Here is a 54681-nt window from a genome sequence, read left to right on the forward strand (position 1 = left end):
GTGCTCATCGCGATCTTCGCGGTGATGTCCTACGGGCTCGACATCATCGTGTCGGATCTCGGCGAGGTCAGCCTGGCCCATACGGTGTTCTTCGCGGTCGGCGCCTATACGACGGCGCTGTTGTCGGCCAGCGCCGGGTTCGGGCCGCTCCTGTCCCTGGCGGGCGCGCTCCTCATGGCTTTGCTGGTGGCGGCCCTGCTCGGCCTCGTGACCCTCCAGCTGCGCGAATTCGTGTTCTCCCTCGTCACCTATGCGGTCGCCGTGGTCGCCGCGACCGTCGCGCAGAACTGGAGCTTTCTCGGCGGCTCCGACGGATTGAGGGGAATTCCGGCCTTCGAGATCTCCCTTCTCGGGTTCAGCGCCCGGAACGATCGGGAGCTCTGGCCGGTGGCGTATCTGCTGCTGCTGGCCGCCATCTACGTGGTGTCCTCCTTTCGCCGCTCGCGGCTGGGGCAGGCGGCCATGATGGTCCACCTCAATCCGCGCCTCGCGGTGACCTCCGGCGTCGATCCGCAGCGCACCCGCCTGCAGGTCTTTCTCCTGTCGGCGCCCATCACCGCGTCGGCCGGATGGCTCTATGCCTATCAGCGCGCCTATATCAGCGCCGACGTGCTCGAAACCTACTTCCTGATCCTCATGCTGACCGCCGTCGTGGTGGTCGGGCGCCGCCTGCTGCTCGGCCCGCTCGTGGGCGTCACGCTGATCCTCGTGCAGGAGAAGTTCTTCTCCTTCGGCGGCTACGTGGACAAGATCATCCTCGGAAGCGTCCTCATCCTGACGCTATCCTTCCTGCCCAGCGGCCTCGTCGGAATCTTCGCGCCGCTTCGGACCCTCTTCGCCCGACGCCAAGCGCCGCTCGGCAAACCTATCCCTGAGAGGAGCTAAGACATGACCGTGATCTGGCAGCCCACCCTGGACGCCGATTCCCAGCGCTGGCTCTCGGTCGCCGCGCAACTGGCCGACGAGCACTTCGCGCCGCTGGCGGAGGAACTCGACCGGGAGCAGCGCTACCCGTGGGAGAACGTGCGCCGCCTCGTCGACAACAGGCTGGCTGGCCTGTTCATCCCGAAGGCCTATGGCGGCGAGGGCGCAAGCCTGACCTCGACGGTCGCCGTCGTCGAGCGGATCGGTTCCGGATGCTCCTCGACGGCCGCCATTCTGTGCGCCTATCAGCTCGGCGCCTTCCCGGTGCTGCTGGCCGGACGGGAGGACCAGAAGGCGCTTTACCTGGGCGAAATGACCAAGGGCGTCGCCACGAGCTTTGCTCTCTCCGAACGCGACGCGGGTTCCGATGCGGCAGCCATCACGGCCACGGCCGTCCGCGAGGGCGACGGCTGGCGCATCAAGGGCGAGAAGTACTGGATCGGCAACGGCGGCGCTTCGCGCTACTACGTGGTCTTCGCCAAGACGGATCCGGCGGCCGGTGGCCGCGGCATCTCGGCCTTCATGGTCAACAAGGAGCAGGACGGCGCCGTCATCGACGAGCTCTCCGACAAGATGGGCATTCGCGGCACCCAGACCTCCAACCTCAAGCTCGACGTGGTCGTGCCCGACGAGGCCCGGATCGGCGAGGTGAACCGCGCCCTGCGGCTGGCCTTCCAGACGCTCAACGTGGGCCGGGTCATGGTGGCGGCCCAGTCCCTCGGACTGGCGCTCGCCGCCTATCGCGAGGCCTCCCGGCGGGCCGTGGAGCGTAGGGCGTTCGGCCATCAGATCATCGACAACCAGGGCATCGGCTTCAAGCTGGCCGATATGGCGGTCGAGATCTCGGCGGCCCGCATGATGCTCTACGAGGCGGCCCGGGCGTTCGACGAGGGAAGGGACGTCGCCAATCTGGGGGCGATGGCGAAGCTTTACTCTTCGGAAGTCGCGCACCGGGCCGCCGACGCGGCCGTTCAGATCTGGGGCGGCTTCGGCTATTGCAAGCCGTGCGTGGCCGAGCGCCTCTACCGCGATCAGCGCATTCTCGAAATCTACGAAGGCACCTCCGAGATCCAGCGGCTTGTGCTGGCCCGCGCCGTGCGCAAAGAGGTCGAGGACGCCGCCGCCATGGAGCAGGGCGGAGCCTTGAAACGGAGTGCCTGATGGATATCGACAGCTCATCCCTCAAGACTGGAACCGGCAGCGAGGCGCGGGATGAGATCGTTCGCGCCGCCGCCGAGGTCTTCATGGAGTTCGGCTTCGCGGCCACCTCCATCGATGCCGTGGCCGAGCGGCTCGGAGCGACCAAGGGGCGGATCTACCACTATTACCGCAGCAAGGCGGAGCTCTATTTCGACGTCCAGATCGCCGCCATGGAGCGGCTGCTGCGGGAGATCGAGCCCGTCGCCAGGGGCGATGGCAACGCGGCGGAGCGCCTCGAGGCGATGGCGCTGCGCCACACGACCATCCTCCTGGAGGACCTGCCGATCCAGAAGGTCGCCGTGCGCGGTCTCGAGCGCGAGCTGCTCGGGGCGGTCGCGGCACGGCATGCCAAGACCCTGCGCTCGATCGTCCGCATGCGCGACGATTACGAGCAGATCTTCGCCGAGGTGATCGATGACGGCATCCGCGCCGGCCTGTTCGCGGACCTGCCGCCGCGCCTCGCCACCAAGCCCTTCTTCGGAGCCATGAACTGGCTGACCGTCTGGTACGCGCCGCGCCGCCTGCAGAAGCCCGAGGACATCGCCGAGATCGCCCGCACCCTGACCGAGTTCGCCATGCGCGGAATCCTCAAAGGAGCCCAGCCTTGAACGCTCAGACGAAACGCCCGCACTCCAGCGACATCTGGGATCCCGTCGAGACCTGGTCGCGGGACCAGATCGAGGACTTCCAGCTCACGGCCCTGAAGCGGCAGCTCGCCCGCGTGGAGGAGCGCAGCGCCTACTACAGGAAGGTCTTCGAGCAGGCCGGGTTCTCGGCGGCCGGTCTGAAAAGCGTCGAGGATCTGCGCCGCCTGCCCATCACGCGCAAGTCCGATTACGTGACGGGCCTGCAGGAGGACCCGCCCTTCGGAACCATGCGGGCCGTGAATCTCGACGAGGCGGTGCGGGTTCATTTCTCGTCCGGCACGACGGGCCGTCCCTCGCCGGTGCTGTGGACCAAGCGCGACGTGGAGCGCTGGGCCGATCTCTATGCCCGCTACCTCTATGCGCAGGGCCTGCGGGCGGGCGACGTGTTCCAGTGCATGTTCAACTATTCCTGGTTCGTCGGAGGGCTGGGGGCGACCCTCGCGGCGCAGCATATCGGGGCTCTCGTGATCCCGGGCGGATCCGTCGACACCAAGCGGCAGATCGAGACCATCCGGGAATACGGCACGAAGGCGGTCATCGGCACCCCGTCCTTCATGGCGCACGTCGCCGAGGCCGCGGAGGAGATGGGCGTCGATCTCGCCGCATCGACAGTCAGCATGGTCTGCGTCGGCGGCGAGCCGGGCGCGAGCATCCCGGGCACCCGCGAGCGGCTCGAGCGCATGTGGGGCGCCAAGATGTTCGACTGCTATGGGGCGCTGGAATGCCAGCCCATCGGCTGGGACTCCGCCCTGCAGCTCGGCCCGCAGATCGCGGAGGACTTCATCTATGTGGAGATCCTCGATCCCGATACGCTCGAGCCCGTCGAGGACGGGCAGCGGGGCGTCCTCGTCCTGACCCATCTCGACAAGGAGGCCTGCCCGCTCGTGCGCTGGTGGACGGGCGACGTGGTGGTCCGCGACCGCCGGCCCACCCCGGACGGGCGCACCCACGCGACCCTCAAGGGCGGCGTGCTCGGCCGCGCCGACGACATGCTGATCGTGCGCGGCGTCAACCTGTTCCCGAGTGCGGTCGAGGACATCGTCCGTGCCTTCCCGGGAACGACGAACGAATACGTCTTGGTGCTCGACGATTCCGTCAAGGATCCGAAGTCCGGCTTCCTGACCGGCGTGAAGCTGCGCGTGGAGCGCACGGAGGATGCCCCCGCCGATCTCGGGGAGCAGCTCTCCCATCGGCTGCGCGAGCGGCTTCAGGTGCGCTTCGTCGTGGAGGTCCTGCCGGCCGGCTCACTGCCGCGGACCGTTCACAAGGCCAAGCGCGTGATCACGGAGTAACCCCATGGCAGCGCCGCGCCCGCTCGCAGGAAAGCGCGTCATCGAGCTGGCGCAATTCATTGCCGGACCGACCGCCGCCCAGCTCCTGGCGGATTTCGGGGCCGAGGTCGTCAAGGTCGAGGCGCCGACCGGCGACGGCTCGCGGGCATTGCCCGGCACGGCTTTCGGGAGCGTCTATACCCGAAGCTTCAACACGTCGAAGGCGAGCATCGTCATCGACACGCGCCAGGATGCGGATCGCGCGAAGCTGGCGGAGCTCCTCGCTTCGGCCGATGCGCTCGTCTGCAATCTCGCGCCAGGTGCCCTGCGTCGCCTCGAACTCGACGGGCCGTCCATCCGGCGCCGCTTTCCCCGCCTCGTCGCGACGCTCGTGTCGGGCTACGGGCAGCAGGACGACCGCACCTGCATGGACACGATCGCCCAGTGCGAAAGCGGCTTCGCCTGGCTCAACGCGGCGGAAGACGGGAGCCCGCGGATCTCGACGAGCTGGCCGGCCGATTTCTTCTCGGGCCTCTACGCGGCTTTCTCGACCGCCATGGCCCTCGCGGAGCCCGACCGCCGGGAGGGCTGCATCATCGACATCTCCATGATGGAGATCGCCGCCGCCATGCTGCTCGGCCCTGCGGCCCTGCTGGTGTCGGAAGGCGGCAGTCCCGCGCCTGGGACGGGCAACCGGGACAGGGCCTCCGCGCCCTCGGGCGTCTATCCCTGCCGGGACGGTCACGTCTACATCTATGGCGGCCTCGATCCCTATTGGGCCAAGCTCAGGCCCATCGTCGGCGGGCGCGATGCGCCCTTAGCGGAAAGGATCGCCTGCGCGGCCGAGTTCGACGCCCAGGTCGGCGCCTGGACCGCATCGCGCAGCTGCGCGGAGGTCCTGTCCGCCATGAACCAGGTCGCCATTCCGGCCGGCGCGGTGCGCGACCCCGTCAGCGCCGTCGCGATGATCCGCGGCCTGCGCGAGGGCGCGGTGAGCCGCCGGCTGGAGACGGGGGAGCATGTCCCGAGCTTTCCCGCCCTGTTCGACGGCGAGCGGATCGTCCGTTCGCCGGCACCTTCGCTTGGCGGCCGCCATCAGGCCGATTGACCCGGAGCAACGCAATGCCTTCATCCTCTACCGAAGAGTTCAGTCCAGCCGTGCTCCGTGACGGGCTCTTCGCGAGCCGGTCCGCGCTGGTCACGGGGGCGGGGTCCGGCATCGGCCGCGCGATCGTCCTGCGTCTCGTCGAGCTCGGCATGTCGGTTTACGGCACCGGCCGCCGGGCGGAGATGCTGGAGGAGACGGCGAAGCTCGCCGAGGGAAAGGCGGGCCGCTTCGCCTACCGCCCCTGCAACGTGCGCGACACGGAGGCGGTCGAGACGCTGGTGCGCGAGGTGGGCGAAGATCAGGGCATCGATCTCCTGGTGAACAATGCCGGCGGACAGTTCTTCGCGCCCGCGACCGGGATCAGCCGGAAAGGCTGGGATGCGGTGATCGACCTGAATCTGAGCGCCGTCTTCACGGTCACCAAGGCGGCCTATCCCTATCTCAAGGCGAGCCGCGGCAGCGTCGCCAGCATCTCGCTTTCCGGCGTCGACCGCGGCTCCATGGGTCTCTCGCACTCGATCGCGGCCCGGGCCGGGGTTCTCGGCATGACCCGCTCGCTCGCCCTCGAATGGGCGAAGGACGGCATCCGTCTCAACTGCATCGGACCGGGCACCGTGGTGACGGAAGGGCTTGCCGGCGAGGCGGCGCGGCCGATGCTCGAGCGCCTGATCGACGCCACGCCCATGGGCATCGCGACCTCGGTCGAGGAGGTGGCGGAACTCGTCGCCTTCCTGGCCAGCCCGGCCGGGCGGCTGATGACGGGACAGCTCATCCAGATCGACGGGGCCGCCCATCTCGGGCCGGGTCTCCACATGATCGCCGCGGAGTAGGAGAAACTCATGCTGCCTCTGCAGGGAGTGAAGGTCCTCGACCTGTCGCGCGTGCTTGCCGGGCCCTGGTGCACGCAGACCCTCGCGGATCTCGGGGCCGAGGTGTGGAAGATCGAGGAGCCGACGAGGGGCGACGATACGCGTAGCTGGATGCCCCCGGAGATCGGCGGCGAATCCACCTATTTCCTGAGCTGCAACCGCTCGAAGCAGTCGGTCGCCATCGACCTGAAGGCGCCGGAGGGGCAGGCCATCGTGCGCCGCCTCGCCGAGAAGGCCGACGTCCTCGTCGAGAACTACCGCAGGGGCGCGCTGGATCGTTTCGGCCTCGGCTACGAGCAGCTCGCACCGGTCAATCCGCGCCTGATCTACTGCTCGATCTCCGGTTACGGCCGTACCGGCTCGCGGGCCGACGAGGCCGGATACGACTTCGCCATCCAAGCCGAAAGCGGCCTGATGTCCATCACGGGCGAACCCGACGGCGCGGCCATGAAGCATGGCATCGCCATCACCGACGTGGTCACCGGCATGAACGCCACCCAGGCCATCCTGGCGGCGCTGCTCGCCCGCGAGAAGACCGGACAGGGGCAGCTCATCGACGTGTCCCTGTTCGAATCCGCGGTCGCTCTGCTGGCCAATGTGGGAGCCGGCTATCTCGCGACCGGCAAGGAGCCGCGCCGCTACGGCAATGCCCATGCGACGGTCGTGCCGTACCAGATCTTCGACACGGCGGACGGCATCGTCGCCCTTGCTGTCGGCAACGACCAGCAGTTCAGGAATCTCTGCGTCCAGGTACTGGAACGACCGGATCTCTGGGAGGACGGACGCTACCGGAAGAACCGGGACCGCGTCCTCAACCGGGAAACGCTGATCCCCTCGCTCGGCGAGGTCTTCCGGACCCGCGGCACGGCCGAATGGATCGACCGTCTCAAGCGCTCGGGCGTTCCGGCCGGGCAGGTTCGCAACGTCTCGCAGGTCTTCGCCAGCCCGGAGGTTGCCGAGCGCAGCGTCGTCGTGGAGGTGCCGGATGCACGGCACGGGACCCTTCGTCTCACGGCCTCGCCCCTGCGCCTGTCGGGAACGCCGGTCCGGCCGCCGAAGGCGCCGCCGCGGCTCGGGGAGAACACCCGCGAGGTGCTGGAGCGTGAGCTCGGCATGACCGAGCAGGATCTTGCGCGATTGCAGTCGCAGGCGCTCGTCGAGTAAGCAGGCTGCAATCGAGTGTAGGGCCGCTCCACGGGAGAAGGATGCATGAACGATCGATCGTCCTCACCTGAGGATCATGGGGATGACGGCGCCCGCCCGTTCGATCCCGCGGGCGACGGATGGACCATCCGTGACGACGAGCCCGGCCTCATGGCCCTGGTCGGCCCCCTGTGGCAGCGGGGCGGAGCCGAGGATCTCAGCTTCGGGTTCCTGGCGGAGAAGAAGCACCTCAACAGGCGGAGCGTCGTCCATGGCGGCATGCTGATGGCCTTCGCGGACCAAGCCCTGGGCCTCGCCGCCAGGGAGATCAACGGCGGCTTGCCGCAGGCGACGATTCAGCTGGACACGCAGTTCATCGCCCCGGCCGCCGCCGGCGAGTTCGTTTCGGTCCGGCCCGAGGTCGTCCGGCGCACGCGCTCGATCCTGTTCATGCGGGGAACGCTGGCCGTCGACGGCCGCACCGTCGCCACTTCGCAGGGGATCTGGAAAGTGCTTTCCAAATCTCACGACTGAGGCGGGCGTTGCGCCGCCTCAATCGCCGAGCTGCCGCGCCTCTTCCGGCAGCATGATCGGAATGCCGTCGCGGATAGGGTAGGCGAGCTTGGCGCGGCGGCTGATCAGCTCCTGGCGCGCCGGGTCGTAGTCGAGGGATTCCTTCGACAGGGGGCAGACGAGCAGTTCGAGAAGCTTGGGGTCGATCCGCGTGGCCTCCACCGGCTTCGGCTGGGACGTGTCGTCGGTCATGGGCGGTGTTCCTATTGCATGGTCGAATCCGAGTTCGAGCCGCTGCGGGCGAGCTCGATCTCGGTCAGCGCGATCAGCACCTCGGCGCGCTGCTTCAGGTCGGGAGCCTCCAGGAGCGCCTGCTTCTCGCGCACGCCGAACGGGCTCATCATGCACAGGGCGTTGACCAGCGCTTCGTTCGGCGCCTCCTCGATGCCCTGCCAGTCCACCCGCACGTCCGCCGCCTCCACGAAGTCGCGCAGGGCCTTCACGACCCCGGCACGGTCGACCTCGTTCTCGCCGGCGCGGGCGGTGAAGTCGGCGGCGAAGGGTTCGAAGTTCACCTGGCACTGGCGGTAGAGGGTCGTGGTGGGCATTTCCGTCTCGATGTGGAAGCGGGCGATTCCAACCAGGGTGATCAGGTAGCGTCCGTCACCGGTCTCCGCGAGTTGCGTGATGCGTCCGGCGCAGCCGACCTGATAGAGCTTCGGCGCCATCGAGGTGCCGCCGCCATCCGCGTCCGGCTGGACCATGCCGATGATCCGGTCGCCCCTGAGGGCGTCGTCCACCATCGCCAGGTAGCGCGGCTCGAAGATGTTGAGCGGCATCTGCCCGCGGGGCAGGAGAAGGGCTCCGGGAAGCGGAAACACCGGAACGACCTTGGGACAATCCCCAGGTCCTCGGTACACCGCGTTCATTCCCATTCCGATCTCCCCAAAGGCGAAACGGCGTCAAGAGAACAGGATCGAGGAGAGCTTCCGCCGTCCCGCCAACGTCATCTCGTCCATCGGGCCCCAGGCCTCAAAGAACTGGACGAGTTGCTTGCGTGCGCCGTCATCGTTCCAATTGCGGTCGCGGCGAACGATTTCAAGGAGCTGGTCCACAGCTTCTTGGCGCCGGTTGCGGGCGTTGAGCGCGACGGCGAGGTCGAACCGGGCCTGGTGGTCCTTCGGGTCGGCCTCCACCTTGCGCTGGAGATCGGCGATGTCGCCGAGCGAGCCGGCCTGCTCGGCAAGCTCGATGGCGGCACGGGCGCCCAGGATCGCCGGGTCGTTCGCCTTGGCGGCCGGGGCCATGTCGAGCAGGCGCTTGGCATTTTCGATGTCGCCCAGCTCCACATGGAGCTTGGCGAGGGCGGCCAGGGCTTGGACGTTCTCGGGATCCTGCGACAGCACGGCGGCGTAGAGCTCCGCCGCGCCGCCCGCGTCGCCCTCGGCCGCCAGGCGGTCGGCTTCAGTCAGAAGCTCCTCGGCGGCGCTGGGGCCGAGCGGCCCGACGAGGCGCTCGATGAAGCCCTTGATCTGGCTCTCCGGCAGGGCGCCCATGAACCCGTCCACCGGCTGGCCGCGCTGGAAGGCGAAGACGGCGGGGATCGACTGCACGCCAAGCTGGCCGGCGATCTGCGGATGCTCGTCGATGTTCATCTTCACCAGCTTCACCCGGCCGCCGGCGGCGCGCACGGCCTTTTCCAGCACGGGGGTGAGCTGCTTGCACGGGCCGCACCAGGGCGCCCAGAAATCCACGAGCACCGGCTGCTTCATCGATTCCGCCAGAACGTCCTGGCGGAAGGAGGCGGTGGTCGTGTCCTTCACGAGATCGTCGGACGGAGTCGCGGGAGTGGGGTTGTCGGAAAGCATGCGATCCTCGAGGGGCAATCGTGAGAGGGAACCTCCCCCTCAGATGGGAGCGGCGGAGCCGTCTGGCAATTCCTGCGACGGTTCGGGAAGGCGAAGAATGACGGGTTCATGGCCCGTGGAGCGGATGAATCGTAGCAGATCCTCGCGGGAAACGCCCGTGGTCATGGAATTGACCAGGGGATGAAAGTTCACCCGCTCGTGCTCCATCAGATTGGCGTCGAGGATCATGGTCACCTGGCCGGCCCTGTCGTTGACGATGGCGAAGGGCGTCACCGAGCCGGGTTCGACGCCCAGCACGCTGCGCAGCTGCTCGGCGGAGCCGAAGGAGAGGCGGCCCGAGGCGCCGATGGCCTCGTGGGCCCGCTTCAGGTCGATGGGCGTTTCGTCCTTCGCGGTGATCAGGAACAGGCGGCCCTTCTTGTCCTTCACGAACAGGTTCTTGGAATGGGCGCCGGGAATACGGGCCTTCACGGGCCGCGATTCGGCCACGGTGAAGACGGGCTCGTGCTCCACGGTCTCGGCCTGGATGCCGAGTGCGGCCAAGTGATCCAGCAGGGCTTGCGGGGAGAGATGGGACAAGGTGCGAAAACTCCGGTCGTGCCCGGCTTCTAAGCGATCAGGCCACGGCGGCTCAAGACGTTCGCGCAAACTTCTTTCGAAAACCCTCTTGCAAAGCGCCCCGTTTTCGGGCACATCAGCGGCCTCGCAACGACGCCCCGGCGTCGCGGAGCGCGGGTGTAGCTCAGGGGTAGAGCACAACCTTGCCAAGGTTGGGGTCGAGGGTTCGAATCCCTTCGCCCGCTCCATTTTCCAAGCACCTCATTGGAAACTGCAAAGGCCGCCTCCGGGCGGCTTTTTGCTGTCCGCCATCGGCTCGGATCAGCGCAGGGTCCAGGGCTCGCAGGACCTGCCGTCGCCATCCGCATCGAGATGCCGCCAGTAGCCCGGTTCGCCCCTGTAGGCGGGCGCCAAATCGACGGCTCGGGCGGCCCTGCAGTGGGGCAGGGCCGCGATGTGCCTGAGCGTTGTCGGCAGCGGCCAGGGACTGAAACTCAGCGCAACGGCGGTGAGCGCAAAGGACACGGCTGCGGCAAAAGCCGCCATCCTGACCCACCGGTACAGGCGGCGGAGCTTTTCCGCGCGGTGGAAGCGGCCGGAAATGGCTTGAAAGCGCCGCTTGAGGCTACGCAGCTCCGCTTCGGGATCGCGCCCGCGGTGAACCCGCCATCCTTCCGGCAAAACCTTCATTTCAATCCCCCGGCGGGATCGATTATCATGAAACAATGTTCGAAGGCTATGTTTGCCGCGTTTGCCGCCCTGCCTTCCCCATGCTACCCGGGCGCCTGATCCTGGAGCGAGAACGATGGCCGGAAAAAGCCTCCTGTCGAGGGGCGACACCCTTCCGCTGATCCGCCGCCTGTGGCGGGACTGGATGCGTCCGCACGCCAAGGCGCTGGCGCTGGTGCTCATGCTCGTGGTGCTGGTGTCCGGCGCGACCGGCCTCTATCCGGTGCTGATCAAGGCGGCCTTCGACGCCTTCGCGGCCAGGGACGCGAATGCGATCCTGCTGGCGCCGCTCTTCGTCATCGCGGTCACCTCGGTCAAGGGCTTCTCGCTTCTGGCGCTCACGATCCTGACCAACCGGGTGGTGACCAAGATCGAGGCCGACCTTCAGACCGCGCTCTACGGGCACATGATCGACGCCGACATCGCCCAGATCGGGCGCGAGAGCCCGGCGGCGCTGACCCAGCGCTTCACCACGGACTTCCTGTTCATCAAGGAGGCGCTCACGCGTCTCTCCACCGTGTTCCTGCGCGAGGTCACCACGATCATCGCGCTCGTGGGTGCCATGATCTGGATCGACCCGGTGCTGACCATGGTCGCTGGCCTCACCGTGCCCTTCATCGCCTGGCCGATCGAGAAGATCGGCCGCAAACTGCGCCGGGTGGCGGTCTCGACCCAGGAGCAGACCGGCCAGATGGCGAGCCTGATCACCGAGAGCCTCGCCGGCACCCGCATCGCCAAGACCTACAATCTCGAAGGCTATCTCAAGGGCAAGGCGGCCGGCACCTTCGACGAGATCCGCCGCCTCAAGATGAAAGCCGCCAACGCCCGCGGCCGTCTCGATCCGCTGCTGGAGGCGGGCGGCGGCTTCGCGGTGGCGGCCGTGCTGGTGCTGATCGGCCAGCGCATCGTGTCCGGCGGCAGCACGGTGGGCGATTTCACCGGCTTCGTGAGCGCGCTGATCCTGGCCGCCCAGCCGATCCGGGCGCTCGGCAACCTCAACGCCATCGTGCAGGAGGCGGCGGCCGCCCTGCAGCGCACCTTCGCGGTCATGGACGAGGCCCCGCGGATCCAGGACAAGCCCGGCGCCAAGCCGCTGACGGTCAGCGGCGGGGAAGTCCGCTTCTCCGGTCTCGGCTTTTCCTACGGCCAGGATGCGGCGGCGCTCGACCATGTCGATCTGGTGGCCGAGGCCGGGCGCACCACCGCTCTCGTCGGACGCTCCGGGTCGGGCAAGTCGACCCTCCTGTCCCTGGTGCCGCGCCTCTACGACGTCACGAAGGGGGCGGTGCTGATCGACGGGCAGGACGTGCGCGACGTGACCCTGAAATCCCTGCGCTCGGCCATCGCGGTGGTGAGCCAGGACGTGGTGCTGTTCGACGACACGGTGCGGGCCAACATCGCCTTCGGCCGGCCCGGCGCGTCCGAGGCCGAGATCATGGAGGCCGCGAAGGCCGCGGCGGCGCACGACTTCATCATGCGGCTGCCGCAAGGCTACGACACGGTGGTCGGCCCCGGCGGCGGGCGCCTGTCGGGCGGCGAGCGCCAGCGCGTCTCCCTGGCCCGCGCCTTCCTCAAGGACGCCCCGATCCTGCTCCTCGACGAGGCCACGAGCGCCCTGGATTCGGAATCGGAGCGGCTGGTCCAGGACGCGATCCGGCGGCTCATGCGCGGGCGCACCACCCTGGTCATCGCCCACCGGCTCTCGACCGTTCGCGACGCCGACAAGATCGTCGTGATGGAAGCCGGGCGCGTCGCGGAGACGGGGTCGCACGAGACCCTGATCGCCAAGGGCGGCACCTATGCGCGCCTGCACCGGCTGCAATTGTCGGACGATGGGGAGCCTGTGCGGACGGGAACCGGCTGACGGATCCCGCTACTCCCGCCGCATGATCCGGTCGACGAGGATGTTGGACCAGAAGCCGGGCCTGAAGCTGCGCTCCAGGGCCTCGGGATCGTATTCGGTCTCGATCCAGGTCAGGAACGGCAGGCCCTTGGCCGCGCCCTCGCGGCGGTAGAGGTCGAAGAATGCGTCGAGGATGCCGGTCTTCGAGAACCTGAAATGGCCGTAGCGCATGGAAAGCTGCCGCTGGGCCTCGTCCACGGAGCGCCCCTCGTGGACGATGAGGTAGAGCGCCGCCACGAAGCCGGCCCGGTCGGCCCCGGACTTGCAGTGCATCACCGCCGGGAACTCGACCCCCCGGAAGAATTCCGCCGCCCTGAGCAGGGTTTCCCGGTCCGGCGCCCCGCGGGAGCGCACGATGAACTCGGTCAGGTGGATGCCGAGCCGCTCGCAGGTCTCCTTCTGGAGCTGCCAGGAGCCGTGCTCGCGCCCGCCGCGCAGGTTGATGATGGTGCGCACGCCCTCCGCCTTGAGACGGGCGATCTGGTGCGGCGCGGGCTGGGCCGAGCGCCAGAGCCGGTCGGAGACCCGGTGCTTGTTCAGGTAGATCAGCCGGAACACCCCGTGGTCCACGAGGAGCATGTGGGCCCAGGCGCGCAGGCGGCCGATCCCGTTCTCGACGGGTCTGTCCCAGCGGGCGATGCGGGCCATGCGCCGCGCATAGCGGACTTCAGGCTTGAGGAACCTGTTAATCACGTCGATCCGGTTTCGAGGTCTATCGAAAGAGAGAAAGACGGGGCCCAGGCCCCGAAAAGCCGCCCCTTATCGGCGATGGTGGCGGAATAATCAACGCTCACCGACTGACGCAGGCCCCCGGAGCCTTCGCGCCCCGCCGGCGCGGGCCCAGGCCATCCTACCGCAAGCCTATCCTATTAGTTGCCGCCCCGCGGCCGGTCGTGTAAGGGGTGCGTTTCGATACAACCCTCCTTGACGACAAGAGCGGCCGAGATCGGGACGTCAGGCCCGGCACCGCATCGTCGAGACCAAGCACTGCAGGAGAGCGGCGCCATGTCGTCCACCTACGAGACCGTCGCCGGCATCATTTCCGATACGGCCGATATCCCGCGCGACCAGATCACGCCGGACAGCCATGCCATCGAGGATCTGGGCATCGATTCGCTCGCCTTCCTCGACATCGCCTTCGCGATCGACAAGGCCTTCGGCATCAAGCTGCCGCTCGAGCAGTGGACACAGGAAGTCAACGAGGGCAAGGCTCCGGCCGAGGAATACTTCGTCCTGAAGAACCTCGTGGCGCATATCGATGCGCTCATCGCGGCCAAGAAGGCTTAAAAAACAGCACGGCATATCCCCGGCGGGCCGGCCCGGACGGGCCGGTTCGGAGAGGCGATCCACCAGAGCCCCGCCTCATGGGTTTTCGTTCCTTTCCTCAGGCCCTGCCGGGCACGAAACGGAATAGGCTTGGGTCCGGATGCGCCTCGAATACTTTGAAATGATCGATCGGGTGACGGAGCTCGACCGCGAGACCAAGCGGATCGAGGTCCGGTCCACCGTGCCGATGGAAAGCCCCGTCTTCGAGGGGCACTTTCCGGGCCATCCCCTCGTGCCGGGCGTCCTGCTCACCGAGACCATGGCCCAGGCCTCCGGCTATCTCGTGCTGGGCCTCATGGACTTCACCCACATGCCGTTCCTGATGGCGGTCGACAAGGCGCGGTTCCGCACCTTCGTCGGTCCCGGCACGGTGCTGACCGTCTCGGCGCAGCTCGAGCACGAAGGCTCGGGCTATGCGGTCACGAAGGCGAAGATCGCCGTCGAGGGCAAGGCCATCTGCGACGCCGAGCTGCGGTTCAGAATCATGCCCTTCCCCCCCGGAATGGACGACCTGATGCGCGCCCAGGGGCGCCGCATCGGCCTTTTGGAGACGACCGATGCGTGACGTGGTGATAACCGGCATCGGCCTCGTCTCCAGCGCGGGCGAGGGCCTGGAGCCGCATGTGGCGGCCCTGAACGGTCAGGCCGCCCCCCATGTCGATACGGAACGCTTCGCGCCCTATCCGGTCCATCCGGCGGTGGCGCTCGACTGGGACAGGCAGATCGCCAAGAAATCCGACCAGCGGCAGATGGAGGCTTGGCAGAAGCTCGGCTGCTATGCCGCCGGCCTCGCCCTCGAAGCGGCGGGCGCCAAGGAGGATGCGGCGCTCAAGAACCGCATGCACCTCATCGTGTCCGCCGGCGGCGGCGAGCGCGACTACGCGGTCGACGGGCAGATCCTCACCGGCCTGCGTCAGGCCGAAAATCCCGGCGTGTTCCTCAACGAGCGCCTCATGGGCGACCTGCGCCCCACGCTGTTCCTGGCGCAGCTCTCGAACCTGCTCGCCGGCAACATCTCCATCGTCCACGGGGTGACGGGCGCGTCGCGCACCTTCATGGGCGAGGAATCGAGCGGCGTCGACGCGATCCGCGTCGCGCGGGAGCGCATCGCCTCCGGCCAGAACGACATCTTCCTGGTGGGCGGCGCCTACAACGCCGAACGGCCGGACGTGATCCTCATCTACGAAATGGGCGGCTTCCTCTGGAAGAAGCCCTATCTGCCGGTGCGCGAGCGCACCCACGAGGGCGGCGGCATGATCCTCGGCAGCGGGGCCTGCTTCATGGTGCTGGAATCCCGCGAGCACGCGGAGTCCAGGGGCGCCAAGGCTCTGGCGACCGTCGCCGGCGTGACCTCGGACCGCGGCCGCCGCGCGCCCGGCAGCGTCGGCAAGGCGCTGCGCGCCCAGGCCGAAACCCTCGGCGCCCGGCCCCACGTGGTGATTTCCGGCGCCTCGGGCGTGAAGGGCATCACGGAGGACGAACAGGCCGCCTTGACGGAGCTGGCTCCCACCGCCGCCATTCACGCCACGGGCGACGTGGTCGGCCACACGATGGAGGCCCAGGCTCCCATCGGCGTCGCCCTCGCGGCGGCCCTCATCGCCGAGGGCAGGGCCGGCGAGGCCCTCGTCACCTCCGTCGGCCATTGGCGCGGCGAAGGGGCCGTGCGGCTCACCAAAGCCCCATAAGGAGAAAGCCATGGCGCTTCGCGACAAACAGGGACGTCCGCTCGTCGCCGTCACCGGCATGGGCACGGTCACGTCCCTCGGCCAGGGCAAGGACGACACCTGGGCGGCGCTGACCGCCGGCAAGTCCGGCATCCGCCGCATCAGCCGCTTCCCGACCGAGGGCCTGCGCACCACGATCGCGGGCACCATCGACAGCGTCGAGGTCGAGCCCTTCTGCGCGCCCATGCTGTCCGAGCGCCTGGCGATGCTCGCCGCCGAGGAAGCGGTGGGGCAGGCGGGGCTGCCGGAGGGCGATTTTCCGGGGGCGCTCTTCATTGCCGTGCCTCCGGTCGAGATGGAATGGCCGCAGCGCGAGGCGCTGGCCAAGGCCTCCGGCGAGAACGGCGACGTCACCTACAAGGACCTGCTGAAGGCCGCCGCCTCGGGCGAGTTCAAGCCGTGGCACGACCTCTTCATCTTCGGCACGGTGGCCGACCGGATGGCCGACCGGTTCGGCACCAGGGGCTCGCCGATCTCCCTGTCCACCGCCTGCTCGTCGGGAGCCACCGCGATCCAGCTCGGCGTCGAGGCGATCCGGCGCGGCGAGACGGACGCGGCGCTCTGCATCGGCACCGACGGCTCGGTGAACCCGGAATCCCTGATCCGCTTCTCGCTGCTGTCGGCCCTCTCGACCCAGAACGAGAACCCGGAAGGGGCCTCCAAGCCCTTCTCCAAGAACCGCGACGGCTTCGTCATGGGCGAGGGCGGGGCGGCCCTCGTGCTGGAGAACGCCGAGAGCGCCAAGGCGCGCGGCGCGAAGATCCTCGGCTATGTGCTCGGCTGCGGCGAGAAGGGCGACGGCTTCCACCGCACCCGCTCGAGCCCGGACGGCACGCCGATCATCGCGGCGATCAAGGCGGGGCTGGACGATGCGGGCGTGTCGCCCGACGACATCGACTACATCAACGCCCACGGCACCTCGACGCCCGAGAACGACAAGATGGAGTCCATGGGCTGCATGGCGGTGTTCGGCGAGCGCATGAAGGACGTGCCGATCTCGTCGAACAAGTCGATGATCGGCCACACGCTCACGGCCGCCGGCGCGGTCGAGGCGGTGATGTCGCTGCTCACCATCGCCCAGGGCCGCATCCCGCCGACCATCAACCATGCGATGCCGGACCCGTCGATCCCGCTCGACGTGGTGCCGAACGTGGCCCGCGACGCGACCGTGAATTACGTGCTGTCCAACTCCTTCGGCTTCGGCGGGCAGAACACCTGCCTGGTTTTCGGAGCGGAACCCAAATAACCGGAGCCCGATCATGACCCGCGTTCTCGTCACCGGCGGCGGAAAAGGCGTCGGCGCCGCCATCGTGCGGGCGCTGGTCGCCGCCGGCCACGATGTCGACTTCACCTACCGCTCGTCCGGCGACGCCGCCCTGGCCCTCGCCGGCGAGCTGATGGGCTCCCATCCCGGCCGCACCGTCACGGCCCATTCGGTCGATCTCGCCGACAAGGCGGCGCTGGAGGCCTTCTGCGAGACCATCGAGGGCGAGGCCTTCTTCGGCCTCGTGCACAATGCCGGCCAGCCTTACGACGCGCTCGCCGCCATGATGCAGCAGGACAAGGCCGAGGCGGCCATGCAGGTGAACTTCTGGTCGCTCACCCGCATCGCCAAGGCACTCATGCGCGGCATGATCCGCCAGAAGGCGGGCCGCATCGTCGCCATCGGATCGGTGGCCGCGCTCCAGGGCAATCCGGGCAACGCCGCCTATGCGGCCTCCAAGGGCGCCCTGATCTCCTATTGCCGCACGCTCTCCGTCGAGACCGCCAAGCGCGGCGTCACCGTCAACGTGATCGCGCCGGGCTTCATCGACACGGACATGATGGCCCCTTACGCGGCCTATCGCGAGAACATGGAAAAGCAGATCCCGGCCGGACGCTTCGCCAAGCCGGAGGAGATCGCAGGGTTGGCGGCCTTCCTCATGAGCGAGCCCGCCGCCTACATCACCGGCGCGGTCCTGCCCATCGACGGCGGCCTGACCTCGATGCTGGGCGTGCATCGGTAGCCGTCCTCGCCTCTCCCTCCTGGGGGAGGTGGAAGCACGTCGCGCACAAAGCTTGTCATCCGTTGCGCCGCCCATTAAGCCGCGAACAGAATTTCTCGCCGTCATGGCCGGGCCCGTCCCGGCCGTCCGCGTCTTCGTTCGAGCCGCGGGACCCGGAGCCGAATCCGGGATGACGCCCCAGACGGAATCATCCCATGCGTGCCCTTCAGCTCTTCGGCGACCGTGACCTGCGCCTCACCGAGATGGACGCCCCGCCGCCGCCGGCCGCGGGCGAGGTCCAGATCCGCGTCCGGGCGCTCGCCCTCAACTATCTCGACGTCTGGGGCTTCCGCGGCATGGCCTTCGCCAAGCGCAAGATGCCCCAGGCCGTGGGGGTCGAGGCCTCGGGCGAGGTCGTGGCGGTGGGCGAGGGCGTGACCCGGTTCAAGGCCGGCGACCCGGTCACCATGTACGGGGCCGAGACCTGCGGGCACTGCAAGGCCTGCCGCGAGGGCCGCGACAATCTCTGCGAGAACGTCGCCGGCATCATGGGCTTCCATATCGACGGCTTCGCCCGCGAGCTGATCAACCGTCCCGAGCGGCTGGTCATTCCGGTGCCGCAGGGTGTGTCGTTCGAGGAGGCGGCCTGCGCGCCCATCGGCTTCGGCACCGTGCAGCACATGCTGTTCGACAACGCGAAGCTGGAGCCCGGCGAGTCGATCCTCGTCCATGCGGGCGGCTCCGGCATCGGTACGGCGGCGATCAAGATGGCGAAGGCCATCGGCTGCACGGTCTACACGACGGTGGGCGACGACGAGAAGGGCGAGAAGGCGAAGGCGCTCGGCGCCGATCACGTGGTCAACTACCGCACTGAGCGCTTCGAGGGCGAGGTGCGTCGCCTGACCAAGCGTAAAGGGGTCGACGTGGTGTTCGAGCATGTGGGGGCCGACACCTGGAACGGTTCGCTGCTCTGCCTCAAGCGCGGCGGGCGGCTCGTCACCTGCGGCTCGACCTCCGGCGTGTCCACCACCATGAACCTGATGCAGCTCTTCCAGCAGCAATACCGCATCTTCGGCTCCTTCGGGTGCCGCATCGAGAACATCGCTCAGTCGCTGGACAAGATGGCGGACGGCATGAGCCCGGTGATCGATTCCGTCTTCCCGCTGGACGATTTCCAGAAGGGCCTGGAGCGCCTCGAAGGCCGCAAGGTCTTCGGCAAGGTGGTGATTGCGTTCTGAACGCGTCCCCGAGGACAAGCTGCCGCGCATGATCGGGCCTTGACGGCGGGGGCGAGACGCGAAAAGACGCGTCTCCCGTCGTAATGGGGCTCTCACGCCAGGACGAATTCGTGGTTCAACCTTCCAAACGCTCCCGCAGCATCGCCTCCCGCCTGAGTGAAACCGTCATGGTCGGGCTCGTGCGCGGCGTCTTCGGCCTGGCGCGGGCCCTGGGGCCGGAGCGCTCGGGGGCGGTGGGCGCGGCGCTGACCCGCACGATCGGGCCGCTCCTGCCGGCTCACAAGACGGCGACCGCCAATATCCGGGCGGTCTATCCGGACATGCCGGAGGCCGACGTCAAGGCGTTGGCGCTCTCCGCCTGGGACAATCTCGGCCGCGTCGGCGGCGAGTATCCCCATCTCGGCCGGCTGTTCGACTACGATCCGGACAGTCCCGTGCCCGGCCGTACCGAGGTCGACGGCATCGAGCACTTCCTGGCGCTTCGCGACGACGGCAGGCCGGGCATCATCTTCTCGGCCCATCTGGCCAATTGGGAACTGCCGGCGATCTGCGCCGCCCGGTTCGGTCTCGATGCCACGGCGGTGTTCCGCGCGCCGAACGACCCGGCCGTGGCCCGGGTGCTGCACGAAATCCGCAGCGAGACCATGGGCGGGCTGGAGGCGGCGCGGCAGGGCGCGGCCTTCGCCATGCAGGGCGCCCTCGAGAAGGGCGGCCATCTCGGCATGCTCATCGACCAGCATTTCACCCGGGGCGTCCCGGTGAACTTCATGGGCCGCCCCGCCATGGTGAACCCGATCCTCGGCAAGTTCGCGCGCCGGTTCGACTGCCCGGTCCACGGGGTCCGCGTCATCCGCCTGCCGGGCCACCGCTTCCGCCTGCAGCTGACCCCGGCGCTCAACCTGCCCCGCGACCCCGACGGGCAGATCAACGTGCAGGGCGCCATGCAGGTCATGACCTCCGTGGTGGAGAGCTGGGTGCGGGAACACCCGGAGCAATGGCTCTGGATGCACCGCCGCTGGCGGGTTCCTGCAACCGTTCAAGGTAAAGTGAGTTCCCCTTGAGGAGGGATTCGTGTTCCATGGCGGTATCATGGTGTCACGACTGAAACTGATCTCGGCGGCCCTGTTCCTCGCCGCCTTCATGCAGCCTGCCCAGGCGGAACCACCCCGCGCCGTCGTCGAGCTGTTCACGAGCCAGGGCTGTTCATCCTGCCCTCCGGCTGATGCGGTCCTCGTCGAGCTCGCCCGCGAGCCGGACGTGGTCGCCCTGTCCTTCCCGGTGAACTACTGGGATTATCTCGGCTGGAAGGACACGCTCGCCCACAAGGCGTTCACGGAGCGGCAGAAGGCCTATGCCCATGCCCGCGGCGACCGGCAGGTCTACACGCCCCAGATGATCGTCAACGGCACCAAGCCCTGCATCGGCTCGAACCGGGCGCAGGTTGAGGACTCGATCAAGGAGGTGACCGCGTCGCAGCCGAACCTGCCCCTCGACGTCACGATCAAGGAGCAGAACGGCGTGGCGAAGATCGCCGTGAGCGAGACCGCCATGGCGGATATGCGCGCTGCCGACGTCTGGGTCCTGCCGGTTCTGCGCACCCGCACGGTGCCCATCGAGCGCGGCGAGAACCGGGGCCGGAGCGTCACCTATGCCAACGTGGTGCGCGGCCTCAAGCGCATCGGCGAGTGGCGGGGCGGCTCGGCCGAGTTCGAGGTTCCCCTGGAGGTCGCCCGCAGCGGCGCCGACGGCTACGTGGTGCTGCTGCAGACCTCGGAGCACATGAAGCCCGGCGTCATTCTCGGCGCGGCGAAGAGCCCCGGCCTCTACTGAGCGCCGCGCTCAGAGCACGATCACCTTGTTCGGCAGCTCGTCCGCGTCGTCGAAGCGCGGGGGCGCGTGCTGCGCCAGGATCGCCCCCGCCTGACCGATGGCCGCCACGAGCCCGTCGACCAGCCGGCCCTCCCGGATCTCGGCGGTCAGCCCGGCGATGATGTCCTGCCAGACCCGGGGCTCGACCCGGTCGGCGATTCCCGTATCGGCCAGGATCTCGGCATGGTGCTCGGCCAGGGCGACGTAGATCAGGACGCCGGTCCGCTCCCGGGTGCGGGTGAGCCCGCGGCTCAGGAATTCCCGCGCCGCCGCCTCGTGCGCCCGCGTCCGTTTGATGGAGCCCGGCACAAGGGCATGGCGCCGTTTCGGCCAGGACAGGAGGATGCTCAGGCCCAGCGCCACCGCGAGCTGCACCAGGAAGATCCGGGTCGGCCCCATAGCCGTGAACCAGATCAGCGGCCACGGCGTGAGGAGGGCTCCCAGCAGGGCCCAGAGGAGGGGGATGGAGCGGTATTCGCTCGCCTGGCCCGCCACGACGACCACGATTTCGCCCGCCGTCTGGTCCTCCACGTCGCGGATGGCGCCGTCGAGGCGCGCGTAGTCGTCGGCCGAAATCATCCTACCAGCTCCCCGAAGCGCCGCCGCCGCCGGACGAACCGCCTCCGCCCCGGAAGCCGCCTCCGGAAAAGCCGCCGCCCCGTCCTCCGCCGGACCACCCGCCGCCCATCGGGATGAAGACGGGACCGCCGCGGCGTCCGCGTCTCATGCCGCGTGGGCCGCCTCCGCCCATCATGCGCCAGATGATGAGGAAGAGAACCACGAAGATGATGAAGGAGACGATCGGATCGGCGGTGGTGGACCGGTCCTCCCGGATTTCCGCCCGGCGGTGCCATTCCTCGGCGTCGCCGGTCAGGATCGACAGCATGGCGTCGACGCCCGCATCGATGCCGGCGGCGAAGTCGCCCTTCTGGAACTGGGGCGCCACGGCGGTGGTGATGATGACCCTGGACAGGGCGTCGGTGAGGGCGCCCTCGAGCCCGTAGCCGACCTCGATGCGCACCTTGCGCTCGTTCGGGGCCACGAGAAGCAGGGCGCCGTTGTCCTTGTCCGCCTGACCCAGCCGCCAGTGCCGGAAGAGGCGATTGCCGTAATCCTCGATGGTGAGCCCGTCGAGGGAGCGCAGGGTCGCCACCACCACCTGGTCCGACGTCTTGTCCTCGTACGCCTTGAGCTTGGCTTCGAGCGCCGCGCGCTGGTCCGGCGTCAGGAGGCCCGCCGCATCGACCACCCGGCCGGTGAGGGCGGGAAAGGACTGGGCGAGGGCTGCAGCCGGGACGAGGAGGAGCAGGAGGGCAATGAAGGGCGCAACCCACCTCTCCCTGAAGGGGAGGCGGACGGTGCGCCGGGATCGGCGGGTCACGCTCAGAACTGCACCTGCGGCGGCCGGTCGGCGCCTGCCGTGGCCGTGAAGGTCTGCATGGGCTGCGCCTCCGGATAGACGATGGCGGCGATCCAGCGGCCCGGGATGGTGCGCAGCTCCGTATTGTAGGCCCGCACCGCCTCGATGTAGTCGCGCCGGGCCACGGCGATGCGGTTCTCGGTGCCCTCGAGCTGCGACTGCAGCGCCAGGAAATTGGCGTTGGATTTCATCTCGGGATAGCGCTCCACGGTGGCGAGCAGCCGGCCGAGCGCTCCGGAAAGCTGGTTCTGCGCCTCCTGGAACTGGCGGAACTTCTCCGGGTCGGTCACGGTCGACGCATCGACCTGGATCTGCGTGGCGCGGGCGCGGGCCTCCGTGACCTGGGTCAGCACCTCGCGCTCCTGCTGGGCGAAGCCCTTCACCGTCTCCACCAGGTTCGGGATCAGGTCGGCGCGGCGCTGGTACTGGTTCTGCACCTCGCTCCAGGCCGACTTGGCCTGTTCCTCGAGGGTCGGGACATTGTTGATGCCGCAGGCGGAGAGCCCCAGTGCCACCATCATCACGGTCAGGACGGCACGGATTCGAGCCGGCAACAGCAATCCCGTCATTGTTTCATCTCTTGTTTCTTGATTCGGATCCCGCCTTCGCGGCTTCAACAAATGGAGCATGGCACGCCGTTCAACAAGACGCTTTTGTCTGGCTCCCCAGGGGGAACTCGGGCATGATCCGGTCGCTTCGCCCGACAGGTGGCCCATGAATTTTCTGCCCGACCCGAGCATCCTGCTCACCTATTCGCTCGCCTGCGTCGTCCTGTTCATCACGCCCGGACCCGATATGAGCCTGTTCCTGGCCAAGACCATGGCGGGCGGCCGCAAGGCGGGAATGGCCTCCATGCTGGGCGCCATGGCGGGCTGCTGCGTCCACACCCTCCTGGCGGCGCTGGGTCTCTCGGCCCTCCTCGCTGCCTCGGTCACCGCCTTCACGGTGCTGAAGGTGGTCGGCGCGCTCTACCTCCTGTGGCTCGCCTTCGATGCTGTGCGCAACGGCTCGGCCCTCCATGTGAAGGTGGAGCGCAAGGGCGAGGTCTCGTTCTGGAAGACCTTCCTCGTGGGTGTCGGCATCAACCTGACCAACCCGAAGGTGGTTCTGTTCTTCGTGACCTTCCTGCCGCAATTCGTGAATGCGGCCGATCCCCACGCGGCGGACAAGCTGGTCTTCCTCGGCCTCTATTTCGTCGCCCTCACGGCCCCCATGGGGGCCATCATGGTCCTCGGGGCGGACAAGGTGCTCGCGCTCCTGCGCAACCATCCGCGGGTGATGCGGGGCATCGACTATTCCTTCGCCGGCCTGTTCTCGGCCTTCGCGGTGAAGATCCTGACGACCACGCGCTAGAGGGACGGACCCGAGGCTCCGTCTCGATGTGCCGGGGCGCCATCGGCCGGACGATCTAGAGCGATCATCGGCCATCCGAACTAATTGACCCCCCCGATCAATACGATACAAAGTATCAATACTGACTTGGCATTTCAGTCAGAGTTCCTCCCAAACTTCGGAGGCGGCATGGGGGCATGCTGCTTCCGCACTTTTTTGTTCAGGGGCTTTCCGGGTTCCGTGACGGCCGGGCCGCGCTCTGCCCGGCGATGGCCCAATAGACCAGACCGGCCACCGCGCCGGTGAGGCCCAGGACGAGGCTCACGTGAAGCTCCAGGGGCGAGCCGACCCGGGCCGCTCCGCGCAGGATCCACGGCACCGCCGCCGTCAGCACGCCCATGGCGCTCGCGTACCAGATCAGGCTGCGCAGCCCCAGCACCTCGCTCAGGATCGCCACGAGCAGGGGCGGGAACACCAGAAGGGTGAAGACCAGGCGGCCGACCGCCAGAAAGGCCTCCGTCACGATGGGCTCGGGATCGTCGGCGGAGAAGACCGCGTCGACGAAGGCCCAGAAGCCGACGAAGAGCGTATCCCCGGTGAGCGTCGCCATGACCGGGTCGATGACGGACGCGATCATCAGGAAGAAGCTGCTCGCGCCGATGGCGACGAGCAGGGCCAGGGGAATGAGCAGAAGCCAGCGGATCATCTTTCTGCCTCGGGCCGGTCGCGGAGGATCGCCACGAACGGGGCCGTCGCGCGACCCTGCCGGAGCAGGATTGGCATTCCACGAATCGGCATCCGAGACAAGCCGCCAAGCTTGACGCAAGGGGAGGGAAAAGCCGCTCCGATCACGCCTTCGGGGCCGTGGCCGCCGGGCGGGAGCCCGGGTGCTTCGGGCGCGGCCGGGGCGAGAGATCGATGGTCACGAGCTGACCGGTCTTGGGATCGAAGATCGTCATGGCCGCCTCCTACGCATACTGCACAGAATGAACGCCTGAGACCGGAGAATGGCTCAATCGACCTTTCCATGTGGTTAGCGCATCCTTACCGGCGGGTGCGCGGGCGCACTCTTGTGGCCTCCGCGCGAGCGAGCCCTAGTTCCCTTGCGTCACTTCCCGAACCTCGCGACAGGAGACGCAGCATGTCGGTCGATTGGCGCGCGATGTTCGTCCCCGAGCACTCGCTCATCGAGATCTTCGTCCGCGGCACGTTCATGTACATCGTGCTGTTCTCGATCCTTCGCTTCTTCATGAAGCGGCAATCGGGCGTCATCGGCATCGCCGACCTGCTCGTGATCGTCCTCATCGCCGACGCGGCCCAGAACGCCATGTCCAGCGAGTACAAGTCGATCACCGAAGGAACGGTGCTCGTCCTCACCATCGTTTTCTGGAACTTCGCCCTCGACTGGCTCGGCTATCACTTCCGCTTCTTCCAGAAGTTCACGCGCCCGCCGCCGCTTCCGCTCATCGACAATGGCCGGCTCCTCCGCCGCAACATGCGCCAGGAGATGATCACCACGGAGGAGCTGATGAGCCAGCTGCGCCAGCAGGGCATCGAGGATCCGGCCAAGGTGAAGAGGGCCTATATCGAGGGCGACGGGCGCATCAGCATCATCTGTCACGACGGCGAGAATGCCGGCGGGATGACGAACGACCCGCGGGAGCTGACGTAAGGGGGGCCCTCGCCGGTCAGCATCCGGTGCAGATGCTGCGCGTCAGGGTTTTCATCCGGTGGTCGCGGGCACGCTCCAGGGCCTCCGACCTTTCGCGGGCCCGGTCCGCCAGGGCAGCCGATTCCTTGGACGTGAAGGGCGTCAGCGTGTCGGCCTTCGTCCGGGACATGTCGGGTGCCGTCCTCGGCTGGGCGAGGGCGGCCTGCGGTCCAGCGAGCAGGGCAAGGAAGACGGCGGCGGTCAGGATGCGCATCGGGGAGCTCCATAAGGAGCTCTTTAGGCCGCCCCGCAGGGACTATAGCCGGGAAAGGGAGCGGCCGCGCAACGATATTCGGAATATCTCCTACCCCCGATGGAGGGGGGAAGGACAGGGTTGAGGAGCTTACTGCCGATCCGGTCCTTCCATGGTCCGGTCCTCCCGCCCGTTCGGAGCGGACGCTATCGCCCAGTAGATCCAGCCACAGATCGCGCCCGACAGGGCTCCGATGAATGTCCCCGTTCCCACGCCGACGACCGTTGCGATGAAGCAAAAGCCCAGGACCGCGCCACCGAAGACGGCGCTCGACCGGGAGGTCCATCCGGCCGTAGCCAGGACGAGTGCCGTGAGGCACGAGGCGGCAAAGAGGGGAAGACCGAACACCAGGAGACCCGCCGTTCCGTGGAGGGCGGTGTCGTTGATGGCGGGATCATAGGGCAGGTCCCGGCCGAAGAGGATCATCAGCAAGACGATCAGATACGGCGCCGTCACGCTCGCGGCGAAGAGACCGAGCAGGTGATGCTTCACGGCTGGCTCACCCGGTTGCGCATGGCGATGCGCCAGTAGATCCAGCCACAGATGCTACCCGCGAGCAAACCCGCCAGGGGAAAGACACGCCAGTCGGCCGGATCGGCCACGAAAAGCAGCGTGAGAGACAAGCAGCCCAGGCTGCCTCCGCTCGCGATGGCGTGGTGCTTCGAGCCAAGGGCCAGACTATGGAGCAGAAAGGCAAGCAGCTCGGCTGCGAAAAGGATCGGCAGGCCGAACATCGCAGCGCCAAGGCTGCCGATCGCCAGGAACTTGAAGAAGTCGAGAAACTCATCGACGAGTGACGGTGCGCCGAACGTGAAGTCGGCGCTGCTCGATCCGCCAAACAGGATCATGAAAGTGAAAATGAAGAAGGAGGCGAGATAGGGAGCCGCAAGACTCGCTACGAGAAGGCCTCCTATGATGCGCAACATGATGTTCTCCGGCGATAAGCCGTAGAACGATATCACATCATGATTAGGAAAAGGAGCCGTCCCGGAAGAGGGACGACCCTTGATGTTTCAGAGACTTACTCTCCGTCCCCCAGCGCATACACGCCTTCGGCCCCGATGCCCTGTTCCAGCATCAGGCGGGCGCGGGCGCGCAGCTTCTCGGTTTCGCTCTTGAGCTGGCCGCAGGCGGCGAGGATGTCGCGGCCGCGGGGGGTGCGCACGGGCGAGGCGTAGCCCGCCCGGTAGACGATCTCGGAGAAGCGCTCGATCCGCTCCCAGTCCGAGCACTCGTATTTCGAGCCGGGCCAGGGGTTGAACGGGATCAGGTTGATCTTGGCCGGAATGCCCTTGAGCAGCCGCACCAGCTCGCGCGCATCCTGGTCCGAGTCGTTGACGCCCTTGAGCATCACGTACTCGAAGGTGATGCGGCGCGCGTTCGACAGGCCCGGATAGGCCCGGCAGGCGTCGAGGAGTTGGCCAATGTCGTATTTGCGGTTGATCGGCACCAGCTCGTCGCGCAGCTCGTCCCGCACCGCGTGGAGCGAGATGGCGAGCATCGTGTTGGCTTCGCTGCCCAGGCGCTCCATCTGCGGCACCACGCCGGAGGTCGAGACCGTGATGCGGCGGCGGGACAGGGTCAGGCCCTCGCCGTCCGACATGACGTCGATGGCGGCGATCACGTTGTCCGGGTTGTAGAGCGGCTCGCCCATGCCCATGAACACGATGTTGGACACGAAGCGCCCGCCGTCGGTGGGCACGAAGGCGCCTTCCGGCGGGGTGGCGTCCGGCCAGTCGCCGATCATGTCGCGGGCCACGATGAGCTGCGCCACGATCTCGGCGGAGGTCAGGTTGCGCACCAGGCGCTGGGTGCCCGTGTGGCAGAAGGAGCAGGTCAGCGTGCAGCCGACCTGGCTCGATACGCAGAGCGTGCCGCGGTCCACTTCGGGAATGTAGACGCACTCGATCTCGGCGCCCTTGTCGAAGGGGCCGGTGGAGGGCATGCGGATCAGCCACTTGCGGGTGCCGTCCTTGGAGACCTGCTCGGACACGACCTCGGGGCGGGCCAGGGTATAGGCCTGCCCGAGCTTCTCGCGCAGGCCCTTGCCCACATTGGTCATCTCGGCGAAGTCGCGGGCGCCGCGGAAGTAGATCCAGTGCCAGAGCTGGGCCACGCGCATCTTGAGCTCGCGCTCGGGCACGCCGATGGCCGAAAGGGAATCCTTGAGCTGATCGCGGGTCAGGCCGACCAAGGAGGCGCCGCCGGGGACTGCGCCTGCGACCACGTTCAGCTCGGCCGTCTTTTCGATTGCCGCATTGCCGGCCGCGCGCGCGGCATCGCTCACGCCCAGGGGGGCCGCATGAGGGTTACGCTTGGCGATGTCGAGCACCGTCGCCATGGGAAATCACGCCTTCGTTTGAGGGGAACGAAGACCTCATATAACACGATTGCGTCGGAAAAGTGAGGGGTCGGCGCCAAATTCCGCCCCGGAAGGGCGAAAAATCGGCGGCCGGAGCCCCGCCGGCGGGGCTCCGGAACGGCCTTACGAGCATTCCTTGCGGGCGCGCTCCAGGGCCTGGGTGAAGCCGCTCAGGGAATACTGGTCCGTCAGGCTGTTGCCGCGGGCCGACTGGGTCTTCACGGTCATGCTCGCGCCGCGCGCCATGGCGGTGATGGCCTGGCTCTCCTCGGCGGGGTTCTTCAGCCAGGCGTTGCTCGCCTTGGTGAGAAGGTCGAAGGAGGTTGCGCCGATGGCGGCCTCCGCCGGGCTGTTCTCCTTGGTGGTGAAGCCGAGCACGAGGGCGACCTCGTTCTTCACGTTCTCCGCCGGGCGGAACGACACGAAGAGATAGGCCGGGTCCCGGTTCAGGTTCTTCGGCAGCCGGTCCTTGGGCTGGCTCAGGGCGTAGCAGATCTTCGAGCGTCCCGACTGCGCTGTGTAGACGTTCCAGTCGCTGTAGGACGCAAGAAGCGCCGCGCCGCCGGGGCCCGTGGCAGGAGCCGCGGCCGCGGCCGCAGCGGCCGCCGGCTTGGCGGCGGACGTGGATTTCGCCTTGGCCGCGTTCGCCTTCGTGGAGGCCGGTGCCGCTTTCTTCGCGGCAGGCTTGGCCGGCTGCTGCGCCGTCGACCGCTGGGCCTGTGCGAGAGCTGCAGGCCCGGTTCCGAGGATGAAGGCAGCGGAAATGATGCCCGCGGCAAAGCCGCGCTGGAGAGATGCGATAGTCATGAGGCGCAACATAAAGCCCAGATGGTTAAGAACTCTTCACCATCTCCGTTAAGCCGGGCCGGGCCTCATGGCGATGCGTCGAAACGTGGCGCAGGAACGAAAAGGGCCGCAGACGCGGCCCTCGACGCGCCCCATGGCGGCTCTCGTCAGATGATCTCGAAATCCCTGTGGCTCAGGGACAGGTTCTTGCCGATCGAGGCGAACTGGATCGCGGCGGCCGCGCCGCTGCCGTCGGGATCGTAATAGAGCGCCCCCTTGGCCTTGTTGTAGACGATCCGGTCGTCCTCCTCCGCCGCTGCCGAGCCCACATGGAACGCCCCCGCCGCCAGCTTGCCCACGGCGCCCATGGCCGTGAAATGCTCCAGCGCCATGTAGACCGTGTCGTCCTTCACGCTGAAGTCCATGATCTTGTCCATGTTCTTGCGCGCGACCGGCTCGCTGAAGATGAAGCCGTCCTTGCCCTTGCCGCCGTAGAGGCTGTCCTTGCCCGTCCCGCCGACCAGATAATCGTTGCCGTCCTCGCCATGGAGCCGGTCGTTGCCCACGTCGCCCAGGAGCGCGTCGTTGCCCTTGCCGCCATAGAGCTTGTCGTGGCCCTTGCTGCTCAGCAGGAGGTTGTTGCCCTTGCTGCCCCAGAGGGTGTCGTTGCCGTTGCCCGACACGACGTTCTCGACCGACTTGATCGTCAGCGTTCCGAAACCGGTCTTCTGCGGGCCCGCGATGGAGAGATCGACCTTCACGGACTTCCTGCTGTTCAGGAACAGGGAGTCGATACCGCCCTTGCCGTTCAGCGCGGCCTCGGCGGCCTCCTGCAGCAGAAGGATGTCGGACTTGCTGGTGCCGACGAGCTTGTGGCTGCCGTCGTCGTAGACGAGGTTGCCAGAGTTGGGATCGGGAAGCTTGATTTTACCGGCGGCCATGGGCGTTTCTCTCAGGTCGTTCATAGGTGAGCGAGGCGGAATGCCTCGGACGGAATAATATTCCGGGCAACCTGAGCGCAGCTAACGTAACGTTACAGCGAACACAACCGGGAAAGGCTCAGGTAACCCCAATGGGTCTACCAAGCTTACCCAAGGTCATGTGTGCGGCGCCGCACGGGGAGGACTGGGGTTATCGGAATTCTCCCGATCCGTTACTTCAGGCTCTCCCGCGCCTTCTGCCGGTGTTCCTCCGTGATCGAGCCGGCCACCTGGGTGATGGCGGCGGCGAGAACCGCAGCGTCGTCCGCGAAGCCCAGCAGGGGCAGGAAGTCGGCCACCGCATCGGTCGGCAGCACGAAATAGGCGACGGCGCCCATCAGGACGAGCTTGACCCGGTTCGGGGTCTTCGGGTCCGTGGCGCAGTAGAAGGCGGCCACGAGGTCTTCGGCGAAGGGGATCTTGCCGCCCACCCGCCGGATCTTGTCCCAGAACCGGCGCTTGAGGCTCGCCTCGTCGCGACCCGCCTCGTCGCGGCCCGCTTCGCGCATGGCGTCCATCTCGGCCTTTGTGAAAGGCTTCGTGATTGATTCGCTCATGCCGCTCTGCTCCTTCGACAGTCTCGATTCCCGCGAGGCCCCGGATGGCTTAAGAGGTCTCGTCCCGATGGAGAGAGGAAACCCATGAAGCTCGACGAATCTATGGCAGCCATCGTCACCGGCGCCGCCTCAGGCCTCGGCGAGGCGACGGCACGGATGCTTGCCTCCCACGGCGCGAGGGTCGCCATCCTGGATATGAACGCCGAGCGGGGCACCGAGGTTGCCCGCGAGATCGGCGCCGTGTTCTGCGAGGCCGACGTGACCGACGAGGCATCCATCGATGCGGCCCTGGCGCAGGCGAGGGCGGCCAACGGCACCGAGCGCATCCTCGTCAACTGCGCCGGCATCGCGCCGGGCAAGCGCACGGTGACGAAGAAGCGCGATACGGGCGAGCTGATTCCGCACGACGTCGCCTCCTTCCGGCGCGCGGTGGAGATCAACCTCGTCGGCACCTACGCGATGATCTCCAAATGCGCCGCCGCCATGGCCGGGCTCGATCCGGTGACCGAGGACGGCGGGCGCGGCGTCATCGTCAACACGGCCTCCGTGGCCGCGCAGGACGGTCAGATCGGGCAGGCGGCCTATTCGGCCTCCAAGGGCGGCGTTCTCGGCCTGACACTGCCGGTCGCCCGCGACCTGTCGGGCTTCGGCATCCGGGTCATGACGATCATGCCGGGGCTGTTCCACACTCCGCTCTTCGAGGGCATCGCCGAGGATTACCGCAAGGCGCTGGAGGCCAACGTGCCGTTCCCGTCGCGCCTCGGCCGCCCGCAGGAATACGCCACGCTCGTGCGCGCCATCATCGAGAACGACATGCTCAACGGCGAGGCGATCCGCCTCGACGGGGCGCTTCGGATGCAGCCCAAGTAAGGCTCAGGACGTCCTCTCGCCCCGGTTCTCCGGATAGGCGATCAGGTCCGCCGTGCGCAGCCAGTGCTCGCGCCGGATCGTCCAGGCCTCGTAGGTGGGCGTGAAGAGGTTCGGCTCGTCGAAAGCCCCGAGCTTGATCTCGATCTCGTCCGCCGCGTCCCGGTAGAACACCTGGGAGCCGCAGATGGGGCAGAAGCAGCGCTCGCCGCCCGGCACCGCCGACCAGGTCTTCATCTCGCCGCCGATCGTCACCCGATCGGCGGCGAAGATCGCGAAGGCGTTGAAGGCGCTGCCGCTCTCCTTGCGGCAGGTCATGCAGTGGCACAGGCCGACGCGCCTCGGTTCGCCCCGGGCCTCGAAGGTCAGCTGTCCGCAGGCGCAGCCGCCCCGGAAGGTTCGGGCTTCGTCCATCTCAGCGCTCCTTCACGAGTCCGGCCGCGAACTGGTCCATGCGCTGGGCCAGCTCCACGTCGCGGCGGGTCAGGCCCTTGGCCTCGTGGGTCGCGAGGGTGACGTCGACCTTGTTGTAGACGTTCGTCCATTCCGGATGGTGGTTCATCTGCTCGGCCACGAGGGCGATGCGGGTCATCCAGGCGAAGGCGGCGTTGAAATCGTCGAACACGAACCGCTTGCGGATCGCGTCCCGGCCTTCGACTAGGGCCCAGCCGTCGAGGGCGGGAAGGATGTCGGTGCGCTCGGCGTCGGTGAGAGGGTTCATGGGGCAATCAACCGGTTGAGGAGCGGGTCTCGTTCTAGTGATGAGGTGCGCGGGAGAGGTTTCAAGGGCCGACGGATCATCTGGCATGTGGATGGAGAGCACAGGTCGAGACCCGGGCCTCTCGTGGAGAGGGAAGAAGGTTCAGCCCGTCAGGCCACCCCGAGCCCGCGAATCAGCCCGAGGCTGATCGCGAGCAGCACCAGGAGAGACAGGGTCACGGCGAGGGTCACCCGCCCGCCGACGCGGCCCAGAACCTTGAGGTCGACGCCGAGGCCCAGGGCCGCCATGGCGACCACCGTCAGGATCGTGGCGAGCGGCATGACGGCCTGCAGCACGATGTCGGGAATCAGGCTGGCCGAGCGCAGGGCCGCCAGCCCCAGGAACCCGAGGATGAACCAGGGCACGAAGCGGTTGAGCGAGAAGCCCGGGCCCGCCGCGTCCCGGTTCCGGCCCATGGCCAGGGACAATCCGACGACCACGGGCCCGAGCATGAGCACGCGCACCAGCTTCACCAGGGTGCCGAGCTGGGTGCTGACCATGCCGACCGGCAGGGTGGCGGCGAGCACCTGCGGCACCGCGTAGACGGTCAGGCCCGCAAGAACCCCGTATTGGGTTTCCGACAGGTGGAGGAGGGGCACCAGCAGGGGCAGGGTGAGCACCACGATCACCCCCAGGATCGCCGTGAAGGCGATGGAGGAGGCCACGTCCTCGCTCTTCGCCCCGATCACCGGCGCCACCGCCGCGATGGCGGAGTTGCCGCAGATCGAGTTGCCGCAGGCCACCAGCACGGCCATGCGCTTGGGCAGGCCGAGCAGGCGGCAGAGCCCGAAGCTGGCCCCGATGGCGACGGCGACCACCGCCGCGATGCCGAGGATGAGCCCGAACCCGGCCTCCGCCACGGCCTGGAAGCTGATCGAGGCGCCGAGCAGCATCACGGCGATTTCCAGGAGCGTCTTGGCGGAAAAGCCGATGCCGGGAGTCCAGCGGGCGGACGGGGTCCAGGCGGTCCGGATCGCGGTGCCGAGCAGGATCGCGATCACGAGCGCCTCGAGCCAGGGCCGGCCGGTCCAGGCCTCTTCCAGGTGCTGGAGGCCGATGGCCGCGAGCGCGACGGCCCCGCACAGGACGATGCCGGGAGCCAGTCGGGCGAGGCCGGTGCTGATCGCTGATGCCATTGGGAAAGCCTCGTGAGAGCGCTGCCTGCTGCGCGTCCGCACCCCTCCTACAGAGTGCAGGAGCTCCAGGCGAGACCGTTCTACAGTCCCAGACCGTCCTCGATGGCGCGCCAGTCCTGCCGGATCGCGAGGGACTCGCGGTCGAGGACCAGGAAGCAGCCGCCGCCGGGATGGGAGGGGCGGCTCTCCTGGCCGATGGCGACCCGTTGCAGATGGGCGGTCAGCAGGGCGCCGACGCCGCCATGGGACACGATGACGATGTCGCCGGAGGTCCGGTCGTTCTGCGCGACCCGTTTCACGGCGCCCACGATGCGCGCCTGCGCGTCGATGGCCCGCTCCCAGCCCCGGATGCTCTCGTGCGGGTTGGCGAAGAACTGGCCCACGACTTCCCAGAATTCCGGCGGGGCGATATAGCCGGTGGCCGAGCGGTCGTTCTCGCCGAGATCCTCGTCCGTGCCGTAGGGCAGGCCGAAGCGCTCGCCCAGGATGGCGGCTCCGTCCGTCGCCTTGCGCTCGGTCGAGGCGTAGAGCGCGGTGACGTTGCGGCCCGCGAGGAGGTCCGCGAACCGCTCCATCCGCTCGCGTCCGACGGCATTGAGCGGCCATTGGGTGATGGGAACCTGCGGGTCGATGACGACTTCGGGATGGGTGAGGAAGATCAGCAATGGCATAACGCTACGCTTAGCCAGCCCTGGCCGCTCTGTCGAGGGCACCCTTTCGGGAATCCCCGCCCGTTCCGGCTTTTCCCGAAGAGCCTGCGGGCAACCCGGATGTCGCGGACGCCCCGGCAACATTGTGCCGGGCGTTAACATGGATCAATACGCGGGGCTCGCTTATGATGTATCATCGTCCCATCATCGGCAATCGAACATTGGCGCCGTTGGCTGAGAGACGCGTGCGCTCCCGCCTCGAACAGAAGGGCGCGGCGATGGCATCGACATCTCTTCCCGACATCCATTCCCATCCCATGATCCCCCATCCCATGATCCGCAAGCTCGAGAGCGTCTTCACGCTCTCGGACGACGAGAAGGGCGCGATCCTGAACCTGCCGATGCAGGTGGTGGACATCCGGCCCGATCAGGACATCGTCCGCGAGGGCGACAGCCCTTCCCGGTCGTGCCTGGTCCTCGACGGCTTCGCCTGCACCTACAAGATCACGGGAGGAGGCAGGCGCCAGATCGTCGCCTTCAACATCGTCGGCGACATTCCCGATCTGCAGAGCCTTCACCTGAGGATGCTGGACAACAGCATCGGCACGCTCAGTCCCTGCACGGTGGGGTTCATCCCGCACGACGCCCTGCGCACCCTCTGCGAGCGCCATCCCCGGATCGCGAGCGCCCTGTGGCGCAGCACGCTTGTCGATGCCGCCATCTTCCGCGAATGGATGACCAGCATCGGCCGGCGCGAGGCCTACAGCCGCATCGCCCATCTTCTGTGCGAGATGCTGGTGCGCCTGAATGCGGTCGAAAAGGCCGAGGGCCATACCTGCGACCTGCCGATCACCCAGGCCGAGTTCGGCGATGCCCTCGGCCTTTCGACGGTTCACGTCAACCGGATCTTCCAGGATCTGAGGGCCGACGGCCTCATCCGGACCAAGGGAACCCAGCTGACCGTTCCGGATTGGGACAGGCTGCAGGAGGCGGGCGAGTTCGACCGCAGCTATCTGCACCTCGAACGGCAGAATTTCCGCTTATGAGCCTGACCCTTCAGCCCGTGCGGGTCGCCACCGGCGCCGACGAGCGGCGGCTGATGGCTGTTCCGGCCCATCTCCCGGACCGGCATGACGACATCTCCGGCCGCCTCGCCCGGAAGCGCTGACGGCCTCGGGCCGGCCTTTCAGCCCAGCGGATAGGCCGCCTCGACCACGTAGGGGCCGCCGCCGACGGAATCCCGCGACGAGAACAGCACGAAGCGGCGGGCCGTGAAGGTCAGGCGCGGGAAGTGGCCGCGCGTCGAGAAATAATCCGCCACGTCGATGGGCGAGGCATCGCGCAGGCGGGCCAGGGTCACGTGCGGCGTGAACTTGCGCTTCTCCGGCGGCAGGCCGACCTTTCGCACCAGGCGCTCCTGCTCGGCCTGAAGCTCGTTGAGCTCGCCGTTGCCCGAGGCGCGGGCGAAGACCACCCGGGGCCGCTCGCCCCCGAAGGTGGCGAGGCCGTCGATGGTGACGGCGATGGGCTCGCGCCGGCGCCCGTCGCCGAGGATCGAGAACACGTCGCCGGCGGTGCGCTCGTCGATGTCGCCGATGAAGCGCAGGGTGATGTGGTAGTTTTCGGGGTCGATCCAGCGGGCGCCGGGAAGGCCGCCGCGATAGCTCGAGAGCTGAAGGCCGATATCGGCGGGGATCTCGATGCCGGTGAACAGGCGTGGCATGCGGCACCTCCTGGCCTGGCGGATGTGTCGTCGATCATGGGGGCGGACGGGCCGCCCCCGCAAGACGAAGAATCAGACGATCAACAGTCGCATTTGTTCCGGGGGCGCCGCCGTCATTCCCGGGCCGCGAAAGCGGAGCCCGACCCGAAGGGCCGCGCGAAGCCGGAAACCCAGAGCCACTGACGGTGCGGAATGAAGCGAAGCGCTCACAGTCCTTTCTTAAACCTGTCGAGTTTATGGGTTCCGGGCTCGCCCCAGAGGGGCGCCCCGGAATGACGGTGCTGAGGGCCTATTTACGGGCACGGATTGCAGTGCTGGAGATGGATGGCGTCGATGCGCTCCTCCAGCTCGGGGGTGATCGTCACGTTCACGGCCGCGATGTCGGTCTTCAGCTGCTCCATCGTGGTGGCGCCGATGATGGTCGAGGTCACGAAGGGCCGGGAATTGGCGAACGCGATGGCCATCTGGGCCGGGTCGAGGCCGAACTCGCGGGCGAGCGCCACGTATTTGCGGATGGCGGGCTCGGCCCCCGGCGTCTCGTAGCGCTGGCCGCGGTTGAACAGGGTGGAGCGCGCCCCCGCCGGTCGGGCGCCGTCGAGATACTTGCCGGTCAGATAGCCCTGCGCCAGCGGCGAATAGGCGAGCAGGCCCGCCTCCTCGCGCATGCTGACCTCGGCCAAAGCCACCTCGTAGGTGCGGTTGAGCAGGCTGTAGGCGTTCTGGATCGACTGCACCCGCGGCAGGCTCGGGTCGGCCTCGGCGCATTTCAGGAAGGTCATGGCGCCCCAGGCGCTCTCGTTGGAGAGGCCGAGATGGCGGATCTTCCCGGCCTTCACGAGGTCGCGCATGATCTCCAGGGTTTCCTGGATCGGGTGGGACTCCGCCTGCTTGTGGCGGAAGATCGTGGGGTTCGAGCCCCAGGGCATGGGCCGGTCGGGCCAGTGGATCTGGTAGAGGTCGATATAGTCGGTCTGGAGCCGCTTGAGGCTCTTGTTCACCGCCTCCTCGATCTGGGCGCGGGACAGCTCGGCCGGGGAGCCGTCGTCCCGGAACCAGGTGTTCTCGGAGCGGCCGACGACCTTGGAGGCGAGGATCACCTTGTCCCGGTTCCCGCGCGCCTTGAACCAGGAGCCGATGATCCGCTCGGTCGAGCCCTGCGTCTCCGCCTTGGGCGGAATCGAGTAGAGCTCCGCCGTGTCGAAGAAGTTGATGCCCTGGTCGAGGGCGTAGTCCATCTGCGCGTGGCCGTCGGCCTCGGTGTTCTGCTGCCCCCAGGTCATGGTGCCGAGGCAGATGAGGCTGACATTGAGATCGGTGCGGCCGAGGCGGCGATAGTCCATGCTGAAGCTCCTCGCGGCAGGGAGCCTGCCGCGTTCGGTCGTGAGGGACGCGCCGACGGGAATCAGCGCTGGGAGATGCGGGCGAGAAAGGTCTCGACGGTGGGCAGGATGCGCTCGACGATGATCTCGACGCCCTTCGCGGTGGGATGGATCCCGTCCTGAAGGTTGAGGGACCGCTCGCCGGCGACTCCATCCAGGAAGAAGGGATAGAGCACAAGGTCGTGCTTCTTCGCAATGTCCGGATAGAGGCTGTCGAACTTCTGCACGTAGTCGGGCCCCAGATTGCGCGAGGCGTACATGCCCGCGAGCATCACCGGGATGCCGCGCTCCTTCAGCCGGGTCACGATGGTGTCGATGGCCTTGCGCGGCACGCTCGGGTCGACCCCGCGCAGCATGTCGTTGGCGCCGAGCTCCACGATGACGCCGTCGGTCCCGTCGGGCACCGACCAGTCGAGCCGGTCGAGCCCGGCCGTGGCGGTGTCGCCGGACACGCCCGCATTGGCGATCTCCACATTGTAGCCCTTGGCCTTCAGGGCCCGCTCCAGCACCACCGGAAAAGCCGCCTCCTGCGGCAGCCCGTAGCCGGCCGTGAGGCTGTCGCCCAGGGCCACGAGGCGGATCGGATCCTCCTGCGCCAAGGGGGCGTGGACGGGGACGACCATGGCGGCAAGGGCCGCCGCACACGCAAAAATGATCGTCATGAATGGGCCGGATTGGCGCTTCATCGGTATGCTTCCCATATGTGTTCGGACTATGCCGAGGCTCTCGGCGAAATCTTCCAACAGATCGGGTGATCGGGCATGCAGGACAAGGCCATCGCGCTGCAGGATGTGGATTTGAGCCTCGGGCGCGGGGCCGCGCGGGTGCATATCCTCAAGGGAGTCTCCCTCGAGATCGGCCGGGGCGAGGCGGTGGGCCTCGTCGGTCCGTCCGGGTCCGGCAAGTCGACCCTCCTCATGACCATGGCGGGGCTGGAGCGCCCCGATTCCGGCCGGGTGATCGTCGACGGCACCGACCTGTCCGGGCTCGACGAGGACGCGCTGGCGCGCTTCCGCGGCCGGCGCATCGGCATCGTGTTCCAGTCCTTCCACCTCGTCCCGACCATGACGGCCCTCGAAAACGTGGCCCTGCCCCTGGAACTCGCGGGCGAGGACGACGCGTTCGAGCGGGCGGAGGCGGAGATGCAGGCGGTGGGCCTCGGCCATCGCCTCCACCATTACCCGGCCCAGCTTTCGGGCGGCGAGCAGCAGCGCGTGGCCATCGCCCGCGCCATCGTGCCCAACCCGGCGATCCTGGTGGCGGACGAGCCCACCGGAAACCTCGACGAGAACACGGGCGGCTCCATCGTCGACCTGCTCTTCGCCCTCAAGCGCGACCGGGGCGCCACCCTGGTCCTCGTGACCCACGACCTCAATCTCGCCCGTCTCTGCGACCGGACCGTGCGGCTGCGCTCGGGCCGGATCGAGGCCGACGCGGTGGCGGCGGCTTAAAGGACAAGGCGGGATCCCATGCACGGCACCATTCCGGCCCAACCGCAGCGGCGGCCGATCCCCGCGTCCAGCGGCCTTCCCCTCGTGCTGCGCCTCGCCCTGCGCGAGCTGCGCGGCGGCCTGAAGGGCTTCGGCATCTTTCTCGCCTGCATCGCGCTGGGCGTGGCGGCGATCGCGGGCGTCTCGTCCCTGTCGCGCTCGCTCACGGACGGGATCGGCCGCGAGGGACGCCGCATCCTCGGCGGCGACATGGCCTTCTCCCTGCTCCAGCGCGAGGCCAGCCAGGCCGAGCGCGCCTTCCTCGCCTCGAAGGGGGAGGTGAACACCATCGCGACCATGCGCGCCATGGCGGTGGCCGGCGAGAAGGGCTCCGCCCTCGTCGAGCTGAAGGCGGTGGATGCCGCCTATCCGCGGGTCGGAACCCTGGAGACGGACCCGCCCTTCGCGCCGGCCGACCTCTTCGCCGCCCGGGACGGCGCCTTCGGGGCGGCCGCCGATCCCGCCCTGCTGGCGCGGCTCGACCTCAAGGTCGGGGACCGCGTCACGGTGGGAGGAGCCACCGTCGAGCTGCGGGCGAGCCTCGTGTCGGAGCCCGACAAGATCGCCAGCGGCATCGGCTTCGGCCCGCGCCTCCTCGTCTCCCAGGAGGCCCTGCAGGCCACCGGGCTCGTCCAGCCCGGCAGCCTCGTGCGCTGGACCTACCGGCTGACCCTGCCGCCCGCCCTTTCCACCGAGGAGGGGCTCGCGCAGGTGGAGGCCGAGGTCGGGCAGGCCCTTCCGGAGGCGGGCTGGAACGTCCGCACCCGCCTCAATGCCGATCCGCGCTTCGCCCGCAACATCGAGCGCTTCACCCAGTTCCTGACCCTGGTCGGCCTGACCGCGCTGCTCGTGGGCGGCGTCGGCGTCGCCAATGCGGTGCGCGGCTTCGTCGACCGCAAGCGCGCCTCCATCGCGACCCTGAAGAGCCTCGGCGCGCCCGGCGGACAGGTGGTCATGCTCTACCTGACCCAGGTCATGATGATCGCGGCGGTGGGCATCGGCATCGGCCTCCTGGTCGGCGCCGCCCTGCCGTTCGTCGTCACGGGCCTCTTCGGCCATCTCCTGCCGATCCCGATCCAGCCGACCCTGGCCTGGGCCGAGCTCGGCGTCGCGCTGCTCTACGGCGTGCTCACCGCCCTGGTCTTCGCCCTCGCGCCCCTGGGGCGGGCCCACGACGTGCAGGTGTCGGGCCTCTTCCGCGACCAGATCGATCCGGAGCGGCGCTGGCCGCGCAAGCGCTATCTCGCGGCGCTCGCCGTCTCCGTGGCGGCCCTGGTGGGCCTCGCGGTGCTGGCGGCCTACGACCGGCGCATCGCCCTCATGTTCGTGGCCGCGGCCGCCGGGTCCTTCGTGCTGCTGCGCCTGGTGGCGACCGGCATCATGGCGGTGGCCCGGCGCCTGCCGCGCCCCCGGCGCACGGCGCCGCGGCTCGCCCTTTCCAACATCCACCGCCCGGGCGCCCTGACCCCGTCCCTCGTCCTGTCCCTGGGGCTCGGCATCACGCTGCTCGTGACGCTCGCGCTCATCGACAGCAACCTCACCCGTCAGCTCCAGCAGACCCTGCCGGAGCGGGCGCCGAGCTTCTTCTTCCTCGACATCCCCAACGCCCAGGCCGATGCCTTCGAGGATTTCCTCAGGACCCAGAGGGCCGATGCGGAGATCCAGCGCGTGCCGATGATGCGAGGGCGCCTCGTTTCCCTCGGCGGCGTTCCGGTGAGCGAGGTCAAGGCGCAGGAGGACGTGTCCTGGGTGCTCGAAGGCGACCGCGGCATCACCTACGCCAAGGCGCCGCCGGAAGGCACCGAGGTCGTGGAGGGCGAGTGGTGGCCCGAGGATTACCGGGGCAAGCCGCTCGTCTCCTTCGACCGCAAGATCGCCGAGGGGCTGGGGCTGAAGATCGGCGACGAAATCGTCGTCAACGTGCTGGGGCGCAACATCGCCGCCACCATCGCCAATCTGCGCCACGTGGAATGGCGCTCCATGGGCATCAACTTCGTCATGGTGTTCTCGCCCAACGCCTTCGCGGGCGCGCCGCACACCCATCTGGCCACCGTCACCTATCCCGACGGTTCGGACGCGGCCACCGACGCGCGCATCCTGCGCAGCGCCGCCCAGGCCTATCCCATGGTCACGAGCGTGCGGGTGAAGGACGCGCTGGAGGCGGTCAACGACGTGGTGTCCCAGCTCGTCATGGCGATTCGCGGCGCGAGCTCCATCGCGCTCGTCGCGAGCCTCCTGGTGCTCGCCGGCGCGCTCGCGGCCGGCCACCGGGCGCGGCTCTACGATGCGGTGGTGCTCAAGACCCTGGGCGCCACCCGGGCCCGCCTGCTCTCGGCCTATGCCCTCGAATACGGGCTCCTTGGGCTGGCGACGGCGGTTTTCGGCCTTCTGGCCGGCACTCTTGCGGCTTACTTCATCATCACGCGGGTGATGAATCTGGGCTTTTCCCTAAATTTGTCCGGCGCCGTCCTGGCCTCGGGCCTTGCGGTTCTGGTGGCGGTGGGGCTGGGGCTGCTGGGGACCTGGCGAATCCTGAGTCAAAAACCGGCTTTATACTTGAGAAACCTTTAACCGGTTTGCCCGTCAGCCTGGCTATACGACAGGGCTGCGGGCTTTTTGTTGGTTAAGTTGGCGAGGAGCAGCAACTCTGCTGCTTTCACGAAGGCTTGAAGCTTGACCTTCCCCCTTGCGGAAGCGGGCCCGACCTCTCATATTCTGGTCGTCGCCGGGAATGCGGCGACCGGGGGCTGACTTCCCAGCCTTTCCGAGGGAACATCGACGGGACACCGTGAGAAAGGACTCCGATGCAACCGTATGAGCAAAACCAATACGCCACTGGCACCGGCTTTGCCCGGACGGCAGCACAGGTCGATCAGGGCCTGCGCGCCTTCATGCTCGGCGTCTACAACAACATGATCCTGGGCTTGGCCATCTCGGCTCTGGTGGCTCTTGGCGTGAACATGCTCGCCACGACGAGCGATCCGTCTCAGGCGGTCGCCCGGATCGGCAGCATCGGCCTGACCCAGTTCGGCGTGACTCTCTACACCACGCCGCTGATGTGGATTGTGGCGCTGGCGCCTCTGGCCTTCATCTTCTTCTTCTCGTTCCGGATGGACCGGATGAGCGCCGCGTCGGCGCGCGGCACCTTCTTCGCTTTTGCTGCGGTGATGGGCGCCTCGCTCTCGACGATTCTCATCCGCTACACCGGCGCGAGCGTCGTCCAGGTGTTCTTCATCACGGCGGCGGCCTTCGGCTCGCTGTCCCTGTGGGGCTACACCACCAACCGCAGCCTGTCGGGCATGGGCTCGTTCCTGATCATGGGCCTCGTCGGCCTGATCCTGGCTTCGATCGTCAACATCTTCCTCGTGTCGAGCGCGCTGCAGTTCGGCATCTCAGTGATCGGCGTTCTGATCTTCGCGGGCCTCACCGCCTACGACACGCAGAAGCTGAAGGAGATGTACCTTTACGGCAACTTCGACTCCGAAGCGGCCGCCAAGGTCTCCGTGTTCGGCGCCCTGACGCTGTACCTGGACTTCATCAACATGTTCCAGTTCCTGCTCGCCCTCGTGGGCAACCGCAACGAGTAAGAACGGCGAACCTGACGGTTCCAAGGAGCCCCGGCCGAAAGGCCGGGGCTTTTTCATGCCCGTTGCGCGCCTTGAAGCGCGGCAGTAGGAGAGGGGCATGAGCCTTCTCGTCCGCCCCTCCCGCGATTCCGACCTGCCCCGCATCGCCGCGATCTACGCCCATGCGGTGAGGCACGGCACGGCCTCGTTCGAGCTCGACCCGCCGGACGAGGCGGAGATGGCCCGGCGCCGGGCCGCGCTGCTCGACGGCGGCTTTCCCTATCTCGTCGCCGAGCGGGACGGCGCCGTTCTCGGCTATGCCTATGCGGGGCCCTACCGGGTGCGTCCGGCCTACCGCTCCACGGTGGAGGACTCGATCTACATCGATCCCGCGGCGCAGGGGCAGGGCGTCGGGCGCAGGCTCCTCGAAGCGCTGATCGGCGAATGCGAGGCGCGGGATTTCCGCCTCATGGTGGCGGTGATCGGAGACGAGGAATCCCACGGCTCCATCGGGCTGCATGCGAGCCTCGGCTTCGCGCCGGTCGGCGTCTTCAAGGGCATCGGCTACAAGCATGGACGCTGGCTCTCCAGCGTTCTCATGCAGCGCCCCCTCGGCCCCGGCACCGCGCAGCCGCCCACGCGCCCTGTCGCCTGAGGCGCTCCCGTGTTCGCGGCCCTCATCCGCCGGCCGAGCGGCGGCCTCTGGGACAATCCCGATTTCCTGCGCCTGTGGGCGGCCCAGAGCCTGTCCGCCGTCGGCGCCCGCTTCACCCGGGAGGGCCTGCCGATCATCGCGGCCCTGACGCTCGGCGCGTCCGCCACCGATCTCGGGCTCCTCGTCGCCCTGAGCATGGTGCCGGGGGTGGCCTTGAGCCCCTTCGTCGGCGCCTGGATCGACAGGACGCGCCGCCGCCGCGTGCTCATCATGGCCGATCTGGTCCGGGCCGCCGCTCTCATGACCTTGCCGGTCATGGCCTGGTTCGGGGCCATCACCATCGGCCAGATCATCGGCGTCGCGACCGTGGTCGCCCTCTTTTCGATGATCTTCCAGACGGCGGACAACGCCTATCTGCCCACGGTCGTGGAGCGCGACCAACTCCTCGAAGGAAACGCGAAGCTCGCCACCACCGACGCGGTGGCGGAGATCGCCGGGCCGGCCCTGGCGGGCGTGCTCATCCAGCTCCTGACGGCGCCCTTCGCCATTCTGGTGGACGCCCTGTCCTATCTCTGGTCCGCCGCGCTCCTGGGCAGCATCAAGCGGCCCGAGGCGCCGCTCGCGACGGGCGAGACGGCGCCGGACATCTGGCGGGAGACCGCCGAGGGCATGCGCTTCGTGTTCGCACACCCGACCCTGCGGCCGCTGACCCTGTGCCTGGCGACGCTGGCCTTCTTCCTCAGCTTCTTCGCGCCGCTCTACGTGCTCTATGCGGTGCGCGATCTCGGCATCGAGCCCGCCGTTCTCGGCTTCATCGTCGCTTTCGGCGGCCTCAGCGCCCTGGTCGGGGCGCGCTTCGCCGCCGCGGCGGGCGCGCGCTTTCCCGCCCGCAAGCTCCTGATCGGGGCGCTTCTGGCCTATGGGCTGGTGATCTGCTTCATTCCCCTGGCGCAGGGGCCGCTCTGGCTCGCGGTGGCGCTGCTCGTCACGGCGCAGATCTTCGGCGACGGTCTCTACGTGCTGTTCCACACCAACGCGGTCGCCCTGCGCCAGCGGGTGACGCCCGATGCCCTGCGCGGGCGCGAGGGCGGGACCCTGCATCTTTTGACCGGCGGGCTCGGCCTCGTCGCCGCGCTCACGGCCGGCCTTCTCGCCGACCGGATCGGCATCAGGCCCGTGCTGTGGACGGGCGCCGCCGGCGTGTTCGCATCGACCCTGTGGCTGCTCGCGCTGCCCGCGAGGGCGGAGGACGCCTGATCAGGAGACGACCTTCAGCTTCTTGTCGAGCACGTTGAGCACCCGGTCGAGCTCGTGCCCGCGCTTGAGGATCAGGCCCGACGAGACGATGACCGAATAGGCGCCCTGCTTCTTGGCGAGCTTCGGATCCTTCTCGATCCGGTAGAGGGGCACCTCGGAGGTGCGCCGGTAGATGGAGAAGACCGCCTTGTCGGCCAGGAAGTCGATGGCGTAGTCCCGCCACTCGCCTTCCGCAACCTTGCGGCCGTAGAGATTGAGGATGGTCTGAAGTTCGGCCCGGTTGAAGGAAACCTGTTTCTGCGCGGCGGGGAAGGGGAGGACCTGGGCCGAGCCGTGGCCGGTGCCGCCGCGCGACGGCTCTGAGATGTCGCCTTCGCTCATGATTCCTCCTGTGTGACGCCTCTTCATCCCTGATGATGGGTGCGATACAGCATCCGATCAACCCGTTAACGGGCGATAACTCACGCCTTCGTCAGGCGAATCTTATTGTTGCCGTAATCGTGCCGTTACGTGGCCCCACTAGATGTTGATGCTTCTAGTGTTGCCTCGACGGCCCGGCTCTCTTGACCGCCTCGGACACGTCAGCCCCCCAGCCCTCCGGGACGATTCGGCGGGCCGGGCCACTTCTACAAGTCGAGATCAGCAGCCGCCTTCGGGCGGCTTTCTTTTTGCCCTGATCGCCCTTTCCCCTTCGTCACGACAGAAATCTGCCCCAAAGAGGGATCGGACAGCCTAACCGGTCGTTTTCCATCGGAGGCCGGCGCTCTCGTGTGCAGAACGACCGGCTTCGGTTGCGCGGTCCCCCGGTCTGTGGCAACGCTCCCCCAACGATCATAAGCGAGAGGGTGCGCGCATGAAGCTGGAAACGCCGACCAGCGGAAGCGAATTGACGGCCGAGGCCGTCGCCGTCCTGGAGGCCGGGCACAGGCCCATTCCTTCGACCTTCCTGCAGGATCTGTTCGGGCGCGTGCCGACCGAGGATCTCGCGGCCTATTCCCCAACGGCACTCGCGGATCTCGCGTCCGAGGCCTACGAACACCTGAAGGCTCCCCGCGCCGGCGGCTCGGCGGATGTCCGCCTCATTGATCTCGAAGTGGAGCGCAGCGGGCGCCGCCGGGACGTGACGATCCTCGAGATCGTCAACGACAACATGCCCTTCCTGCTCGATTCCACCCTCGCCGAGATCGTCGACGAGGGGCACGATCCGCTTCTCGTGGCCCACCCGATCCTGGCCGTCGAGCGGGATGCGACCGGTGCCCTCATCCGCCTCGTCGGCGAGGCCACGGCCTCCACGCGCGTCGGCGTGAAGCGCGAAAGCTTCATCCACATCCACCTGCCGCGCATCGACGATGCGGAAGCGCGCGAGCGCCTGCTGGACGCCATGCGCCGGGTCCACAAGGACGTGGCCCTGGCGGTGCATGACTGGCCGGGCATGCGCGCCCGCGTCACCGAGATCGTCCACAATTACCGCCTTCACCCGCCGCCGCTGCCGGACGACGAGGTGAAGGAGGCCATCGCCTTCCTCGACTGGATCGCCCGCGACAACTTCACCTTCCTGGGCATCCGCGAGTACCGCCTCCCGGCCGGCGACACCGCCGCCGATCCGGTCGAGGGCTCGGGCCTCGGGCTCTTGCGCGACCCGTCCGTGCGCGTGCTCCGGCGCGGGCGCGAGCTCGTGGCGATGACGCCGGAGATCCGCGCCTTCCTGGCGCGCCCGAAGGCGCTCATCATCGCCAAGGCCAACGTGAAGTCCCGCGTCCACCGCCGGGCCCATCTCGACTATATCGGCGTCAAGCTCTTCGACGGCGACGGACATCTGCAGGGCGAATTGCGCATCGTCGGCCTCTTCACCGCGAGCGCCTATACCAGCGCCGCAAGCGAGGTTCCGTATCTGCGCCACAAGGTGGCCAAGGTGATCGCCCGCGCGGGCTTCGACCCGTCGAGCTATGCGGGCCGCGGCCTGCTGAACGTGCTCGAGAATTATCCGCGCGACGAGCTGTTCCAGATCGACGAGGAAACGCTCTACCGCTTCGCCATCGACATCATGAACCTGTCGGAGCGCCCGCGGGTGCGGGCGCTGGCGCGGGTGGACGAGTTCGACCGCTTCGTGTCCGTGCTCGTCTTCGTGCCTAAGGACCGCTACGACACCTACGCCCGGCGCCGGATCGGGGAGTTCCTGGCCCGGGTGTTCGAGGGCCGCGTCTCGGCCTCCTATCCGGCTTATCCCGAGGGGCCGCTGGCGCGCACGCATTTCATCATCGGCCGCGACGAGGGCGAGACCCCCAGCGTGTCGCGCGAGTCCCTGGAAGAGGGCATTTCCAGCATCGTCCGCACCTGGGCCGACGCCCTGCGCGACGAGCTGACGGAGGCCATCGGCGGCGCCCGCGCCCGCGCCCTGGCGACCCGCTATGCGGATGCGTTCAGCGCCGCCTACCGGGAGGCCTTCAGCGCCGAGCACGCCATCGCGGACGTGAGCATCCTGGAGCAGCTCTCCGAGGCGCGTCCGCGCGCCGTGGATCTCTACCGGCGCGAGGCCGACAACGAGACCCGCGTGAACCTGAAGGTTTTCTCGCGCAACATGGCGCTGCCGCTCTCCGAGCGCGTGCCCCTGCTGGAAAACCTCGGCTTCCGCGTCGTCAACGAGAGAACCTACCGGGTCGTCTCCACCGGCGTGTCCGGCATGGACCGGGTCTGGCTCCACGACATGACCCTGGAGCGCGCCTCCGGCGGCGCCATCAACATCAACGAGATCCAGGAGCTGATCGAGGCGGCGCTGCTCGCCCTGTTCAGGGGCTTGGCCGAATCCGACGGCTTCAACCGCCTCGTGCTCGAGGCCGGCCTCGGCTGGCGCGACGTGTCGATGATGCGGGCCCTCGGCCGCTACCTGCGCCAGGTCCAGATCCCCTATGCCCAGGACTACCTGGCCGAGACGCTCGCGCGCCACAGCGCCATCGCCACCAGGATCGTCGAGCTGTTCTACGCGCGCTTCGACCCGCGCATCGAGGATGCGCAGGCCCGCGCCGCGTCCGAGACCGAGATCCGCGCCGCCATCGAGGACCAGCTCAAGAACGTCACGAGCCTGGACGACGACCGCATCCTGCGCCGGTTCATCAATCTCGTCGAGGCGGCCGCCCGCACCAACTTCTTCCAGCTCGAAGGCAACGGCCTGCCGCGCCAGACCATCGCGTTCAAGTTCGAATGCGCCAAGGTGGAAGGTCTGCCGCTGCCGCGGCCGCTCTACGAGATCTTCGTCTATTCGCCCCGCGTCGAGGGCATCCATCTGCGCTTCGGCAAGGTCGCCCGCGGCGGCCTGCGCTGGTCCGACCGTCCGCAGGATTTCCGCACCGAGGTGCTGGGGCTCGTCAAGGCCCAGCAGGTGAAGAACGCCGTCATCGTGCCGGTCGGCGCCAAGGGCGGCTTCGTGCCCAAGCGCCTGCCGCCGCCGGGCGACCGGCAGGCCTGGCTGGCGGAGGGAACCGAGAGCTACCGCATCTTCGTGCGCACCATGCTGCAGCTTACCGACAACATCGTCGGCGACAGCCTGGTGCCGCCGCCGGACACCGTGCGCCACGACGGCGACGATCCGTATCTCGTGGTCGCGGCCGACAAGGGCACGGCCACCTTCTCCGACACGGCGAACGAGCTCTCCATCGAGAAGGGCCACTGGCTCGGCGACGCCTTCGCGTCCGGCGGCAGCCAGGGCTACGACCACAAGAAGATGGGCATCACCGCCCGCGGCGCGTGGGAGGCGGTCAAGCGCCATTTCCGCGAGATGGACGTGGACATCCAGTCCCAGCCCGTCACTGTAGCGGGCGTGGGCGACATGTCGGGCGACGTGTTCGGCAACGGCATGCTGCTCTCGCGCTGCCTCAAGCTCGTGGCCGCGTTCGACCATCGCGACATCTTCCTCGACCCGAACCCGGATCCGGACACCTCCTTCCTGGAGCGCCAACGCCTGTTCGACCTGCCCCGTTCGAGCTGGCAGGATTACGACAAGGCGCTCATCTCGAAGGGCGGCGGCGTGTTCCCGCGCAGCGCGAAGTCGATCCCGCTCTCGGACGAGGTCCGCGCCCTGCTCGGCATCGACAAGGCGGCGGCGACGCCCGCCGAGGTGATGAGCGCGATCCTGAAGGCCGAGGTCGGCCTGCTCTGGTTCGGCGGCATCGGCACCTATATCCGCGCCTCGTCCGAAACCGACGAGCAGGTGGGCGACCGCGCCAACGACGCGATCCGCATCACCGGGGCGGACGTACGCGCCAAGGTGATCGGCGAGGGCGCCAATCTCGGCGTCACCCAGCGCGGGCGCATCGAGGCGGCCCATGCGGGCGTTCGCCTGAACACGGACGCCATCGACAACTCGGCCGGCGTCAACACCTCCGACGTGGAGGTGAACATCAAGATCGGCCTGAGCCAGCCCGAGCGCGACGGCCGCCTCAGCGAGGCGAACCGCAACCGGCTCCTCGAGGACATGACCGACGAGGTCGCCAAGCTCGTCCTGCGCAACAACTACCTGCAGACCCTGGCCCTCTCCCTGTCGGAGCGGCGCGGCGCGGGCGATCTCGGCTTCGCGCGGCGGCTCATGCACATGCTGGAGGCGCAGGGACGCCTCAACCGCACGGTGGAGTACCTGCCCGACGACGCGGTTCTGGCCGAGCGCGGGCGCCGCGGCGAGGGGCTGACCCGGCCGGAGCTGGCGGTGCTGCTCGCCTATGCGAAGCTCTCCCTGCACGACGAGCTCCTCGAGAGCCCGGTGCCGGACGATCCCTATCTCGGCAAGGAGCTGGAGCGCTACTTCCCATCGGAGATGCGCGAGCGCTTCCCCGACGCCATCGCGAACCACCGCCTGCGGCGCGAGATCATCGCCACCCAGCTCGCCAACGCCATCATCAACCGGGGCGGGGCCACGATGATCGCCCGCCTGGTCGACCAGACCGGCGCCGACGCGCCCACCATCGCGGCGGCCTATGCGGCCACGCGCGATTCCTTCGGCCTGATCGAGATGAACGCCGCCATCGACGCCCTCGACGGCGTGGTGCCGGGCCAGCTCCAGCTCCGGCTCTACGGCGAGCTGCAGGACCTGATGATGAACCGGATCGTCTGGTTCATCCGCCATGTGGACTTCGCCAACCATTCCCTCGACGAGATCATCGGCATCTACCAGACCGGGATCGCGGAGGTGGAGCGCACCCTCGGCGAGACCCTCTCGCCCGAGGCCCGCGCCGAATGGGACGCGCGGACGCAGGCGCTCGTGGAGCAGGGCACGCCGGCGGATCTGGCGCGCCAGCTCGCCTCGCTGCCCGACCTCGTCGCCGCGCCGGACATCGTGCTGACGGCGCAGAAGACCGGCAAGCCGGTGATCGACATCGCCTGCACCCATTTCGCCATCGAGGCGGCCTTCCGGCTCGGCGCGCTCATCGGCGCCGCCCGGGAGATCAGCGTCAGCGACTATTTCGACCGGCTCGCCCTCGACCGGGCCATCGACGGCATCGCCACCGCCCACCGCAACCTCACGGCGGAAGTGGTGTCCCAGGACGTCTCCGGCGGCGAGGGCGTGCAGACCTGGAGCGAGAAGCGCGGCGCCGACGTGAACCGGATCCGGAACGCGGTGAACAACATCGTCTCGTCGGGTCTGACCCTGTCGAAGGTGACGGTGGCGGCAAGCCTCCTGGGCGATCTCGCAAAAGGCTGATATAGGCTCGGCTTCTCCCTCGAATTCTCGATCTTCCCGACCGCCCCGAGGGCGGCCGGGGAGGGGCTAGGAGCCTGTCCGTTGAATATTGGATCCCCTTCCCCAGCGACGACGGCGTCGCCACAGGCCGGGGACGATGCCAGCACCGCATCCGGCAGCGCCTCCCGCCCCGCCATTCTCGGCTGGCTGCTGTTCGACTGGGCCTGTCAGCCCTTCTTCACCCTCGTCACCACCTTCGTGTTCGCGCCCTATTTCGCGGCGGCCCTTGCGCCGGATCCGGTGGCGGGGCAGAGCCTGTGGGGCTTCGCGACCGCGGCGGCGGGGCTCGTCCTCGCGGTCCTGTCCCCGATCCTCGGCTCCATCGCCGACGCGACGGGTCCCAAGAAGCCCTGGATCGCGGTCTGCGGCCTCGTGCTCTTCGCCTCGTCCTGGATCCTCTGGCACGCGGCGCCGGGCGTGCCCCACGCCATCCCCATCGCGCTCGTGGGCTTTGCGGTCGGTACCGTGGCGGTCGAGGTCGCGGCGGTGTTCAACAACGCCATGATTCCGCATCTCGTGCCGCCGGAGCGGTTCGGGCGTCTCTCCGGTACCGGCTGGGCCATCGGCTATCTGGGCGGGCTCGTCTCGCTCGTGATCGTCCTGGGCTTCCTGGCCGCCAATCCCGAGACGGGCAGGACCTTCCTCGGCCTCGATCCTCTCTTCGGCCTCGATCCGGCCTCCCGCGAGGGCGACCGCGTCACCGGTCCGTTCTCGGCGATATGGTTCCTCGTCTTCATCCTGCCGCTCTTCCTCTTCACCCCCGACATCGCCCGCTCGACGCTTTCGCCCGGGGCGGCAATCCGCCAGGGACTGGCGCAGGTGCGCAGCACCATCGCCGATGCTCGCCGGCACCGGGGCCTCGTCCGGTTCCTCGTCGCCAACATGGTCTACCAGGATGCGCTGGTCGCGCTCTTCGCGTTCGGCGGCATCTACGGGGCAGGTGTCTTCGGCTGGCAGGCGGTGGAGCTCGGCGTCTTCGGCATCCTGCTCACCGTCACCGGGACCCTCGGCGCCCTTGTCGGCGGCAGGCTCGACGACCGCTTCGGCGCCAAGCCGGTGATCATGGGGTCGATCTGCGTTCTCGCCTTCGTGTGCCTCGGCGTCCTGTCCCTCGGCCGCGACCACATTTTCTTCGTCATCCCCACGGTTCCGGCCGAACCGGGAGACGGGCTCTACGGGAGCGCCCCGGAAAAGGTGTTCCTGGCGCTGGGCCTCGTCATCGGCTCGGTCGCGGGGCCGCTGCAGGCCTCGGCGCGCAGCATGCTGGCGCGTCTCGTTCCGGCCCAGGAGGCGGGGCGCTATTTCGGGCTCCTCGCCCTGTCGGGAAAGGTCACCTCGTTCCTGGCTCCCCTCGCGGTGGCGGTGGCGACCGACCTCTTCCGGACCCAGGCCGCAGGACCCGCCGTGCTGATCCTGTTCTATCTCGCCGGCGGATGGCTCCTGAGCGGCGTCCGCCGCGTCTGAAACATGACGAAAACGACACGTGAAATTATTCTCAACTAACGTATGGTAAGGCTTCTTCGCTCCGGAGCCTTCCGATGACACGACCCTCCACCTCCGAGTTCCTTCAGGCTTCCTTCTCGGTCTACACGCAGGGCGCCAAGTCGACCCTGCCGACCTTCCCCCCTCACGGCACGCCGCTGACCTCCCTCGACGTCGCCTCCGGCTTCTACGGCGCCGCCTTCCTGTCGGCCACCGGACAGGTGATCGTCGCCTTCGAGGGGACGGACATCGGAGGGTTCGAGGATCACAAGGAATTCGTCGCCGCCCAGATCCTGGCCGACGCCATGATCTACCGGGGCGACATTCCCCCCGCCTTCGACCGCGCCCTCGACTTCACGAAGAAGGTGGTCCAGTACGCGGCCAATCTGGGCATCTCCCGCGACGACATCTTCGTCACCGGTCATTCCCTCGGCGGCGGCGAGGCGGCCTATGTGGCGGCGCAGCTCGGCCTGGACGGCGAAACCTTCGGCGCCCCCGGCATTCCCGCGAGTTCGATCCCGCCCGGAGCCCCGCCGCTGACCAACTATGTCCAATGGGGCGATCCGGTCGGCAATTACAGCTGGCCGACCGTGTCCGAGAGCAACATCATCTTCAGCCACGACATCGTGCGCAACGGACCGCCCAGCTATATCGGCGCCTTCGAGGGCGCCCTCCTGCTCGACACCGCCAATTCCTTCTTCGCGCCGGGCTCCAGCGATACGCAGAAGACGGTCGGCCTCGGCCTTCTCGCCGACGCGGCATACAATTACCACCTGCTGACCCACTACATCGCGGCCCTGGATCCGGCCTTCGTCGGCATCGCGAAGGACTGGGTGCCCCAGATCAGCCAGGGGGAGCTGACCTCGCTGCTGGCGGGGGTTTTTGAGAATCCCAACGACTACAACGCGATCGTCCATGCCGGGGACGACCGCCTCAACGGCGGCAAGGGTCGCGATACGCTGAAAGGCTATGCCGGCGAGGATCGCCTGATGGGCGGGCGCGGGGCCGACAAGCTCTACGGCGGATCGGGCGCGGACGCCTTCGTGTTCAAGGCTCTCAGCCACAGCAAGGTTGCCGCGAGCGGCCGCGACACGATCTACGATTTCTCCAGCCGGCAGGGCGACAGGATCGACCTGAAGGCCATCGATGCCGACCGCGGCCAGAGCGGCAACCAGGCCTTCAGCTTCATCGGCGATTCCGAGTTCAGCGGCCGGTCCGGAGAACTGCGCTACGAGACGTTGAGCGCCGGCGTCAGGATCCACGGCGACGTGAACGGCGACGGCCTGTCGGACTTCGCCGTTACCCTAAAGGGTGTCTCCGCCCTGTCGAAGGGCGACTTCCTGCTCTGAGTGCCGGTCACTCCAGGGTGACGGCCGTGCCGTTGGCCGTCACCATCATCATGCCCTCGTTGGCGCCGATCGCGCCGTAATCGAGCTGCACGCCCACGATCGCGTGGGCGCCCAGGCGCTCGGCCTCGTCCATCATCTCGCGCAGGGCGGTGTCGCGCCCGTCCCGCAGGACCCGCTCGTAGGAACCCGAGCGTCCGCCGACCACATCGCGGATCGAGGCGAAGAAATCGCGGAAGACGTTGGCGCCGAAGATGGCCTCGCCGGTGACGATTCCCCGGTACGAGGCGATGCGGCGGCCCTCGACGGTGGGCGTGGTGGTGACGATCATCAGGATCTCCTTGTTGAGGATGATCCTGATGTAGGACGCGATGTCAGTGCCGGAAGTGGCGGTAGCCCGTGAACACCATGGCGAGGCCCGCCTCGTCGGCGGCGCGGATCACCTCCTCGTCGCGCATGGAGCCGCCGGGCTGGATCACCGCCGTGGCGCCGGCCTCCGCCGCCGCGAGCAGGCCGTCCGCGAAGGGGAAGAAGGCGTCCGACGCCACCACCGAGCCCTTGGCGAGGGTCTCGGGCAGCCCTGCGGCCTTCGCGGCCTCGGCGGCCTTCCAGGCGGCGATGCGCGAGGAATCGACCCGGCTCATCTGGCCGGCGCCGATGCCGACCGTCGCGCCGTCCTTGGCATACACGATGGCGTTCGACTTCACGTGCTTGGCGACCCGGAAGGCGAAGCGAAGATCGTCGAGCTCCCGGTCGCTGGGCGCGCGCTTCGTCACCACCTTCAGGTCCATGGCCTCGACCACCGCGTTGTCGCGCCCCTGGGCGAGGAAGCCGCCCGCGACGGTGCGAAGGGTCAGGCCCTCCTGGCGCGGATCGGGCAGGCCGCCGGCGAGCAGCAGGCGCAGGTTCTTCTTGGCCGCCACGATGGCGATGGCCTCCTCGCTGGCGTCGGGCGCGATGATCACCTCCGTGAAGATCTCGGTCATGGCGCGCGCGGCCTCCGCGTCGAGCGGACGGTTCATGGCGACGATGCCGCCGAAGGCCGAGACAGGGTCGCAGCGAAGCGCCTTCTCGTAGGCTTCCCGAAGGGTCGTGCCCTCCGCCACGCCGCAGGGATTGGCGTGCTTGACGATCACCACGGCAGCGGAGCGCTCCGGCAGGAACTCGGCCACGGCCTCGTAGGCCGCGTCGGTGTCGTTGATGTTGTTGTAGGAGAGCTGCTTGCCCTGCACCTGCCGGGCCGTCGCCACGCCCGGCCGGTTCTCAGGCGTGCGGTAGAAGGCGGCGGATTGATGGGGGTTCTCGCCGTAGCGCAGCACCTCGGCGATGGATCCGCCGAGCGCCCGGAAGGGCGGCGTCTCCTCGCCGAGTTCCGCGGCGAGCCAGTTGGAGATCGCCGCGTCGTAGGCGGCGGTGCGGGCATAGGCCTTCTGGGCCAGGCGGCGGCGCAGGGTGAGGGTCACGGCGCCGTCCTGGGCGGCGAGGTCGTCGAGCACGGCGGCGTAATCCGCCCTGTCCACCACCACGGCCACGTCGCCGTGGTTCTTGGCGGCGGCGCGGATCATGGCGGGCCCGCCGATATCGATGTTCTCGATGCAGTCGTCGTAGGGCTTCTTCGCCGCCACCGTCGCCTCGAACGGATAAAGGTTCACCACCAGGAGATCGATGGGATGGATGCCGTGGGCGAGCATCGCCGCCTGATGCTCCGGATTGGCCCGGATGCCGAGAAGGCCGCCATGGACCGCCGGATGGAGCGTCTTCACGCGTCCGTCCATCATTTCGGGGAAGCCGGTGACGTCGCTCACGTCCTTCACGGGCAGACCCGCCTCGGCGAGCGTCTTGTGCGTGCCGCCGGTGGAGACCAGCTCAATGCCGCGCTCGTGCAGGGCACGGGCGAAGTCGACGAGGTCGGTCTTGTCGGACACGGAAAGCAGGGCGCGCGTCACGCGCTTCGGATCGCTCGGCATGAGGGGGCCGCTCCATTCGGGTAGGATATGCGGGCGCGATAGCACGGCGGAACCCTGATGGGAACCGGAGCGGATCCCGGAAATGCGCCGATTTCAGAGGAGTTGCGGACCGGGCTCGGCCTGGGGCGGCTGCGGACTGAAGCTGCGCGCCAGGCGCTCGAAGCGCCAGCGGACGGAAGGCGTTTCGCTCGGCCTCAGGGCCAGAACGATCTGCTCCGTGCGCCTCATGCCTTCCGGCACGGCCAGGAAGGCGCTGTCCTCCACGAAGGCCTCGCCGGGGCTGACCGTGAACTGCCAGGCCTCGCGGTTCGGCAGGACCAGCATGACCACGCGGCCCCCCTGTGCGCGGCTCGCCTTGATGCCGGGCGCCAGGTGAAACCGGATGATGGCCTCGCGGGA

Annotated in this window: 58 protein-coding genes and 1 tRNA gene (2 of these 59 only partly in view); 31 read left to right on the top strand and 28 right to left on the bottom strand. The window is 68.1% G+C overall.

All coding sequences use genetic code 11. From position 1 onward, the window contains the following. The 8 genes in view from ACFOYU_RS01145 to ACFOYU_RS01180 are tightly spaced (at most 45 nt apart) and all read left to right on the top strand, a layout consistent with a single transcriptional unit that may run on beyond the window. Positions 1-885, top strand: the 3' portion of a protein-coding gene (locus ACFOYU_RS01145) for a branched-chain amino acid ABC transporter permease (protein ID WP_377032135.1). The gene continues 90 nt to the left of window position 1, outside the view; 885 of the gene's 975 nt are visible here — the last part of the coding sequence; its start codon lies off the left edge, out of view; the stop codon is at positions 883-885. Positions 886-888: 3 nt separating this feature from the next. Then, positions 889-2085 carry an acyl-CoA dehydrogenase family protein gene (locus ACFOYU_RS01150; RefSeq protein ID WP_377032136.1) on the top strand — a complete coding sequence of 399 codons (1197 nt, stop codon included), beginning with the start codon at positions 889-891 and terminating at the stop codon, positions 2083-2085. Then, positions 2085-2732: a TetR family transcriptional regulator gene (locus ACFOYU_RS01155; protein ID WP_377032137.1), complete on the top strand. Its 648-nt coding sequence runs from the start codon at positions 2085-2087 to the stop codon at positions 2730-2732. The genes ACFOYU_RS01150 and ACFOYU_RS01155 overlap by 1 nt, the downstream gene beginning before the upstream one ends. Further along, a complete protein-coding gene (locus tag ACFOYU_RS01160) occupies positions 2729-4063 on the top strand; it encodes a phenylacetate--CoA ligase family protein (RefSeq protein ID WP_226738097.1) in 1335 nt (444 codons plus the stop codon). Before ACFOYU_RS01155 ends, ACFOYU_RS01160 begins: the two co-directional genes overlap by 4 nt. A gap of 4 nt (positions 4064-4067) precedes the next feature. Beyond that, positions 4068-5150, top strand: coding sequence for a CoA transferase (locus tag ACFOYU_RS01165; RefSeq protein WP_226738095.1), 1083 nt, complete (start codon positions 4068-4070; stop codon positions 5148-5150). Positions 5151-5164: 14 nt separating this feature from the next. Beyond that, positions 5165-5980, top strand: a complete 816-nt coding sequence (locus ACFOYU_RS01170) for an SDR family NAD(P)-dependent oxidoreductase (RefSeq protein WP_226738093.1) — start codon at positions 5165-5167, stop codon at positions 5978-5980. Positions 5981-5989: 9 nt separating this feature from the next. Further along, positions 5990-7183, top strand: a complete 1194-nt coding sequence (locus ACFOYU_RS01175) for a CaiB/BaiF CoA transferase family protein (RefSeq protein WP_377032138.1) — start codon at positions 5990-5992, stop codon at positions 7181-7183. A gap of 45 nt (positions 7184-7228) precedes the next feature. After that, positions 7229-7696, top strand: a complete 468-nt coding sequence (locus ACFOYU_RS01180; protein WP_226738089.1) for a PaaI family thioesterase — start codon at positions 7229-7231, stop codon at positions 7694-7696. An 18-nt stretch (positions 7697-7714) separates the two neighbouring features. On the opposite strand, the gene ACFOYU_RS01185 is transcribed toward ACFOYU_RS01180, so the two are convergent. Genes ACFOYU_RS01185 through ACFOYU_RS01200 form a run of 4 tightly spaced genes read right to left on the bottom strand, consistent with a single transcriptional unit; the run spans position 7715 to position 10122 of the window. Next, positions 7715-7927 (bottom strand): Trm112 family protein, encoded by a 213-nt coding sequence (locus ACFOYU_RS01185; RefSeq protein ID WP_226738086.1) that lies wholly within the window; start codon positions 7925-7927, stop codon positions 7715-7717. Between the two features lie 11 nt (positions 7928-7938). Further along, positions 7939-8610 carry an LON peptidase substrate-binding domain-containing protein gene (locus ACFOYU_RS01190; protein ID WP_226738084.1) on the bottom strand — a complete coding sequence of 224 codons (672 nt, stop codon included), beginning with the start codon at positions 8608-8610 and terminating at the stop codon, positions 7939-7941. 27 nt (positions 8611-8637) lie between these two features. After that, positions 8638-9543, bottom strand: coding sequence for a thioredoxin (trxA, locus tag ACFOYU_RS01195; RefSeq protein ID WP_226738082.1), 906 nt, complete (start codon positions 9541-9543; stop codon positions 8638-8640). 39 nt (positions 9544-9582) lie between these two features. Further along, positions 9583-10122: a prolyl-tRNA synthetase associated domain-containing protein gene (locus ACFOYU_RS01200; RefSeq protein ID WP_226738080.1), complete on the bottom strand. Its 540-nt coding sequence runs from the start codon at positions 10120-10122 to the stop codon at positions 9583-9585. Between the two features lie 152 nt (positions 10123-10274). Between ACFOYU_RS01200 and ACFOYU_RS01205 the strand changes: the two genes are divergently transcribed. Then, a tRNA-Gly gene (locus tag ACFOYU_RS01205) sits at positions 10275-10349 on the top strand. Positions 10350-10422: 73 nt separating this feature from the next. Here ACFOYU_RS01205 and ACFOYU_RS01210 read toward each other — a convergent pair. Continuing rightward, complete coding sequence (locus ACFOYU_RS01210) at positions 10423-10791, bottom strand: excalibur calcium-binding domain-containing protein (protein WP_226738078.1); 369 nt, start codon at positions 10789-10791, stop codon at positions 10423-10425. A 115-nt stretch (positions 10792-10906) separates the two neighbouring features. Here ACFOYU_RS01210 and ACFOYU_RS01215 point away from each other — a divergent pair, with 115 nt between their 5' ends. Beyond that, the gene (locus tag ACFOYU_RS01215; protein WP_377032139.1) at positions 10907-12694 is read left to right on the top strand and encodes an ABC transporter ATP-binding protein; all 1788 of its coding nucleotides are present in this window, start codon (positions 10907-10909) and stop codon (positions 12692-12694) included. A 9-nt stretch (positions 12695-12703) separates the two neighbouring features. Here ACFOYU_RS01215 and ACFOYU_RS01220 read toward each other — a convergent pair whose 3' ends face one another. Further along, a complete protein-coding gene (locus ACFOYU_RS01220; RefSeq protein ID WP_226738073.1) occupies positions 12704-13426 on the bottom strand; it encodes a tyrosine-protein phosphatase in 723 nt (240 codons plus the stop codon). 312 nt (positions 13427-13738) lie between these two features. Here ACFOYU_RS01220 and ACFOYU_RS01225 point away from each other — a divergent pair, with 312 nt between their 5' ends. The 8 genes from ACFOYU_RS01225 to ACFOYU_RS01260 all read left to right on the top strand — a co-directional run bounded on the left by ACFOYU_RS01225 (position 13739) and on the right by ACFOYU_RS01260 (position 20836). Then, on the top strand, positions 13739-14020 hold the full coding sequence (locus tag ACFOYU_RS01225; protein WP_226738071.1) for an acyl carrier protein: 282 nt from the start codon (positions 13739-13741) through the stop codon (positions 14018-14020). A 139-nt stretch (positions 14021-14159) separates the two neighbouring features. Beyond that, positions 14160-14624, top strand: a complete 465-nt coding sequence (locus ACFOYU_RS01230) for a 3-hydroxyacyl-ACP dehydratase FabZ family protein (protein WP_226738069.1) — start codon at positions 14160-14162, stop codon at positions 14622-14624. Continuing rightward, positions 14617-15744 carry a beta-ketoacyl-ACP synthase gene (locus ACFOYU_RS01235; RefSeq protein ID WP_377032140.1) on the top strand — a complete coding sequence of 376 codons (1128 nt, stop codon included), beginning with the start codon at positions 14617-14619 and terminating at the stop codon, positions 15742-15744. Before ACFOYU_RS01230 ends, ACFOYU_RS01235 begins: the two co-directional genes overlap by 8 nt. Before the next feature lie 10 nt (positions 15745-15754). Then, on the top strand, positions 15755-17029 hold the full coding sequence (locus ACFOYU_RS01240) for a beta-ketoacyl-ACP synthase (RefSeq protein ID WP_377032141.1): 1275 nt from the start codon (positions 15755-15757) through the stop codon (positions 17027-17029). A gap of 13 nt (positions 17030-17042) precedes the next feature. Continuing rightward, positions 17043-17789: an SDR family oxidoreductase gene (locus ACFOYU_RS01245; RefSeq protein WP_226738063.1), complete on the top strand. Its 747-nt coding sequence runs from the start codon at positions 17043-17045 to the stop codon at positions 17787-17789. A 194-nt stretch (positions 17790-17983) separates the two neighbouring features. Next, the gene (locus tag ACFOYU_RS01250) at positions 17984-19006 is read left to right on the top strand and encodes a zinc-binding dehydrogenase (protein ID WP_377032142.1); all 1023 of its coding nucleotides are present in this window, start codon (positions 17984-17986) and stop codon (positions 19004-19006) included. A gap of 110 nt (positions 19007-19116) precedes the next feature. Beyond that, positions 19117-20067 (top strand): lipid A biosynthesis lauroyl acyltransferase, encoded by a 951-nt coding sequence (locus ACFOYU_RS01255; protein WP_377032143.1) that lies wholly within the window; start codon positions 19117-19119, stop codon positions 20065-20067. Between the two features lie 10 nt (positions 20068-20077). Beyond that, positions 20078-20836 (top strand): DUF1223 domain-containing protein, encoded by a 759-nt coding sequence (locus tag ACFOYU_RS01260; RefSeq protein WP_377032144.1) that lies wholly within the window; start codon positions 20078-20080, stop codon positions 20834-20836. 9 nt (positions 20837-20845) lie between these two features. Here ACFOYU_RS01260 and ACFOYU_RS01265 read toward each other — a convergent pair whose 3' ends face one another. From ACFOYU_RS01265 to ACFOYU_RS01275, 3 genes are read right to left on the bottom strand one after another with little or no spacing between them, the layout of a single operon-like run. Continuing rightward, complete coding sequence (locus ACFOYU_RS01265) at positions 20846-21454, bottom strand: TPM domain-containing protein (protein ID WP_226738054.1); 609 nt, start codon at positions 21452-21454, stop codon at positions 20846-20848. A 1-nt stretch (position 21455) separates the two neighbouring features. After that, on the bottom strand, positions 21456-22256 hold the full coding sequence (locus tag ACFOYU_RS01270) for a TPM domain-containing protein (protein ID WP_377032145.1): 801 nt from the start codon (positions 22254-22256) through the stop codon (positions 21456-21458). Positions 22257-22258: 2 nt separating this feature from the next. Beyond that, positions 22259-22816 (bottom strand): LemA family protein, encoded by a 558-nt coding sequence (locus ACFOYU_RS01275; RefSeq protein WP_377032478.1) that lies wholly within the window; start codon positions 22814-22816, stop codon positions 22259-22261. 193 nt (positions 22817-23009) lie between these two features. Here ACFOYU_RS01275 and ACFOYU_RS01280 point away from each other — a divergent pair, with 193 nt between their 5' ends. After that, positions 23010-23648: a LysE family translocator gene (locus tag ACFOYU_RS01280; protein WP_377032146.1), complete on the top strand. Its 639-nt coding sequence runs from the start codon at positions 23010-23012 to the stop codon at positions 23646-23648. Positions 23649-23847: 199 nt separating this feature from the next. On the opposite strand, the gene ACFOYU_RS01285 is transcribed toward ACFOYU_RS01280, so the two are convergent. Next, the gene (locus ACFOYU_RS01285; protein WP_377032147.1) at positions 23848-24333 is read right to left on the bottom strand and encodes a hypothetical protein; all 486 of its coding nucleotides are present in this window, start codon (positions 24331-24333) and stop codon (positions 23848-23850) included. A gap of 435 nt (positions 24334-24768) precedes the next feature. Here ACFOYU_RS01285 and ACFOYU_RS01290 point away from each other — a divergent pair, with 435 nt between their 5' ends. Then, a complete protein-coding gene (locus tag ACFOYU_RS01290) occupies positions 24769-25299 on the top strand; it encodes a DUF421 domain-containing protein (protein WP_226738048.1) in 531 nt (176 codons plus the stop codon). 16 nt (positions 25300-25315) lie between these two features. On the opposite strand, the gene ACFOYU_RS01295 is transcribed toward ACFOYU_RS01290, so the two are convergent. The 7 genes from ACFOYU_RS01295 to ACFOYU_RS01325 form a co-directional block, all read right to left on the bottom strand. Next, positions 25316-25552 (bottom strand): hypothetical protein, encoded by a 237-nt coding sequence (locus ACFOYU_RS01295; protein ID WP_226738046.1) that lies wholly within the window; start codon positions 25550-25552, stop codon positions 25316-25318. Between the two features lie 129 nt (positions 25553-25681). Next, positions 25682-26083, bottom strand: a complete 402-nt coding sequence (locus tag ACFOYU_RS01300) for a hypothetical protein (RefSeq protein ID WP_377032148.1) — start codon at positions 26081-26083, stop codon at positions 25682-25684. Continuing rightward, on the bottom strand, positions 26080-26517 hold the full coding sequence (locus tag ACFOYU_RS01305; RefSeq protein WP_377032149.1) for a hypothetical protein: 438 nt from the start codon (positions 26515-26517) through the stop codon (positions 26080-26082). The genes ACFOYU_RS01300 and ACFOYU_RS01305 overlap by 4 nt, the downstream gene beginning before the upstream one ends. Before the next feature lie 95 nt (positions 26518-26612). Beyond that, positions 26613-27932: a 23S rRNA (adenine(2503)-C(2))-methyltransferase RlmN gene (gene rlmN / locus ACFOYU_RS01310; protein WP_377032150.1), complete on the bottom strand. Its 1320-nt coding sequence runs from the start codon at positions 27930-27932 to the stop codon at positions 26613-26615. 144 nt (positions 27933-28076) lie between these two features. Continuing rightward, positions 28077-28760 carry a hypothetical protein gene (locus ACFOYU_RS01315; protein WP_226738037.1) on the bottom strand — a complete coding sequence of 228 codons (684 nt, stop codon included), beginning with the start codon at positions 28758-28760 and terminating at the stop codon, positions 28077-28079. A gap of 146 nt (positions 28761-28906) precedes the next feature. Then, the gene (locus ACFOYU_RS01320) at positions 28907-29680 is read right to left on the bottom strand and encodes a hypothetical protein (protein ID WP_377032151.1); all 774 of its coding nucleotides are present in this window, start codon (positions 29678-29680) and stop codon (positions 28907-28909) included. A gap of 212 nt (positions 29681-29892) precedes the next feature. Further along, positions 29893-30276, bottom strand: coding sequence for a YkvA family protein (locus tag ACFOYU_RS01325; protein ID WP_377032152.1), 384 nt, complete (start codon positions 30274-30276; stop codon positions 29893-29895). Positions 30277-30360: 84 nt separating this feature from the next. Between ACFOYU_RS01325 and ACFOYU_RS01330 the strand changes: the two genes are divergently transcribed. Next, positions 30361-31146, top strand: a complete 786-nt coding sequence (locus ACFOYU_RS01330; protein WP_377032153.1) for an SDR family NAD(P)-dependent oxidoreductase — start codon at positions 30361-30363, stop codon at positions 31144-31146. A 3-nt stretch (positions 31147-31149) separates the two neighbouring features. On the opposite strand, the gene ACFOYU_RS01335 is transcribed toward ACFOYU_RS01330, so the two are convergent. From ACFOYU_RS01335 to ACFOYU_RS01350, 4 genes are all read right to left on the bottom strand, one after another. Further along, on the bottom strand, positions 31150-31557 hold the full coding sequence (locus ACFOYU_RS01335; protein ID WP_377032154.1) for a GFA family protein: 408 nt from the start codon (positions 31555-31557) through the stop codon (positions 31150-31152). Position 31558: 1 nt separating this feature from the next. Further along, positions 31559-31864 carry a 4a-hydroxytetrahydrobiopterin dehydratase gene (locus ACFOYU_RS01340; protein ID WP_377032155.1) on the bottom strand — a complete coding sequence of 102 codons (306 nt, stop codon included), beginning with the start codon at positions 31862-31864 and terminating at the stop codon, positions 31559-31561. A gap of 149 nt (positions 31865-32013) precedes the next feature. Next, positions 32014-33039 carry a YeiH family protein gene (locus ACFOYU_RS01345; protein ID WP_377032156.1) on the bottom strand — a complete coding sequence of 342 codons (1026 nt, stop codon included), beginning with the start codon at positions 33037-33039 and terminating at the stop codon, positions 32014-32016. Between the two features lie 80 nt (positions 33040-33119). Then, positions 33120-33710 carry a histidine phosphatase family protein gene (locus ACFOYU_RS01350; RefSeq protein WP_377032157.1) on the bottom strand — a complete coding sequence of 197 codons (591 nt, stop codon included), beginning with the start codon at positions 33708-33710 and terminating at the stop codon, positions 33120-33122. A 257-nt stretch (positions 33711-33967) separates the two neighbouring features. Here ACFOYU_RS01350 and ACFOYU_RS01355 point away from each other — a divergent pair, with 257 nt between their 5' ends. Then, a complete protein-coding gene (locus ACFOYU_RS01355) occupies positions 33968-34735 on the top strand; it encodes a Crp/Fnr family transcriptional regulator (RefSeq protein ID WP_377032158.1) in 768 nt (255 codons plus the stop codon). Beyond that, positions 34732-34857: a hypothetical protein gene (locus ACFOYU_RS01360; protein WP_377032159.1), complete on the top strand. Its 126-nt coding sequence runs from the start codon at positions 34732-34734 to the stop codon at positions 34855-34857. The genes ACFOYU_RS01355 and ACFOYU_RS01360 overlap by 4 nt, the downstream gene beginning before the upstream one ends. Before the next feature lie 18 nt (positions 34858-34875). On the opposite strand, the gene thpR is transcribed toward ACFOYU_RS01360, so the two are convergent. The 3 genes from thpR to ACFOYU_RS01375 all read right to left on the bottom strand — a co-directional run bounded on the left by thpR (position 34876) and on the right by ACFOYU_RS01375 (position 37477). Then, on the bottom strand, positions 34876-35412 hold the full coding sequence (gene thpR / locus ACFOYU_RS01365) for an RNA 2',3'-cyclic phosphodiesterase (protein ID WP_226738021.1): 537 nt from the start codon (positions 35410-35412) through the stop codon (positions 34876-34878). Between the two features lie 293 nt (positions 35413-35705). Continuing rightward, on the bottom strand, positions 35706-36752 hold the full coding sequence (locus tag ACFOYU_RS01370; RefSeq protein ID WP_226738019.1) for an aldo/keto reductase: 1047 nt from the start codon (positions 36750-36752) through the stop codon (positions 35706-35708). Positions 36753-36814: 62 nt separating this feature from the next. Beyond that, positions 36815-37477 (bottom strand): arylesterase, encoded by a 663-nt coding sequence (locus tag ACFOYU_RS01375; protein WP_377032160.1) that lies wholly within the window; start codon positions 37475-37477, stop codon positions 36815-36817. A 75-nt stretch (positions 37478-37552) separates the two neighbouring features. Here ACFOYU_RS01375 and ACFOYU_RS01380 point away from each other — a divergent pair, with 75 nt between their 5' ends. The 5 genes from ACFOYU_RS01380 to ACFOYU_RS01400 all read left to right on the top strand — a co-directional run bounded on the left by ACFOYU_RS01380 (position 37553) and on the right by ACFOYU_RS01400 (position 43759). Beyond that, positions 37553-38242 carry an ABC transporter ATP-binding protein gene (locus tag ACFOYU_RS01380; protein WP_226738015.1) on the top strand — a complete coding sequence of 230 codons (690 nt, stop codon included), beginning with the start codon at positions 37553-37555 and terminating at the stop codon, positions 38240-38242. An 18-nt stretch (positions 38243-38260) separates the two neighbouring features. Further along, on the top strand, positions 38261-40852 hold the full coding sequence (locus ACFOYU_RS01385; protein WP_377032161.1) for an ABC transporter permease: 2592 nt from the start codon (positions 38261-38263) through the stop codon (positions 40850-40852). Between the two features lie 233 nt (positions 40853-41085). After that, entirely contained in the window at positions 41086-41868 is a 783-nt protein-coding gene (locus tag ACFOYU_RS01390) for a Bax inhibitor-1/YccA family protein (protein ID WP_226738012.1), read from the top strand. A gap of 97 nt (positions 41869-41965) precedes the next feature. After that, on the top strand, positions 41966-42502 hold the full coding sequence (locus ACFOYU_RS01395) for a GNAT family N-acetyltransferase (protein ID WP_226738010.1): 537 nt from the start codon (positions 41966-41968) through the stop codon (positions 42500-42502). Positions 42503-42511: 9 nt separating this feature from the next. Then, on the top strand, positions 42512-43759 hold the full coding sequence (locus ACFOYU_RS01400) for an MFS transporter (protein WP_377032162.1): 1248 nt from the start codon (positions 42512-42514) through the stop codon (positions 43757-43759). On the opposite strand, the gene ACFOYU_RS01405 is transcribed toward ACFOYU_RS01400, so the two are convergent. Next, entirely contained in the window at positions 43760-44140 is a 381-nt protein-coding gene (locus tag ACFOYU_RS01405; RefSeq protein ID WP_377032163.1) for a DUF2794 domain-containing protein, read from the bottom strand. Between the two features lie 472 nt (positions 44141-44612). On the opposite strand from ACFOYU_RS01405, the gene ACFOYU_RS01410 reads away from it, so the two are divergent. From ACFOYU_RS01410 to ACFOYU_RS01420, 3 genes are all read left to right on the top strand, one after another. Next, positions 44613-49448, top strand: a complete 4836-nt coding sequence (locus ACFOYU_RS01410) for an NAD-glutamate dehydrogenase (RefSeq protein WP_377032164.1) — start codon at positions 44613-44615, stop codon at positions 49446-49448. A gap of 81 nt (positions 49449-49529) precedes the next feature. Continuing rightward, positions 49530-50951 carry an MFS transporter gene (locus ACFOYU_RS01415; protein WP_377032165.1) on the top strand — a complete coding sequence of 474 codons (1422 nt, stop codon included), beginning with the start codon at positions 49530-49532 and terminating at the stop codon, positions 50949-50951. A gap of 74 nt (positions 50952-51025) precedes the next feature. After that, positions 51026-52318 carry a M10 family metallopeptidase C-terminal domain-containing protein gene (locus ACFOYU_RS01420; protein ID WP_226738001.1) on the top strand — a complete coding sequence of 431 codons (1293 nt, stop codon included), beginning with the start codon at positions 51026-51028 and terminating at the stop codon, positions 52316-52318. Positions 52319-52325: 7 nt separating this feature from the next. On the opposite strand, the gene ACFOYU_RS01425 is transcribed toward ACFOYU_RS01420, so the two are convergent. The 3 genes from ACFOYU_RS01425 to ACFOYU_RS01435 form a co-directional block, all read right to left on the bottom strand. Beyond that, positions 52326-52646, bottom strand: coding sequence for a heavy metal-binding domain-containing protein (locus ACFOYU_RS01425; RefSeq protein ID WP_226737998.1), 321 nt, complete (start codon positions 52644-52646; stop codon positions 52326-52328). 43 nt (positions 52647-52689) lie between these two features. Further along, entirely contained in the window at positions 52690-54282 is a 1593-nt protein-coding gene (gene purH / locus ACFOYU_RS01430; protein ID WP_377032166.1) for a bifunctional phosphoribosylaminoimidazolecarboxamide formyltransferase/IMP cyclohydrolase, read from the bottom strand. Positions 54283-54375: 93 nt separating this feature from the next. After that, a protein-coding gene (locus ACFOYU_RS01435) for a heparinase II/III family protein (protein WP_377032167.1) crosses the window boundary here: on the bottom strand, positions 54376-54681 show its final stretch. It continues 1458 nt past the right edge of the window; the window shows 306 of its 1764 coding nt (coding positions 1459-1764); the start codon falls outside the window, past its right edge; it ends in the stop codon at positions 54376-54378.

The organism is Microvirga sp. GCM10011540 (genome assembly GCF_042650665.1).
In the GTDB taxonomy this organism is placed as follows: Bacteria; Pseudomonadota; Alphaproteobacteria; order Rhizobiales; family Beijerinckiaceae; genus Microvirga; species Microvirga lenta.

Bases quoted from the DNA above. Each gene is read 5' to 3' on its own strand.
- ACFOYU_RS01150 (WP_377032136.1), top strand. From the start codon at position 889: ATGACCGTGATCTGGCAGCCCACCCTGGACGCCGATTCCCAGCGCTGG.
- ACFOYU_RS01155 (WP_377032137.1), top strand. From the start codon at position 2,085: ATGGATATCGACAGCTCATCCCTCAAGACTGGAACCGGCAGCGAGGCG.
- ACFOYU_RS01165 (WP_226738095.1), top strand. From the start codon at position 4,068: ATGGCAGCGCCGCGCCCGCTCGCAGGAAAGCGCGTCATCGAGCTGGCG.
- ACFOYU_RS01170 (WP_226738093.1), top strand. From the start codon at position 5,165: ATGCCTTCATCCTCTACCGAAGAGTTCAGTCCAGCCGTGCTCCGTGAC.
- ACFOYU_RS01175 (WP_377032138.1), top strand. From the start codon at position 5,990: ATGCTGCCTCTGCAGGGAGTGAAGGTCCTCGACCTGTCGCGCGTGCTT.
- ACFOYU_RS01180 (WP_226738089.1), top strand. From the start codon at position 7,229: ATGAACGATCGATCGTCCTCACCTGAGGATCATGGGGATGACGGCGCC.
- ACFOYU_RS01185 (WP_226738086.1), bottom strand. From the start codon at position 7,927: ATGACCGACGACACGTCCCAGCCGAAGCCGGTGGAGGCCACGCGGATC.
- ACFOYU_RS01190 (WP_226738084.1), bottom strand. From the start codon at position 8,610: ATGGGAATGAACGCGGTGTACCGAGGACCTGGGGATTGTCCCAAGGTC.
- trxA (WP_226738082.1), bottom strand. From the start codon at position 9,543: ATGCTTTCCGACAACCCCACTCCCGCGACTCCGTCCGACGATCTCGTG.
- ACFOYU_RS01210 (WP_226738078.1), bottom strand. From the start codon at position 10,791: ATGAAGGTTTTGCCGGAAGGATGGCGGGTTCACCGCGGGCGCGATCCC.
- ACFOYU_RS01215 (WP_377032139.1), top strand. From the start codon at position 10,907: ATGGCCGGAAAAAGCCTCCTGTCGAGGGGCGACACCCTTCCGCTGATC.
- ACFOYU_RS01225 (WP_226738071.1), top strand. From the start codon at position 13,739: ATGTCGTCCACCTACGAGACCGTCGCCGGCATCATTTCCGATACGGCC.
- ACFOYU_RS01230 (WP_226738069.1), top strand. From the start codon at position 14,160: ATGCGCCTCGAATACTTTGAAATGATCGATCGGGTGACGGAGCTCGAC.
- ACFOYU_RS01235 (WP_377032140.1), top strand. From the start codon at position 14,617: ATGCGTGACGTGGTGATAACCGGCATCGGCCTCGTCTCCAGCGCGGGC.
- ACFOYU_RS01240 (WP_377032141.1), top strand. From the start codon at position 15,755: ATGGCGCTTCGCGACAAACAGGGACGTCCGCTCGTCGCCGTCACCGGC.
- ACFOYU_RS01245 (WP_226738063.1), top strand. From the start codon at position 17,043: ATGACCCGCGTTCTCGTCACCGGCGGCGGAAAAGGCGTCGGCGCCGCC.
- ACFOYU_RS01250 (WP_377032142.1), top strand. From the start codon at position 17,984: ATGCGTGCCCTTCAGCTCTTCGGCGACCGTGACCTGCGCCTCACCGAG.
- ACFOYU_RS01265 (WP_226738054.1), bottom strand. From the start codon at position 21,454: ATGATTTCGGCCGACGACTACGCGCGCCTCGACGGCGCCATCCGCGAC.
- ACFOYU_RS01275 (WP_377032478.1), bottom strand. From the start codon at position 22,816: ATGATGGTGGCACTGGGGCTCTCCGCCTGCGGCATCAACAATGTCCCG.
- ACFOYU_RS01280 (WP_377032146.1), top strand. From the start codon at position 23,010: ATGAATTTTCTGCCCGACCCGAGCATCCTGCTCACCTATTCGCTCGCC.
- ACFOYU_RS01285 (WP_377032147.1), bottom strand. From the start codon at position 24,333: ATGATCCGCTGGCTTCTGCTCATTCCCCTGGCCCTGCTCGTCGCCATC.
- ACFOYU_RS01290 (WP_226738048.1), top strand. From the start codon at position 24,769: ATGTCGGTCGATTGGCGCGCGATGTTCGTCCCCGAGCACTCGCTCATC.
- ACFOYU_RS01295 (WP_226738046.1), bottom strand. From the start codon at position 25,552: ATGCGCATCCTGACCGCCGCCGTCTTCCTTGCCCTGCTCGCTGGACCG.
- ACFOYU_RS01305 (WP_377032149.1), bottom strand. From the start codon at position 26,517: ATGTTGCGCATCATAGGAGGCCTTCTCGTAGCGAGTCTTGCGGCTCCC.
- rlmN (WP_377032150.1), bottom strand. From the start codon at position 27,932: ATGGCGACGGTGCTCGACATCGCCAAGCGTAACCCTCATGCGGCCCCC.
- ACFOYU_RS01315 (WP_226738037.1), bottom strand. From the start codon at position 28,760: ATGACTATCGCATCTCTCCAGCGCGGCTTTGCCGCGGGCATCATTTCC.
- ACFOYU_RS01320 (WP_377032151.1), bottom strand. From the start codon at position 29,680: ATGGCCGCCGGTAAAATCAAGCTTCCCGATCCCAACTCTGGCAACCTC.
- ACFOYU_RS01325 (WP_377032152.1), bottom strand. From the start codon at position 30,276: ATGAGCGAATCAATCACGAAGCCTTTCACAAAGGCCGAGATGGACGCC.
- ACFOYU_RS01330 (WP_377032153.1), top strand. From the start codon at position 30,361: ATGAAGCTCGACGAATCTATGGCAGCCATCGTCACCGGCGCCGCCTCA.
- ACFOYU_RS01335 (WP_377032154.1), bottom strand. From the start codon at position 31,557: ATGGACGAAGCCCGAACCTTCCGGGGCGGCTGCGCCTGCGGACAGCTG.
- ACFOYU_RS01340 (WP_377032155.1), bottom strand. From the start codon at position 31,864: ATGAACCCTCTCACCGACGCCGAGCGCACCGACATCCTTCCCGCCCTC.
- ACFOYU_RS01345 (WP_377032156.1), bottom strand. From the start codon at position 33,039: ATGGCATCAGCGATCAGCACCGGCCTCGCCCGACTGGCTCCCGGCATC.
- ACFOYU_RS01350 (WP_377032157.1), bottom strand. From the start codon at position 33,710: ATGCCATTGCTGATCTTCCTCACCCATCCCGAAGTCGTCATCGACCCG.
- ACFOYU_RS01355 (WP_377032158.1), top strand. From the start codon at position 33,968: ATGGCATCGACATCTCTTCCCGACATCCATTCCCATCCCATGATCCCC.
- ACFOYU_RS01360 (WP_377032159.1), top strand. From the start codon at position 34,732: ATGAGCCTGACCCTTCAGCCCGTGCGGGTCGCCACCGGCGCCGACGAG.
- thpR (WP_226738021.1), bottom strand. From the start codon at position 35,412: ATGCCACGCCTGTTCACCGGCATCGAGATCCCCGCCGATATCGGCCTT.
- ACFOYU_RS01370 (WP_226738019.1), bottom strand. From the start codon at position 36,752: ATGGACTATCGCCGCCTCGGCCGCACCGATCTCAATGTCAGCCTCATC.
- ACFOYU_RS01375 (WP_377032160.1), bottom strand. From the start codon at position 37,477: ATGAAGCGCCAATCCGGCCCATTCATGACGATCATTTTTGCGTGTGCG.
- ACFOYU_RS01380 (WP_226738015.1), top strand. From the start codon at position 37,553: ATGCAGGACAAGGCCATCGCGCTGCAGGATGTGGATTTGAGCCTCGGG.
- ACFOYU_RS01385 (WP_377032161.1), top strand. From the start codon at position 38,261: ATGCACGGCACCATTCCGGCCCAACCGCAGCGGCGGCCGATCCCCGCG.
- ACFOYU_RS01390 (WP_226738012.1), top strand. From the start codon at position 41,086: ATGCAACCGTATGAGCAAAACCAATACGCCACTGGCACCGGCTTTGCC.
- ACFOYU_RS01395 (WP_226738010.1), top strand. From the start codon at position 41,966: ATGAGCCTTCTCGTCCGCCCCTCCCGCGATTCCGACCTGCCCCGCATC.
- ACFOYU_RS01405 (WP_377032163.1), bottom strand. From the start codon at position 44,140: ATGAGCGAAGGCGACATCTCAGAGCCGTCGCGCGGCGGCACCGGCCAC.
- ACFOYU_RS01410 (WP_377032164.1), top strand. From the start codon at position 44,613: ATGAAGCTGGAAACGCCGACCAGCGGAAGCGAATTGACGGCCGAGGCC.
- ACFOYU_RS01420 (WP_226738001.1), top strand. From the start codon at position 51,026: ATGACACGACCCTCCACCTCCGAGTTCCTTCAGGCTTCCTTCTCGGTC.
- ACFOYU_RS01425 (WP_226737998.1), bottom strand. From the start codon at position 52,646: ATGATCGTCACCACCACGCCCACCGTCGAGGGCCGCCGCATCGCCTCG.
- purH (WP_377032166.1), bottom strand. From the start codon at position 54,282: ATGCCGAGCGATCCGAAGCGCGTGACGCGCGCCCTGCTTTCCGTGTCC.